Annotated in this window: 53 protein-coding genes (2 of these 53 cut by a window edge); 21 read left to right on the top strand and 32 right to left on the bottom strand. The window is 60.8% G+C overall.

All coding sequences use genetic code 11. The features are described from left to right. The 7 genes from QQF73_RS14380 to QQF73_RS14350 all read right to left on the bottom strand — a co-directional run. Positions 1 to 1,028, bottom strand: partial view of a GGDEF domain-containing protein gene (locus QQF73_RS14380; protein ID WP_285368617.1) — the 5' portion only. It extends 412 nt beyond the left edge of the window; 1,028 of the gene's 1,440 nt are visible here — the first part of the coding sequence; its start codon is at positions 1,026 to 1,028; its stop codon lies off the left edge, out of view. A gap of 59 nt (positions 1,029 to 1,087) precedes the next feature. Continuing rightward, on the bottom strand, positions 1,088 to 2,056 hold the full coding sequence (xerC, locus tag QQF73_RS14375; protein WP_285368616.1) for a tyrosine recombinase XerC: 969 nt from the start codon (positions 2,054 to 2,056) through the stop codon (positions 1,088 to 1,090). A 1-nt stretch (position 2,057) separates the two neighbouring features. Beyond that, positions 2,058 to 2,804 (bottom strand): DUF484 family protein, encoded by a 747-nt coding sequence (locus tag QQF73_RS14370; RefSeq protein ID WP_285368615.1) that lies wholly within the window; start codon positions 2,802 to 2,804, stop codon positions 2,058 to 2,060. Positions 2,805 to 2,820: 16 nt separating this feature from the next. After that, positions 2,821 to 3,735, bottom strand: coding sequence for a diaminopimelate epimerase (dapF, locus tag QQF73_RS14365; protein WP_219868143.1), 915 nt, complete (start codon positions 3,733 to 3,735; stop codon positions 2,821 to 2,823). A gap of 14 nt (positions 3,736 to 3,749) precedes the next feature. Next, entirely contained in the window at positions 3,750 to 5,000 is a 1,251-nt protein-coding gene (gene lysA / locus QQF73_RS14360; protein ID WP_285368614.1) for a diaminopimelate decarboxylase, read from the bottom strand. A gap of 40 nt (positions 5,001 to 5,040) precedes the next feature. Beyond that, entirely contained in the window at positions 5,041 to 5,217 is a 177-nt protein-coding gene (lptM, locus tag QQF73_RS14355; protein WP_219867903.1) for an LPS translocon maturation chaperone LptM, read from the bottom strand. A gap of 65 nt (positions 5,218 to 5,282) precedes the next feature. Beyond that, the gene (locus tag QQF73_RS14350; protein WP_219867902.1) at positions 5,283 to 8,141 is read right to left on the bottom strand and encodes a class I adenylate cyclase; all 2,859 of its coding nucleotides are present in this window, start codon (positions 8,139 to 8,141) and stop codon (positions 5,283 to 5,285) included. 145 nt (positions 8,142 to 8,286) lie between these two features. On the opposite strand from QQF73_RS14350, the gene QQF73_RS14345 reads away from it, so the two are divergent. After that, positions 8,287 to 10,731 carry an EAL domain-containing protein gene (locus QQF73_RS14345; RefSeq protein ID WP_285368613.1) on the top strand — a complete coding sequence of 815 codons (2,445 nt, stop codon included), beginning with the start codon at positions 8,287 to 8,289 and terminating at the stop codon, positions 10,729 to 10,731. A 30-nt stretch (positions 10,732 to 10,761) separates the two neighbouring features. On the opposite strand, the gene argH is transcribed toward QQF73_RS14345, so the two are convergent. Then, positions 10,762 to 12,171, bottom strand: coding sequence for an argininosuccinate lyase (gene argH, locus QQF73_RS14340; protein WP_285368612.1), 1,410 nt, complete (start codon positions 12,169 to 12,171; stop codon positions 10,762 to 10,764). 173 nt (positions 12,172 to 12,344) lie between these two features. Here argH and QQF73_RS14335 point away from each other — a divergent pair, with 173 nt between their 5' ends. The 6 genes from QQF73_RS14335 to QQF73_RS14310 all read left to right on the top strand — a co-directional run bounded on the left by QQF73_RS14335 (position 12,345) and on the right by QQF73_RS14310 (position 18,321). After that, positions 12,345 to 13,337 (top strand): sensor histidine kinase, encoded by a 993-nt coding sequence (locus QQF73_RS14335; protein WP_219867899.1) that lies wholly within the window; start codon positions 12,345 to 12,347, stop codon positions 13,335 to 13,337. 9 nt (positions 13,338 to 13,346) lie between these two features. Further along, positions 13,347 to 14,108, top strand: a complete 762-nt coding sequence (locus tag QQF73_RS14330; protein ID WP_219867898.1) for a LytR/AlgR family response regulator transcription factor — start codon at positions 13,347 to 13,349, stop codon at positions 14,106 to 14,108. A gap of 95 nt (positions 14,109 to 14,203) precedes the next feature. Continuing rightward, complete coding sequence (gene hemC / locus QQF73_RS14325; protein WP_219867897.1) at positions 14,204 to 15,145, top strand: hydroxymethylbilane synthase; 942 nt, start codon at positions 14,204 to 14,206, stop codon at positions 15,143 to 15,145. Further along, positions 15,126 to 15,938, top strand: a complete 813-nt coding sequence (locus QQF73_RS14320; RefSeq protein WP_285368611.1) for a uroporphyrinogen-III synthase — start codon at positions 15,126 to 15,128, stop codon at positions 15,936 to 15,938. Before hemC ends, QQF73_RS14320 begins: the two co-directional genes overlap by 20 nt. Before the next feature lie 8 nt (positions 15,939 to 15,946). Further along, positions 15,947 to 17,083 (top strand): uroporphyrinogen-III C-methyltransferase, encoded by a 1,137-nt coding sequence (locus QQF73_RS14315; RefSeq protein WP_219867895.1) that lies wholly within the window; start codon positions 15,947 to 15,949, stop codon positions 17,081 to 17,083. Beyond that, positions 17,080 to 18,321: a heme biosynthesis HemY N-terminal domain-containing protein gene (locus tag QQF73_RS14310; protein WP_219867894.1), complete on the top strand. Its 1,242-nt coding sequence runs from the start codon at positions 17,080 to 17,082 to the stop codon at positions 18,319 to 18,321. The genes QQF73_RS14315 and QQF73_RS14310 overlap by 4 nt, the downstream gene beginning before the upstream one ends. Positions 18,322 to 18,363: 42 nt before the next feature. On the opposite strand, the gene QQF73_RS14305 is transcribed toward QQF73_RS14310, so the two are convergent. From QQF73_RS14305 to rho, 3 genes are all read right to left on the bottom strand, one after another. Further along, on the bottom strand, positions 18,364 to 19,368 hold the full coding sequence (locus QQF73_RS14305; RefSeq protein ID WP_425607959.1) for a 2Fe-2S iron-sulfur cluster-binding protein: 1,005 nt from the start codon (positions 19,366 to 19,368) through the stop codon (positions 18,364 to 18,366). Continuing rightward, positions 19,369 to 20,856, bottom strand: a complete 1,488-nt coding sequence (gene ubiD, locus QQF73_RS14300) for a 4-hydroxy-3-polyprenylbenzoate decarboxylase (protein ID WP_219867892.1) — start codon at positions 20,854 to 20,856, stop codon at positions 19,369 to 19,371. A gap of 159 nt (positions 20,857 to 21,015) precedes the next feature. Further along, on the bottom strand, positions 21,016 to 22,278 hold the full coding sequence (rho, locus tag QQF73_RS14295; protein ID WP_219867891.1) for a transcription termination factor Rho: 1,263 nt from the start codon (positions 22,276 to 22,278) through the stop codon (positions 21,016 to 21,018). A 366-nt stretch (positions 22,279 to 22,644) separates the two neighbouring features. Here rho and moaB point away from each other — a divergent pair, with 366 nt between their 5' ends. Genes moaB through QQF73_RS14275 form a run of 4 tightly spaced genes read left to right on the top strand, consistent with a single transcriptional unit; the run spans position 22,645 to position 25,195 of the window. After that, entirely contained in the window at positions 22,645 to 23,217 is a 573-nt protein-coding gene (gene moaB / locus QQF73_RS14290) for a molybdenum cofactor biosynthesis protein B (protein ID WP_219867890.1), read from the top strand. A 37-nt stretch (positions 23,218 to 23,254) separates the two neighbouring features. After that, the gene (locus QQF73_RS14285; protein WP_285368610.1) at positions 23,255 to 24,469 is read left to right on the top strand and encodes a molybdopterin molybdotransferase MoeA; all 1,215 of its coding nucleotides are present in this window, start codon (positions 23,255 to 23,257) and stop codon (positions 24,467 to 24,469) included. A gap of 2 nt (positions 24,470 to 24,471) precedes the next feature. Next, complete coding sequence (gene moaD, locus QQF73_RS14280; protein ID WP_219867888.1) at positions 24,472 to 24,747, top strand: molybdopterin converting factor subunit 1; 276 nt, start codon at positions 24,472 to 24,474, stop codon at positions 24,745 to 24,747. A gap of 1 nt (position 24,748) precedes the next feature. Next, positions 24,749 to 25,195: a molybdenum cofactor biosynthesis protein MoaE gene (locus QQF73_RS14275; protein ID WP_285368609.1), complete on the top strand. Its 447-nt coding sequence runs from the start codon at positions 24,749 to 24,751 to the stop codon at positions 25,193 to 25,195. 118 nt (positions 25,196 to 25,313) lie between these two features. Here QQF73_RS14275 and trxA read toward each other — a convergent pair whose 3' ends face one another. Beyond that, complete coding sequence (trxA, locus tag QQF73_RS14270; RefSeq protein ID WP_012139190.1) at positions 25,314 to 25,640, bottom strand: thioredoxin TrxA; 327 nt, start codon at positions 25,638 to 25,640, stop codon at positions 25,314 to 25,316. A 246-nt stretch (positions 25,641 to 25,886) separates the two neighbouring features. Between trxA and ppx the strand changes: the two genes are divergently transcribed. Further along, the gene (gene ppx / locus QQF73_RS14265) at positions 25,887 to 27,413 is read left to right on the top strand and encodes an exopolyphosphatase (RefSeq protein ID WP_285368608.1); all 1,527 of its coding nucleotides are present in this window, start codon (positions 25,887 to 25,889) and stop codon (positions 27,411 to 27,413) included. Positions 27,414 to 27,419: 6 nt separating this feature from the next. Here ppx and QQF73_RS14260 read toward each other — a convergent pair whose 3' ends face one another. After that, entirely contained in the window at positions 27,420 to 29,369 is a 1,950-nt protein-coding gene (locus QQF73_RS14260; RefSeq protein WP_219867886.1) for an ATP-binding cassette domain-containing protein, read from the bottom strand. Positions 29,370 to 29,415: 46 nt separating this feature from the next. Between QQF73_RS14260 and QQF73_RS14255 the strand changes: the two genes are divergently transcribed. From QQF73_RS14255 to bamJ, 3 genes are all read left to right on the top strand, one after another. Further along, positions 29,416 to 29,973, top strand: coding sequence for a TIGR02444 family protein (locus QQF73_RS14255; protein WP_219867885.1), 558 nt, complete (start codon positions 29,416 to 29,418; stop codon positions 29,971 to 29,973). Beyond that, on the top strand, positions 29,970 to 30,353 hold the full coding sequence (locus QQF73_RS14250) for a DUF4124 domain-containing protein (protein WP_219867884.1): 384 nt from the start codon (positions 29,970 to 29,972) through the stop codon (positions 30,351 to 30,353). Before QQF73_RS14255 ends, QQF73_RS14250 begins: the two co-directional genes overlap by 4 nt. A gap of 124 nt (positions 30,354 to 30,477) precedes the next feature. Beyond that, positions 30,478 to 31,209, top strand: a complete 732-nt coding sequence (gene bamJ, locus QQF73_RS14245) for a BamJ family beta-barrel-assembly machinery protein (protein ID WP_219867883.1) — start codon at positions 30,478 to 30,480, stop codon at positions 31,207 to 31,209. A 77-nt stretch (positions 31,210 to 31,286) separates the two neighbouring features. Here the strand turns inward: bamJ and rsd are convergent, their stop codons facing one another. Together rsd and QQF73_RS14235 are read right to left on the bottom strand one after the other, a co-directional pair. Then, positions 31,287 to 31,766, bottom strand: a complete 480-nt coding sequence (gene rsd / locus QQF73_RS14240; protein ID WP_219867882.1) for a sigma D regulator — start codon at positions 31,764 to 31,766, stop codon at positions 31,287 to 31,289. Positions 31,767 to 31,868: 102 nt separating this feature from the next. Beyond that, complete coding sequence (locus tag QQF73_RS14235; protein WP_219867881.1) at positions 31,869 to 32,375, bottom strand: disulfide bond formation protein B; 507 nt, start codon at positions 32,373 to 32,375, stop codon at positions 31,869 to 31,871. Between the two features lie 123 nt (positions 32,376 to 32,498). Between QQF73_RS14235 and QQF73_RS14230 the strand changes: the two genes are divergently transcribed. Then, positions 32,499 to 32,939: a flagellar basal body-associated FliL family protein gene (locus QQF73_RS14230; protein ID WP_219867880.1), complete on the top strand. Its 441-nt coding sequence runs from the start codon at positions 32,499 to 32,501 to the stop codon at positions 32,937 to 32,939. Positions 32,940 to 32,957: 18 nt separating this feature from the next. Here QQF73_RS14230 and rmf read toward each other — a convergent pair whose 3' ends face one another. The 4 genes from rmf to QQF73_RS14210 form a co-directional block, all read right to left on the bottom strand. Beyond that, positions 32,958 to 33,170: a ribosome modulation factor gene (gene rmf / locus QQF73_RS14225; RefSeq protein WP_219867879.1), complete on the bottom strand. Its 213-nt coding sequence runs from the start codon at positions 33,168 to 33,170 to the stop codon at positions 32,958 to 32,960. 111 nt (positions 33,171 to 33,281) lie between these two features. Next, complete coding sequence (gshA, locus tag QQF73_RS14220) at positions 33,282 to 34,841, bottom strand: glutamate--cysteine ligase (RefSeq protein WP_285368607.1); 1,560 nt, start codon at positions 34,839 to 34,841, stop codon at positions 33,282 to 33,284. Between the two features lie 68 nt (positions 34,842 to 34,909). Further along, positions 34,910 to 37,249: a Tex family protein gene (locus QQF73_RS14215; protein ID WP_219867877.1), complete on the bottom strand. Its 2,340-nt coding sequence runs from the start codon at positions 37,247 to 37,249 to the stop codon at positions 34,910 to 34,912. Between the two features lie 55 nt (positions 37,250 to 37,304). Beyond that, positions 37,305 to 39,041 (bottom strand): GGDEF domain-containing response regulator, encoded by a 1,737-nt coding sequence (locus QQF73_RS14210; RefSeq protein WP_219867876.1) that lies wholly within the window; start codon positions 39,039 to 39,041, stop codon positions 37,305 to 37,307. 144 nt (positions 39,042 to 39,185) lie between these two features. Here QQF73_RS14210 and rep point away from each other — a divergent pair, with 144 nt between their 5' ends. The 3 genes from rep to QQF73_RS14195 all read left to right on the top strand — a co-directional run bounded on the left by rep (position 39,186) and on the right by QQF73_RS14195 (position 44,145). After that, positions 39,186 to 41,204: a DNA helicase Rep gene (rep, locus tag QQF73_RS14205; protein WP_219867875.1), complete on the top strand. Its 2,019-nt coding sequence runs from the start codon at positions 39,186 to 39,188 to the stop codon at positions 41,202 to 41,204. 106 nt (positions 41,205 to 41,310) lie between these two features. Then, positions 41,311 to 43,575: a galactose oxidase early set domain-containing protein gene (locus QQF73_RS14200; protein ID WP_285368605.1), complete on the top strand. Its 2,265-nt coding sequence runs from the start codon at positions 41,311 to 41,313 to the stop codon at positions 43,573 to 43,575. Between the two features lie 15 nt (positions 43,576 to 43,590). Beyond that, entirely contained in the window at positions 43,591 to 44,145 is a 555-nt protein-coding gene (locus tag QQF73_RS14195; RefSeq protein ID WP_219867873.1) for a hypothetical protein, read from the top strand. A gap of 77 nt (positions 44,146 to 44,222) precedes the next feature. Here QQF73_RS14195 and QQF73_RS14190 read toward each other — a convergent pair whose 3' ends face one another. Then, complete coding sequence (locus QQF73_RS14190) at positions 44,223 to 44,636, bottom strand: c-type cytochrome (protein WP_219867872.1); 414 nt, start codon at positions 44,634 to 44,636, stop codon at positions 44,223 to 44,225. A 201-nt stretch (positions 44,637 to 44,837) separates the two neighbouring features. On the opposite strand from QQF73_RS14190, the gene QQF73_RS14185 reads away from it, so the two are divergent. Together QQF73_RS14185 and QQF73_RS14180 are read left to right on the top strand one after the other, a co-directional pair. Beyond that, entirely contained in the window at positions 44,838 to 45,176 is a 339-nt protein-coding gene (locus QQF73_RS14185) for a hypothetical protein (RefSeq protein WP_219867871.1), read from the top strand. Between the two features lie 10 nt (positions 45,177 to 45,186). Continuing rightward, positions 45,187 to 46,299 carry a phospholipase A gene (locus tag QQF73_RS14180; RefSeq protein WP_416383203.1) on the top strand — a complete coding sequence of 371 codons (1,113 nt, stop codon included), beginning with the start codon at positions 45,187 to 45,189 and terminating at the stop codon, positions 46,297 to 46,299. 142 nt (positions 46,300 to 46,441) lie between these two features. On the opposite strand, the gene QQF73_RS14175 is transcribed toward QQF73_RS14180, so the two are convergent. The 12 genes from QQF73_RS14175 to QQF73_RS14120 form a co-directional block, all read right to left on the bottom strand. Then, complete coding sequence (locus tag QQF73_RS14175) at positions 46,442 to 47,794, bottom strand: phosphohexomutase domain-containing protein (RefSeq protein ID WP_285368604.1); 1,353 nt, start codon at positions 47,792 to 47,794, stop codon at positions 46,442 to 46,444. Positions 47,795 to 47,803: 9 nt separating this feature from the next. Further along, entirely contained in the window at positions 47,804 to 48,280 is a 477-nt protein-coding gene (gene bfr, locus QQF73_RS14170) for a bacterioferritin (RefSeq protein ID WP_218636547.1), read from the bottom strand. 144 nt (positions 48,281 to 48,424) lie between these two features. Further along, a complete protein-coding gene (locus QQF73_RS14165) occupies positions 48,425 to 48,631 on the bottom strand; it encodes a bacterioferritin-associated ferredoxin (protein ID WP_218636546.1) in 207 nt (68 codons plus the stop codon). 97 nt (positions 48,632 to 48,728) lie between these two features. After that, positions 48,729 to 50,021 carry a Xaa-Pro dipeptidase gene (pepQ, locus tag QQF73_RS14160; RefSeq protein WP_285368603.1) on the bottom strand — a complete coding sequence of 431 codons (1,293 nt, stop codon included), beginning with the start codon at positions 50,019 to 50,021 and terminating at the stop codon, positions 48,729 to 48,731. After that, positions 50,014 to 50,928 (bottom strand): LysR family transcriptional regulator, encoded by a 915-nt coding sequence (locus tag QQF73_RS14155; RefSeq protein ID WP_285368601.1) that lies wholly within the window; start codon positions 50,926 to 50,928, stop codon positions 50,014 to 50,016. The genes pepQ and QQF73_RS14155 overlap by 8 nt, the downstream gene beginning before the upstream one ends. Positions 50,929 to 50,985: 57 nt before the next feature. Beyond that, on the bottom strand, positions 50,986 to 52,005 hold the full coding sequence (locus QQF73_RS14150; protein ID WP_285368600.1) for an ABC transporter ATP-binding protein: 1,020 nt from the start codon (positions 52,003 to 52,005) through the stop codon (positions 50,986 to 50,988). Then, a complete protein-coding gene (locus QQF73_RS14145) occupies positions 52,002 to 53,000 on the bottom strand; it encodes an ABC transporter ATP-binding protein (protein ID WP_219867866.1) in 999 nt (332 codons plus the stop codon). Before QQF73_RS14145 ends, QQF73_RS14150 begins: the two co-directional genes overlap by 4 nt. Positions 53,001 to 53,004: 4 nt before the next feature. After that, a complete protein-coding gene (locus QQF73_RS14140; RefSeq protein ID WP_285368599.1) occupies positions 53,005 to 53,937 on the bottom strand; it encodes an ABC transporter permease in 933 nt (310 codons plus the stop codon). After that, a complete protein-coding gene (locus tag QQF73_RS14135; protein WP_219867865.1) occupies positions 53,934 to 54,983 on the bottom strand; it encodes an ABC transporter permease in 1,050 nt (349 codons plus the stop codon). Before QQF73_RS14135 ends, QQF73_RS14140 begins: the two co-directional genes overlap by 4 nt. Before the next feature lie 76 nt (positions 54,984 to 55,059). Then, on the bottom strand, positions 55,060 to 56,622 hold the full coding sequence (locus QQF73_RS14130) for an ABC transporter substrate-binding protein (RefSeq protein WP_285368598.1): 1,563 nt from the start codon (positions 56,620 to 56,622) through the stop codon (positions 55,060 to 55,062). A 156-nt stretch (positions 56,623 to 56,778) separates the two neighbouring features. Further along, the gene (locus tag QQF73_RS14125) at positions 56,779 to 57,492 is read right to left on the bottom strand and encodes an LrgB family protein (RefSeq protein WP_219867863.1); all 714 of its coding nucleotides are present in this window, start codon (positions 57,490 to 57,492) and stop codon (positions 56,779 to 56,781) included. Beyond that, positions 57,485 to 57,671: the 3' portion of a CidA/LrgA family protein gene (locus QQF73_RS14120; protein ID WP_219867862.1), read on the bottom strand. 179 nt of this gene lie beyond the right edge of the window; the window shows 187 of its 366 coding nt (coding positions 180–366); its start codon lies beyond the right edge, outside the window — the gene reads right to left on this strand; it ends in the stop codon at positions 57,485 to 57,487. The genes QQF73_RS14125 and QQF73_RS14120 overlap by 8 nt, the downstream gene beginning before the upstream one ends.

Genomic DNA, 57,671 nt, shown 5'->3' with positions numbered 1-57,671 from the left:
TGCTGATACCGCTGCCAGCGGTTGAACTCGAAGGACAGGCGCTCCTGCCAAGCCTCCCGGTTCGGCAGTTGGGTGAGCAGGTCGGTCATCGCCCGCTGGCGTTCCCGTCGCACCTCACTCTGCATCTGTTCGGAATGTGCCTCCATGGCCGCAATCTTTTCCTGCATGACGCCCAGTTGCTCCGACAGGGCCTTCTCCCGCTCCGTTTCCTGTTCACGAAACCGTCCCATTGCCTGGCCAATGGATGACAGATGCTGACTGACCGACGCTTTCAGCTGCTGCAGATCCTCACTATCCCTCAGATCCGAGCCCGCCCGCTCCAGCTCCTGCCGAATTTCACGATCCAGGGCTTCGGACGCGCTCAATCGACTCGTCTGGGCGGAAGACTGCTCCGTAAAGTGCTCCTGCAGCACCTCGAGTCGCTCATCAAGTCGCTTCAGGAAGACCTCAAATTCCCGCTGGCTTCGGGTGACGGCTGCGATCACGAGCTCGGCCACGTGATTCAGGCCTTCCCGCAGTTCGTTCCAGTCATTGCTCGAAAGCAATGACTGCTGCAGTGCCCGGGCGCGAACCTCGGCAGCCGGTTCGAGTGTCACACTGTTGAGCAGTTGCCCCAGCAGCTGCCCGATTCGCCGCGCGATCCGGAGGCGCTGGGTGTTGTCGGCCAGGTCCTGATCATCACCCGGGACGTTCCCCGCTTTCGCGGATACCGGGGCGGGGCTGACAGCCGGCGCCTCCGGCCGCTCCCGGTTTTCAGGGGCGGCCAGTTCGTCGAGCAAAGCCACCTGCCGGTCAATCTGCTCCTGCAACTCCCGCCAGGCATCGACATCCACACTTTTCTTGCGCAGGTCCTTGCGAACCTGCGCCAACAGGCGATCGAGCTCCGGCGTCTGACCTTCCGAGGCCAGGCTCGTGCGCACCAGCATCCGCTCCAGGGTATTACGTTCAACTTTCCACTGCTGTTCCCGAATGTCTGCCAACTCCAGTTCCCGAAGGTATTTCTCCTTCCAGGACTGATCAGATGCCATGAAGCGCTCCCGTTTCGCCTGTGCCGACCGCAAGTTAGCGGTTTTGATGCGGTGCCCGGCTAGTCACCGGCGCCGTCTTGCTTACGTTTTTGACCATGATACGGATGACGGCGGGCTCTGGGGTGACTCTGGTCATAAACCCGGGCTAAATGTTGAAAATCCAGATGGGTGTATACCTGGGTCGTGGCTATGTCGGCATGGCCCAGCAATTCCTGGACGGCCCGGAGGTCACCACTGGATTCCAGCATATGGCTGGCGAAGGAATGACGCAGCAGGTGAGGATGGAGTTTCTGGTCAGCGCCTTTGGCCAGCCCCCAGCGATTGAGTCGGGCCTGAATGCTGCGGTGGCTTATCCGGTCGCCCCGTCGACTGACAAACAGCGCCTGTTCCGTTTCGGCAGCAAGGCCGGCTCTCACCGGCAGCCAGGCCCGCACCGCTGACCTCGCCTTGCGCCCGACGGGAAGAACCCGCTCCTTCCCGCCCTTGCCCAGCACCCGGACTTCGCCGCCCTGAAGGTCCACCGAGTCCAGATCCAGGCTGGCCAGTTCCGACAGTCGCAGCCCGGAGGAGTACATCAGTTCAAACATACACAGATCGCGCATCTCCAGCGGATCATCCGGGCTGGCATCAAGCAGGTGATTAAGCTGGTCCACATCGGCCACTTTGGGCAGGCGCCGTGCACTCTTGGGGGCCCGGATACCCAGCGCGGGATTGTCGGTGGCCAGTCGTTCCCGCAACAGGTACTGGTAGAAACGGCGAATCGCCGACAGATGCCGCGCGATACTGCGACCGTTCAGCCCGTTCCGGCTGAGCCTCGCAACGTAGCGACGCAGGTCATGATTGGATACCGACTGCCACTGATCCCGCTGATCCTCGGACAACCACCGGGCCAGGCACAGGAGGTCATGCTGGTAACTGTCGCAGGTGCGGGGGGAATGGCGTTTTTCCGAGGCGAGGTGACCGATGAAGGCTTCCAGTGGAGCGTTCAGACTGGCTGGCGGCTCCACTGATCCGGTCTGGTCAGGCACCCTATCGGGACTCCGTGGCGATATCGGCCACCGGGGCCGCTCCGGTGTGGCGCTGAACCATGGGCGGAAGCAGACGGCTCAGGGTATCACTGATGTAGCTCAAGAACAGGGAGCCCATGCTCTGGTCAAAATAGCCGGGCTGACAGCTTCCGACGGCGAACACCCCGACCAGTTCGTTGCTGCGCAGGGGTACGAGGGCCACCGAGGCGATCGGTTCTTCACGGTCCGGGAACAGGAACTGACGCTCGCTCTCCCGGAACTGGCCACACACCGCACGACTGCCTTCGAGCAGACTCCCGAGGCGCTCGTGGGCTTCGTCCGGGCGAACCACATGAAGTGCTCCCTGGGAAGGATCCGCCAGGGGCACATCCGTAAACAACAGTACCGAGGCCGCATCCAGTCCGAAATCCCCGCGAATGCTGTCATCGATGGCCGATGCCATATCGTTGAGGTTCCGGGCTTCGATCACCTGCATCAGCAGGCGCTTGCTCTTTTCGAACAACCGGTCGTTCTGGCGGGCAATGGCAACCAGCTCCACCAGCTCCCGACGCAGGGTATCGCGCTGTTCACGGAACAGATGCACCTGACGTTCCACCAGCGAGATCGCCCGACCACTGTCGTGAGGCAGGGTCAGACTGCGAAGCAGCTCATCCTGATCCACAAAGAAATCCGGATTATCTCGCAGATACTCCGCCACCTGTTCCCGGCCGAGCTCTCCGGCCTTCTGGCGGGCCGTTTGTTCTGTCATCGCTCTCTCCTGACTGTCAGGACCGTTGTTTGGTTGGTTTGCTCCCTCTCCGACGACGTCCCTGATGATCGCCGGGCAACCGCAACTGCCCCTCAAAGACGCTCGTTGCAGGGCCTTCCATCATAACAGGGGTCCCCTCCCCCCGCCATTCAATCACCAGCCGGCCACCGCGCAGTTCCACTTCGACCCGATTATCCAGCAAGCCCCGCAGGCAACCCACCACCACGGCGGCACAGGCGCCACTGCCACAGGCCAGGGTTTCGCCCGAACCGCGCTCGAACACTCTCAGCCGGACGTGGGTACGGTCGATGATCTGGAGAAACCCGATGTTGGCCCGAGCCGGGAAGCGGGGGTGATTTTCCAGCCTCGGCCCCAGGGTCTCCACCGGTGCCGTATCCACGTCGTCCACCAGCAGAACGCCATGGGGATTGCCCATGGACACCGCAGTCAGCTCTACGGTTTCGCCATTTACGTCGACGGTGTAGACCTGCTTGCGACGGTCGGCAGCAAACGGAATCGCTGGAGGGTTCAGCTCTGGAACCCCCATGTTGACCATCACCAGGCCATCCTTGCCAACCCGCAACTCAATCACGCCTTTGGCGGTCTGAACGCGGATCACCTTCTTGTTGGTAAGGCGCTGGTCCCGGACAAAGCGGGCGAAACAGCGAGCACCGTTGCCGCACTGCTCTACCTCGGAGCCGTCGGCATTGAAGATGCGATAGCGGAAATCCACATCCGGCAAACCGGGTGGTTCCACGACCAGCAACTGGTCAAAACCAATGCCGAAATTGCGGTCCGCCAACTCCCGGATCATCTCCGGACGCAGGCGAAACGGCTGGCTGATGGCATCAACAACCATGAAGTCGTTTCCCAGCCCGTGCATCTTGGTGAATCGCACGGTTGCGCCCTGGCCTCGTCGCTGCTGCCCCATATCCTGCGTCCCGCTCATTCCGGCAGACAACTCTCGGGCGCGAGCTGGTCTTCCAGGCTTTCACGACGACGCACCACATGTACCTGATCGCCATCCACCATCAACTCCGGCGGGCGGTTGCGGCTGTTGTAGTTGGAACTCATGACAAACCCGTAAGCGCCGGCGGAACGAACCGCCAGCAGGTCACCGGCCTGCAGTCGAAGCAGGCGATCCTTGCCGAGGAAATCGCCGGTCTCGCACACCGGTCCCACCAGATCCCAGGATTTCTCCTCACCCTGCTGGTGCGGGGTCACGGGCACGATGGCCTGCCAGGCGCCATAAAGCGCCGGGCGGATCAGGTCGTTCATCGCGGCATCGATGATGGCGAAGTTTCGATGTTCCGTGCACTTCAGGAACTCAACACGGGTTACCAGAATACCGGCATTGGCCGCTATGGAACGCCCGGGCTCCATAATCAACTCCAATTCCCGCTCGCCCAGGCGTTCGGCGAGGGCGGTCACATAGTCCGATGGCTGGGGCGGCTGTTCCTGGTCGTAGGTAACGCCGAGGCCCCCGCCCATGTCGAGATGACGGATGGCAATGCCCTGCTCCGCAAGCACGTCGATCAGGGCCAGCACCCGGTCCAGAGCGTCCAGAAAGGGCGACACCGAGGTCAGTTGCGAGCCGATGTGACAGTCAACGCCCTGAATGTCGAGATTGGACATGGCCGCAGCCCGGGCGTATACGGCGGGCGCTTCGGCAATATCAATGCCGAATTTGTTTTCTTTCAGGCCGGTCGAAATGTAGGGGTGGGTACCGGCATCGACATCCGGGTTCACCCGCAGGGAAACCGGCGCCCGGACGCCCAGTTCGCCGGCAACAGCGTTGAGACGGTCCAGCTCGGTGTCGGACTCCACGTTGAAGCAGCGCACGCCCGCCTCCAGGGCGCGCTTCATTTCCCACTCCTGCTTGCCGACACCGGAGAAGACCACCTTGCCGGCATCACCACCGGCGCGCAGCACTCGCTCCAGCTCACCGGCGGACACAATATCGAACCCCGCCCCCAGACGGGCCAGCACATTGAGCACCGCGAGGTTGCTGTTGGCTTTCACGGCATAGCAAACCAGATGCGGCCGCCCCTTGAGCGCATCGTCATAAGCACGGTAATGGCGCTCCAGGGTCGCCCGGGAATAAACGTAGGCCGGGGTCCCGAAGCGCTCGGCAATGGCAGAGACAGGCACGTCCTCGGCAAAAAGTTCGCCGTTGCGGTAATTGAAATGGTCCATGAGTTTCCTGATTCGTTATACGGGGCCGGAGGGCAGCTCGTTACTCGCCAACATCCTCATCGTCACGCACGTCCCGGCTTCCGGGCTCGGCTGTGACCGCATCTGTCGCACGGGCTGAAACGTCCGGATCTTCCCGGTACAGTGGCCCCTTCTGACCACAGCCGCTCAGTGCCAACAACACCACCAGACCAGCGAGCCAAAGCTTTACCGTGCGCATTCTCGTAACCCCTGAGTTTACCATGGCGCAAGTATACCTGAGACCCGGCCCACGCGGCGAGGACACTAGCTTTCGCTCTGCAGGGCCTGGTTCAGGGCAGACTCCAGCATTGAACGGTAATGGAGGTACTGACTGGTCTGGATATCCAGCTGATACACCTGAGGATCCAGATCGTGGGGGAGATGGACATCGGTAAGGTAGGCCGGATAGGCCTCGTGGCTCTCGCGCTGGGAGCGTATGTAGTGGGCGACAGCCGGAATCAGCCGGTCTCCGTACTCCTGGGCCGTGAATTCCTGCTCACCGCAGAAGATATCGAACCTGACACCACTGCCGCCCTCCTGGATGCCTACAGCCTGCACCTCAAGGCCCGGAAGTGCCCCTGCGGAGTTGGAATCGGGACGGGGCTCGGTGCGCCAGTAGCCATCGCGATTGACGACTTCCTGACACTGTACGCCCGCCAGCATCGACGGAACATCGCTGTGGCGTAGCGTGCGGCGCTCCACGAGATTCTCCAGAAAGCGCAGCAGCGGCGCCAGCATGTACCGCCGGTTGCCGACCGCCTGCTCCCAACTGGAAAGCGATCCCAGTTCATCAGCCACCCAGATCCGAGCGCGGTCACCCCGGATGTAATAGAACACCTGGATATTGTCCGGTTCGCAAGCCTGGGACACGGCTCTCAGGGCAGGATCTTCCGGAATCGCGTGACGGTCGAATACCACTGGCAAATACTTTCCCTGGGGCAAAGCGAGGTGTTCCATCAACGCCGCAAAGCTGTCGAGGGCCACGAACCCGGGCTCCCGGCCGTTGAACTGAAGCAGGAAATAGCGCCGGCCCATTTCAATCACATAGCGCAACGGGTGTGGCCCCAAACCGCCTGCAAAAAACTGTCGCAAGACGTCGCTGAACAGTTCCTGAACCCGTCGGGCAATCGCGGCGCCGTGGCCCCGGTTGTGGCCATGAACGCGGATACCCGGCAGCTCCGACGGGTCACCCGCCACCGACGCCAGCACATTCTTGAGGCACTGCACCAGGGTATCGCCGGCGGCGTAATGCTGGAGACTCACCTCGTGCCAACTGTTGAAGGTAATCTGGTCAATGGTGACCACAAGATTTTCCCGCCCGCCACTGAAACCCAGGGAATCGTGCCGTGCGCTGAGCTTATGCAGGCCCTTTTCGGTAAGGTAGGCCTGCGGGTCGACCCCGACATTGACCAGCAGCAGGTTGCTCACCGGCCGGCCCCCTCTGGACAGCGCCTCCCGGTCGGCAGGTTCAATCGGAAACGGGAGGAAGGCGGATAGGGCTTCCAGCATTTCCCGCAATTCACTGACTGACGCAACGGTCTGACCGGCCCGCACGTTCAGCCGGGTGGACCGGGACAGAAGGCCATTGCAGTAACACCACACCATCAGCTCGGTCAGGTTGCCCGAGCGGCGGATTGCCGGCTGCCAGAAGGCGTCGGCCGGATCTTCAAGGTCCCGGTAAAGCAGCCAGCCATTTCCATCGCTCCCCTGTTCCGACTGGTGGTAGAAGGCCAGATTTTCCTCCACCAGTGACGGCGCGAGGCCGGGGTTGATCTGCTCGATCTTGCCGGCTTTACGCTGAAACGCGGCATAGAGTTTGCGGCCAAGGAGATTGATATCGCCGACGCTGATGGCCGACCGCGTGCCGTGCTCCCGGGCCATCTTCGACAGCAACCGGTAGCTGTGGGTGAGCTCGGCGACAACGAGCCGACGCAACCTGGTGACGTCCTCGGCACGCCAACGGTGACGGTTGTCCAGCTCCGCGAGGGTTTGCTCCGGCCATTGCCACCGCTCCACCAGCTGCGTGAGCAGGCGCGCACGCCACTGCTCCGGCGACGACTCGGCACGGGTCAACGGGAGACCCGCTTTCAGATACAGGCTACGCCGGACCAGGTCCAGACGTCCGGCCATCGGCGAATCCGATAGCCAGGCTTCGAGCCGGTTGTAGAGCAGCAGATAAGGATCCAGTCCGTCAGCGTCGGTCTGCCCACGGAACACCGCCTGCTTGAACACGCTCGATAACAGCGGCTGGTCCGCGGTCTGGGCATAGCATTCGATCAGTAACAGCTTGAGGATCGATTTCCAGGGTGCGTCGATGCCCTTGTAGAGCTGCCACACTCCCGCCCCCAAGAACTCCTCCTCGGGGATCGCCGACACCGGGCCAAAATCAATGTACTCGTCGCCCCGGATAAAGCGGCAGTCCACCAGCTGTCGCATGCACTCGTCGTAGCGCGGCTCGCAGTCGGCGGGAATCAGCCACCACATCGGATAGCGACCGGCCAGGTGGATACTGGTCCGGTAGAATTCGTCAAGCAGCAGGTAATGCTGGGCACTGCCGCAGTTTTCACCGGTCACCTCCGCGCGCTGACGGCCCGCCCGCCAGTCCTCTGCACAAAACACAAACACGTGCAGCTCTACGCCCAGCGATGCTGCCCAGTCCGACAGCTTTTCCGCTTTCCGCTCCAGGCACTGGATGCCTCGCTCCGGCAAATCACTCCGATGACACAACCACAGATCGAGATCGCTGGCCACGGAATGCCCCAACGTACCGGGACTCCCCATGAGGAACAAGGCATCCAGGTCTGGCCGGCGCTTGCCTTCACTCCGGACGCTGAAGGTCCGCGCCAGACGGCGTGCAGCGTTCAGGGTTCGGGACGGGGGTCGGTAATGACTGAGGCCGTAGGGACAATCCGCGTCGATGTAACCCGGCAGGGCCGGATGGTTGGCGTGAAACACCAGGGGCAACACTTCCAGTACTATCTGCTGGCGGTAGGTCAGCGCCGAGCACGCCCGGTCCCAACGCTGCTGATTGACCGACAGGAACCGGTCACGCAGACGACGCAAGGTCTTTCGATCTATACCCTCTTCAAAATCCAGGGCAATCGGGGCAACGTGGGCGGTCAAGGCAGCTCCGGGGAGAGGTTCTTTTAAGTGTCAGTATCAGTATGATGGACGCATCGTGGCAAAACCGACAAAAAAATAAAAGCGGTGCCGGCACGTTCCGGGCAACCTGAAGAATCATAGCGAAGAAACCCGAGGCTCACCCGTCGTGAAAGAATTCGTCATCCGTCGTTACCGTTCCGATCAGCCCAAAGGATCTGAACGCAGCGCACTGCTGCGTATCGATGACGAGGGCAAAGTGCTGTTTGCTGACCGCCATGCCGAGTCCGTACTGGGTTACGACGCCAGCGAACTCGAGGGTCAGCCGGTCCACCGGGTATTGGCCTCCCGGCAGGACGACCCCTTTGCCCCGGCTAACCGGCACCGGATTGAGCGCGGGCAGGATGCCTTGATCACCTTCCGGCACAAGGAAGGATTTTTTTACACAGCCTGCCTGAGCCTGCGCAAGAACATGCGGGATTCCGACAAGGCCGCCAGCGCCAGCATCACCCAACGGGACAACGGCAACATGGATCCACGGCTGCTGGCATCGGCCGAGGACAGCGCCGCATTCGGGATCTGGGAGCTGGACACCCAGACCAACGAAATGACCTGGACCGAGGGCGTTTTCCGGTTGCTGGAACTGCGCCCGGGTTCCGAGATCACGCCCGAACAGGCTCTGTTTTACTGCCAGACGGGCCAGAACCGGGTCCGGGCAATGTTCCGCCGGTGCATTCGATCAGGCGAGCCGTTTACCGTGGAACTGAACCTGCTTACCGCACGCCAGAACATCCGGCGGGTCACGATGAATGGCCGGGCCCTGAAAGACGGCAAGCGCATTCAGCGCCTGGGCGGGATCCTGGTGGACCATACCCCGGTGATGCAACGCGATCAGGCCCGCCAGCATGCGGTGCAGATACTGACCGCCACCACGCAGGCGACGCCCGACCTGGTTGCAGCCGTTGATCGTGACCTGAAGCTGCTGCACTTCAACCAGCCTTTCAGCCATCAGTTCGCCAACGTGTTTGGCATCACCCCCAAACCTGGCGACAAACTGGCACAACTGCTGCCGGATTATCCCAACGAGCGCCGGCTCATCGAACGGCTTTGGCAGCGGGCATTCGACCGGGACAGTTTCGTAGTGGAGATGCCGCTGGCCCAACAGGATCGGGAGCTACCCGTCTACGAATTCCATTACCAGCGACTGACCGACGGTCAGGGCGAGACGATCGGGGCTGTGCATGTGGCCCGCGACATCAGCCATCGCGTCAATCACGCTACCAGCAGTGAATACCGCATCCGTCACGATCCGGTTACCGGGCTGATGAACCGTCGTGCCTTTGTCGCCCGGCTGTTGCGGACTCTGGAACAAAAAACCCATCGGGAATCCTGCGACAGCCTGTTGTACCTGGACCTCGATGAGTTCGAACGTTTCAACGATCTGGCCGGCAACGGCACCTGTGACCGTTTTCTCCGGGAGCTGGCCGGCAATCTGGGCGTTCGCGTGCGCCAGCGGGATGCACTGGCGCGACTTTCCGGCGACACCTTTGCGCTGCTGATCGAGAATTGCCCCGAACCCAGGGCCAGGAAAATTGCCGAGGACATCCTCGAACTGATTGGCGAGTTCGTCTTCGAATGGCAGGGCCACTCATTGCGAACCACCGCGTCCGGCGGCCTGCTGATGATGGACAGCGAGGTACCCGGCAACCCGGAACAGCTCCTGAGCCAGGCCGCAGATCTCTGCCATACCGCCAAGACCTCCGGCCGCAACCGCATCCACACCGCCAGGGCGCTGGCGCTTCAGACCGATGAAGGCACCACGAACCGGCAGGTGGCACAGATCCGAAAGGCCCTGGACGAACAAAGCCTCATTCTCGCCTATCAGTCACTCAAACCGGTTGCCAGCGTAACCTGGGGGGATCACATCGAAATCCTGTGCCGCATACCCGGCGATGGCAAGGGTCAGGACGAGCTCCGCCCCGACCAGTTCCTGCCAGTTGCCGAACGGTTCGATCTTGCCAAGCGCCTCGATCGCCAGGTGATTCGCCAGACCCTCAGCTGGCTGGACAACCATCGGCTGCTGGAACCCCGGTTGAAGTACTGTGGCTTCAACCTGTCCCTCGCCAGCGTTCTGGACGACACCTTTGCGGATTTCCTGGAAAGCCTGCTACAGGATTCACCGTTCGCCCCGGAGTGTTTCTGCCTGGAAATCCGTGAAGCCCACGCTACCCAGTATCCCGACGACGTGGCGGTACTGTGTGACTCCCTGCACCGGATCGGGTGCCGGGTTGCCCTGGATGGCGCCGGTGCGTCGGTGGAGAGTTACAGCCTGGCGGCCAAGTTGCCGGTGGACATCATCAAGCTCGACCGTCGGATGATGCAGCACTTTGAACACGACCCGGTGCAACAGGTGATGGTCGAGGCCCTGCACCGCATCGCCGAGGTGGCGGGCAAGCAGACCGTGGCGACCTTCATCGAAAGCGATAACGCACTCAGCAAGGTCAGAACCCTGGGCATTCACTACGGTCAGGGCTTCAGGCTGTCACGCCCACAGCCGCTGGCCGAACTTACCCCGGCAGCCGTGGACCTGAGCACCGGGCGCATCGGCGGCTAACCGCTACCCCCGGAGACCAGCGCGGACGGATCAGCCCAGCTGCGTGCGGGCCCGCAGCACTGCTGCCCGGACCTGGTCGGGGGCCGTGCCCCCGAGGTGATCACGGGCCTGAACGGAACCTTCCAGAGTAAGGACATCAAAGACGTCCTCGCCGATCACATCGGAGAACTGTTTCAGCTCGTCCAGGGTCATGTCCGACAGGTCCCGGCCTTCGGCGACACCGAAGGCCACGGACTTGCCGACAATTTCATGGGCATCCCGGAAGGCCACGCCCTTCTTGACCAGGTAGTCCGCCAGGTCCGTGGCCGTTGAGAATCCGCGCTTGGCCGCCACCCGCATGTTGTCAGACTTGGCGCGGATGGCAGGAATCATGTCGGCGTATGCCTTGAGGCAGCCTTTGATGGTATCGACTGTGTCGAACAAAGGCTCCTTGTCTTCCTGGTTGTCCTTGTTGTAGGCCAGCGGCTGACTCTTCATCAGGGTAAGCAGGCTGATCAGGTGGCCATTCACGCGACCGGTCTTGCCGCGCACCAGTTCGGGCACATCCGGGTTCTTCTTCTGGGGCATGATTGAGGAACCGGTGCAGAAACGGTCCGGCAAGTCGATGAAATCAAACTGGGCAGAGGTCCACAGCACCAGCTCTTCGCTGAAGCGGGACAGGTGAGTCATCAGCAGAGCGGAGAAGCTGCAGAACTCAATGGCAAAGTCGCGGTCGCTGACCGAGTCCAGTGAATTCTCGGTGGGCCGGTCAAACCCCAGCAGTTGCGCCGTCATCTGCCGGTCAATGGGATAGGTGGTGCCGGCCAGCGCAGCTGCGCCCAGAGGCATGATGTTCACGCGCTTTCGGCAGTCCTGAAGGCGCTCGGCATCACGCACCAGCATCTCGTACCAGGCCAGCAGGTGATGGCCGAAGGTCACCGGCTGGGCCGTCTGCAAGTGGGTAAAGCCCGGCATGATGGTGTCCGCCTCCCGCTCAGCCAGGTCCAGTAGGCCGGTTTGCAGGCGCTTCAATTCCTCGGCGATCACATCAATCTCGTCGCGCAGGTACAAACGGATATCGGTGGCCACCTGATCGTTTCGGCTGCGCCCCGTATGCAGCTTCTTGCCGGTGATGCCGATACGGTCGGTCAGGCGGGCTTCGATGTTCATGTGAACATCTTCCAGACTCACCGACCATTCAAAGGTGCCGGCCTCGATATCAGCCTTGACGCCTTTCAGGCCTTCGATGATCGTGTCGCGCTCTTCGTCAGTCAGCACGCCCACGGCGGCCAGCATGGTGGCATGAGCGATGGAACCGGTGATGTCGTGATGATAAAGGCGCTGGTCAAAACCCACGGAGGCAGTGAAACGCTCCACGAAAGCGTCGGTGGGTTCGCTGAAGCGTCCGCCCCAGGGTTTTTCGGAGGTTGTGGTCTGGTCAGACTTATTCTGATCCGTCATGGTCTATCTTTCCTGCTGACAGCCCGGCATCATCTGGCGGGAATTGGGTACATTGAACGTGGCGGGAGTATAGCATTCTGACCCGTGTAAAGGAGCCACCCCTGAGCGGCGACAAAGGTGTAACAGTCAACGATTTCTTCGTTCCGGACCTGTGCCGGGTTCGGGCGGTGTTCATGCTCCTCGTCACCAGCGAACTGCTGGTTCTGGTCCTGGCGATTGTTCAGGCAAAAGCGGGCTGGATCGACTGGAACTATTTCGGCCTGCTGTCGCTGTTCGTGCAGTGGACCACGCTCACCAGTGCCGCCCTGATCTGTCTGCTTCGGCAGCGGCTGGCAAAAATGTCGGTGCCCCGGGCCACCCTCAGCATCGTTGCCATCGTTCTGCTGGATGTGCTGGCCTTCAGCCTGTTTGCCGACAGCGTCCTGCATCCCCAGGTCGGAATTGCCGTCTGGCAGGACGTCGCGAAGAAGCTGTTGCTGGCACTGCTGATCGCGCTGATGGTGCTCCGCTACTTCTATCTCCAGCATCAATGGCAGCAGCAGCGGGAAGCGGAAATGCAGTCACACCTGACGGCGCTGCAGGCCCGTATCCAACCCCACTTCCTGTTCAACAGCATGAACACCATTGCCAGTCTGATTGCGGTAAACCCGGATCAGGCCGAAGAGGCGGTACTCGATCTCTCGGAACTCTTTCGCGCCAGCCTGCGAACTGTGGACCAGTTGATACCCCTGTCCAAGGAACTGGACCTCTGCCAGCGCTACCTGGCCATCGAGGCCCTGCGCCTGGGCGATCGCCTGACCCTTGACTGGCACATCGAACCCGGACTGGAACAACAGGCCATCCCACCCCTGACCTTGCAGCCACTGGTGGAGAACGCTATCTACCATGGCATCCAGCCCAGACCCGACGGCGGCACCGTGCGCGTGGAGGCACAGGCCCGGGGCGATTTTGTATACTTGCTGGTTCAGAATCCGAAACCGGATCACAACGACCGGCAGCATGAAGGCAACCGCATGGCGCTGGCGAACATCCAGTCGCGTCTGCAGGCCCTTTTCGGCGAGCCTGCAGTGCTCAAGCACAGCCACCAGAACGACATCTACACGGTGACGCTGCGACTGCCGCGCCAGAGCGCCAACTTGCAAACAAAAACGAACACAGGGATCTGACCACCTGACATGCAAAGTACGCCCTCGCCCACCCGACGCATCCTGATCGCCGACGACGAACCACTCGCGCGGGAACGCTTGCGTCGCCTCGTGGATTCCCTGCCTGGCTACCGGGTCTGCGGCGAAGCGGCGGACGGAGATGCCGCCCTCAGGCAGATCGCGGAACTGGAGCCGGACATCCTGCTGCTGGATATTCGAATGCCGGGCATGGACGGCATGGAGGCAGCCGCCCGGCTGGGTCAGCTTACCAACCCGCCGGCGCTGATTTTCTGCACGGCCTACGATCACTACGCCATGCAGGCTTTCGACGTTCAGGCCACTGCGTATCTGCTCAAACCGGTGCGCAAGGAGGCTCTGGCAGACGTGCTCGAGCGAGCCGGACGGGTTAACCGGGTCCAGCTTCAAACCCTGACGGAGCTGAGCACCGAGGACGACGAACAGCTGGCCGTCAGGACCTACCGGGGCACCGAACTGATTGATCTGGCGGACATACTCTACTGCGAGGCCGACCACAAGTACGTCACCCTGCACCATGCCAACGGGGAAACCGTGTCCGATTACACCCTGAAAGAGCTCGAAAGCACCTACCCGCGCCACCTGCTGCGCATTCACCGCCACACCCTCGTTGGAGTTCGCTTCGTGCAGGCGCTGAAGCGAACGCCGGACGGCCAGAGCCTGGTGGTGCTCCGCGGCAGCCGGGGGGAACTGCCTGTCAGCCGTCGCCATGCCAGCAGCGTGCGCCAGTGGCTGCAGGAACACCAGCCGGGCTAGTCCAGCCCCTCGGCATACCCGGACATCCCCGGCGGGACTTTTTTTCCGTCACAAGGTAACCTTGGCGGACATTTTCCGAACCGGCAGTGAGTGTCATGTCAAAACGTACCCTTCGCATCGCAACCCGCAGCAGTGCCCTGGCACTGTGGCAGGCCGAATTCATCAAGGCCGAGCTGGAACGCCTGAACGACAATGTCGAGGTCGAGCTGGTGAAGATCAAAACCCAGGGCGACAAGATCCTGGACGTCCCCCTGGCCAAGATTGGCGGCAAGGGGCTGTTTGTGAAGGAACTTGAGGAGGCCATGCTGGACGGCCGGGCCGATCTGGCCGTGCACTCCATGAAGGACGTCCCCATGACGTTTCCGGAAGGTCTGGGCCTCGTCGCCATCTGCGAACGCGAGGATCCCACTGACGCCTTTGTCAGCAATAACTTCGACAATGTTGATGCTCTTCCGGACGGAGCCGTCGTGGGCACCGCCAGTCTGCGCCGCGAAGCCCAGCTGCGGGCCTATCGCCCGGACCTCCAGATCCGGGTCCTGCGGGGCAATGTAAACACCCGTCTGGCGAAGCTGGACGCCGGCGATTATGACGCCATTGTGCTGGCCAGTTCCGGTCTCAAACGCCTGGGTTTCCACGACCGGATCCGCTACTGCCTGCCGGACACCGTGTCGCTGCCGGCGGTGGGCCAGGGAGCCCTGGGGATCGAGTGCCGGCTGGATGACAGCGAGCTGCGCAACATGCTGGCCGTTCTGAACCACAAGGACACCTGGGACCGGGTCAGCGCCGAACGCGCCCTGAACCGTCGGCTTGAGGGCGGCTGCCAGGTTCCCATTGCGGCCTACGCCCTGCTTGAAGACGAGCACACTCTCTGGTTGCGGGGCCTGGTCGGCGCCGTCGACGGCACCCAGATCTTCCGGGTCGAGGGCCGAGCTCCGCGGGGTGAAGGCGAACGTCTTGGCCGGGAACTGGCCGAAGACCTGCTGGCACTGGGTGCCGACAAGGTGCTTGCTGAAATTTATGGCCACACCCCACGCTGACCCCCTCCGTATTGACGGCCGGCGCATCCTGATCTGCCGGCCCGAACCCGAGGCTTCCCGCCTGGCCCAGTGCTTTCGCGCTGCCGGGGCCGAAGCCCGGGTGCTTTCCCTGATCGAACGCGACCCCCTGCCGGAAACACCGGAACGGCGTGCGCTGATCCTCGATCTTGATCACTTCTCTCACATCATCACCGTCAGCCCTTACGCCGCGCGCCTGTTGCTGGACGAGCTGGATATCTGGTGGCCGCAGATTCCAGCGGGAATCCGCTGGTACGCCGTTGGGGCCGGAACGGCGGCGGTCCTGGCAGACCAGGGCCTGAGCATTCGCAAGCCCGCCTGCGGCTGGACCAGCGAAGCCCTGCTGGCGTTACCGTCGCTGGCCCAGGTCAAAGGGGAACGGATACTGCTGGTGCGTGGCGAGAACGGTCGCGAACTGATTCGCGAAACCCTGGAGGCCCGGGGTGCCCGGGTCTCCCTGCTGCCGCTGTATCGACGCATGACGCCCACCTACAAGCCCGGGCACATCAAGAACCTTCTGGGGGACTTTGCACCGGAAGCGGTCATCACCCTTTCGGGCGAAACCTTGAACAATCTCATCGCACTATGTGCGAATAGCGGCCATAATCTATACGATAGGTTATTGATTGTTCCCGCAGATCGGGTCGCCGAGCAGGCGCGCGCAGCGGGATTTGAGAATCCGTGCATACCAGGAAGCCTTGCCGATAACGACATTGTGGCCACCGTTGCAGCGCAACTGAACGGCCAGAACGGTGGCTCCGGAAAAGCCAAGTAAGGACGCCCGTGACTGAGACAACTGACCAACTGCCCGCCACCATTTCCAAGGAATCGCCCAAACGCCAGAGACTCTGGCCGGTGTGGCTGATTGCCCTCCTGGCCCTGGCCCTTGCCATAGCCCTGGCCCTTTGGAGCTGGCAACAGTGGAACAATCATCAAGCGGTTCAGCAATCGCTCACCAACCTGCAACAGGATACCCAGCAGCTGGAGGACCTTTACGGAGATCGTGGCAGCCAGCAAAATCAGCGGATACAGGCGCTGGAGCAAAAATTGGCGGCGCAACGGGAACTGATCGCCACCCAGCAACGCCAGATCGACCACAACGCCCGGGAGCTGCTGGAAGCCGGTAATCGCACCCGCACCGACTGGTTGCTGGCTGAAGCCGAATACCTGCTGCGGATCGCCAACCAACGGCTTATGATCGAGAAGGACATCCGGGGCGCCCTGTCCGCCCTGCAGGCCGCCGATGAAGTGCTCACTGAATCGGACGACATCGGGGTGTATCCGGTCAGGCAACAGCTGGCCCGGGAAATCCTTGCACTCAAGGGCATCAGCGGGGTTGACCGCACCGGCCTTTACCTGCAACTGGAAGCCGCCATCGACAGCATCCACCAGCTTACCGACCAGGCTCTGATCAATTCACAGGCGCCCGGCTTCATTGCTGAAGACGGCGGGGATTCGTCGTCTGAAAACGGCAGTAATGCCAACGCCCTGGCCGAGGGCTGGGACACCTTCAAAACCACCTTGAAGCAGGTGGTGGTGGTCCGTCGCCTGGATGAGCCGGTCAAACCCCTGCTGTCCCCTGACCAGAGCGCGTACGCCCGCCTGAACCTGCAATTGATGCTGGAAGAAGCGGAAATGGCCGTACTTCGAGGCAACCAGCCCCTCTTCGAACGGGCGCTGGCCAAAGCAAGAAACACCATCGATAACTGGTACGACGCGAGCAATGCGCGGGTAATGGCGCTCTCCAACACCCTGACCGAGCTGGCCGACAGGAACGTCGACCCGACGCTGCCGGACATCAGCAAGTCCCTGGGCCTGCTCAAGGAACGCCTGGCCGGGCGGCTCCAGGCCAACGACGAAGACGACTCCAACGCCCGAAGCAGCGGCGAGACCGAAGGCAACGGAGGCGATGATTCATGATCCGTTTGCTGTTCATCGTCCTGCTGGCCCTGCTGATCGGTACCGGGCTATCACTCGGACTGCAGTACGACCTTGGCTACATTCGCATCAGCCTGGGCCATTATCTGATTGAGACCAACTTCTGGGTGGGCGTGGCGTGCCTGGTGGTGCTGGTCACCCTCATCGTCGTCAGCCTCAACCTGCTTCGTCGTTTCCGGCGAAGCACCGGAGTCGTGGCCGGCTGGCTCGCCCGGGGCAATGAACGGCGAGCCCGCCGGCGCACCACCCAGGGTCTGCTGGCACTGGCCGAAGGTAACTGGCCCCGGGCGCGAAAACTGCTGACCTCAGCCGCGGGCAATGCCGATACCCCACTGATCAATTACCTTGCCGCCGCCCAGGCCTCGTTTGAGTCCGGTGACCACGAAGCGGTCGATGAACTGTTGCGAAAGGCCTTCGAAAGTACGCCCGGGTCGGATATGGCCGTCGGCATCACCCAAGCCCAGTTGCAGCTTGCCGGCAACCGCCTTGAGCAGGCACTTGCAACCCTCGTGCGCCTGCGCAAGCAATCGCCGCATCATCCGTTCGTACTCAAACTGCTGAAAAACACCTACCTGCGACTGGAAGACTGGCGGGAGCTGTCAAAACTGCTGCCGGAACTGCGCAAGCGCAATGTGCTGCCAGAGGACGAATTCCACGAGTTGCAGCGCCTGGTCTGGCATAACCTGCTGGAGAGCGCCGCCGAGGACTGTCGCCGGCAGCAGAAAGAGGACCCGGACGCCTCCCTGGAGCCGCTGACCCGACTGTGGGACGAGTTGCCCGGCTACCTGCGCAGGGATGAGTACACCATCCGGGACTACGCCCGCCTGCTGGCGGACCTTGGGGATGAGGCGCAGACCGAAACCTTGCTCCGCAAGGTTCTGCGCAATCACTGGAGTGACGAGCTGATCAACCTGTACGGCCGAATCCGGGGGCAGAAACTGGACGAGCAGCTGCTGCTGGCAGAGCAGTGGCTGAAGGACCGTCCGAACAATCCGGAATTACTGCTGGCACTGGGGCGACTCAGTCTTCGCAATGAGCTGTGGGGCAAAGCCCGGGAATACTTTGAGACCAGCCTGCGATTGCGCCGCAGTCGGGAGGCCCTGGCGGAACTGAGCCGGCTGAACGCCCACATGGGTGAAGAAGAAGTCAGCATCAAGCTGATGATGCAGGGGCTGGCGAACGACAACGGACTGCCCGAACTGCCCATGCCAAAGGCCTGAAACAGACCAACGGGCGGCCCATCGGGCCCGCCCGGTAGCGGATCAACTACGGGGCGCGTACTCCAGTACGTCCGAAAAGAACGCCCCTTCCGGCAGGCCAGCCTCGGTCAGCGCATCCATCAGGGTATACACCATCGTGGGCGAGCCACTGGCGTGCACCTCCACGTTGCGCCAGTCCATTCCAGAGGCCAATACGGCCCGCACCAGCTGATCGTGGTGGCCACCCCAGTCATTATCCTCATCGTCGCCGACAACCGGCAAAAAGGTGAACGGGGGGCAGTCCTGTTCCCATTGCTGGGCCAGGGACCGCAAGTACATATCCTCGTGGCGGCGCACGCCCCAGTATAGTTTCACCGGCTGGTCGTAGGAGGTACCCCGCAGGTAATCCACCAGACTCTTCATCTGGGCGAAACCGGTTCCGGCAGCCACCAGAAGCAAGGGCTTGGCAGGCGCCGCTGCCAGGCAAGCCTTGCCATGGGGCAACTCCAGAGTCACTTCCCCGCCTGTCGTCAGGGCATCAATCACCTTCTGGGCTGAGACCCAATCCGGCGACGCCTGGATGTGCAGCTCAATGTTTTGCTCGGACGGACTGCTGGCGATCGAGAAGTAGCAGGGATCGGCGTCGGGCAGGTGCACGGACAGGTACTGGCCGGCATGAAAGGACAGTTCCCGACGCCGAGGAAGCTGGAGCTCCACACGGAACACGTCGTGACTGATGGACCGGACGTCCACCACCTTTGCCTGGAACTTGCGAGGCTGAATATTTCCGGCGGCCATAACGGCGTTTATCTCCAGTTCAAGGTCACCCAACGCCCGACTTCTGCACATCATCAGGCGTTCAGTGACCGGAATCTTCTGTTGGTTTCGGGTATTGAGAACGGCCCCGACCAGTAACCGGGCTTCGCAGATCTCACACACCCCATTGCGGCAAGCGGCGGGTACGTCGATACCGGCGCGGGCAGCCGCACTGAGCAGATCGTCATCCGGGCCAACGTCATAGCTGAGCCCGGACGGCTTCAAAACGACCCGATACACTTCGTTGCCCACTTACTCGGGGCGAGCGGGGCCGGTTTCAATGCCCAGACTGTCCCAAAGCTCATCAACCCGCTGCTTGACCCCGTCGGTCATGGTGATGGGCGTGCCCCACTCCCGGTCGGTCTCGCCGGGCCATTTGTTGGTGGCGTCCATACCCATCTTGGACCCCAGCCCGGACACCGGTGAGGCGAAATCCAGGTAATCAATGGGTGTGCTCTCCACCAGCATCGTATCCCGGGCGGGATCCATGCGCGTTGTCATTGCCCAGATCACATCTTTCCAGTCCCGTGCATTCACATCATCGTCGGTGACGATGACGAACTTGGTGTACATGAACTGACGCAGAAACGACCATACGCCCATCATCACCCGTTTGGCATGGCCGGGGTACTGCTTCTTCATGGTCACCACTGCAAGGCGATAGGAACAGCCCTCGGGTGGCAGATAGAAATCAACAATCTCCGGGAACTGCTTCTGCAGAATCGGGATGAACACTTCATTCAGGGCGACACCGAGAATCGCTGGCTCGTCAGGTGGCCGACCGGTGTAGGTGCTGTGGTAGATCGGATTCTTGCGATGGGTAATCCGCTCAACCGTGAACACTGGAAACTCATCAACTTCGTTGTAGTAACCGGTGTGGTCCCCGAACGGCCCTTCCGGCGCTGTATCGTCCGGGTAAATAAACCCTTCCAGCACAATCTCGGCACTGGCCGGCACCTGCAAATCGCTCAGACCGGCCGTTACGAGCTCGGTTCGACTACCGCGCAGCAGGCCGGCAAACGCGTACTCAGAGAGGGTATCGGGTACCGGTGTCACTGCGCCGAGTATGGTGGCCGGATCCGCCCCCAGCGCCACCGCGACCGGATAGGGCTGACCCGGGTTGGCTTTCTGAAACTCCTGGAAATCCAGGGCGCCACCCCGATGACTCAGCCAGCGCATGATCAAGCGGTTTCGTCCGATCACCTGCTGGCGATAAATACCGAGGTTCTGCCGCTCCTTGTAAGGCCCGCGGGTAATCACCAGCGGCCAGGTCACCAGAGGCCCGGCGTCGCCCGGCCAGCAGTGCTGCACCGGAATCTGGTACAGGTCCACCCGATCCTTTTCAATTACCACATCCTGACAGGGCGCCGAGCGGAGCACCTTCGGGCTCATGCGCATGACCTGCCGGAACAGCGGAAGCTTCTCGATGGCATCCCGGAAGCCCTTGGGCGGATCCGGTTCCTTCAGGAACGCCAACAGCTTGCCGATATCCCGCAGCGCCGTGACGTTCTCCTGGCCCATGCCCAGGGCAACCCGCTTCGGCGTGCCAAACAGATTGGCCAGCACCGGCATGTCATAGCCCTTCGGGTTTTCAAACAGCAACGCCGGCCCTTCTGCCCGCAGGGTGCGGTCGCAGATTTCCGTCATTTCCAGATGGGGATCAACTTCAACAGAGATGCGCTTCAGTTCGCCCAGTTTTTCCAACTGGTCAATGAAGTCTCTCAGGTCGTTGTATTTCATCGTGTGCTCCGAAGGTTTCGGGCTTTTTACGGGCTTGGCTAGTTATTGGATGTCTTTGCTGAGCGCACAGAGGGAAGGAGGTTTGTGGCGCGAACCTGTTCAGGATGTCAGTGCCGAAGGGCGGATGCGCAATCGCATCCGCCCTTCGGAGCACGTCAATCAGCGACGCTTCATCGACTGGAAGAACTCGTCGTTGGTCTTGGTGTCCCTGAGCTTGTCCAGCAGGAACTCGATGGCCGCGGTGTCGTCGTCCATGGAGTGCAGGAGCTTACGCAGGATCCAGACCCGCTGGATGTCCGCCTCACTCATCAGCAGGTCTTCCCGGCGGGTGCCGGAACTGCGGATGTTGATGGCCGGATAGGTCCGCTTTTCAGCGATTTTCCGATCCAGGTGGATCTCCATGTTGCCGGTACCCTTGAACTCCTCGTAAATAACTTCGTCCATCTTGGACCCAGTATTTACCAGCGCCGTCGCGAGGATGGTCAGGCTGCCGCCTTCTTCCACATTCCGCGCAGCACCAAAGAAGCGCTTCGGCTTTTCCAGGGCATGAGCATCCACACCACCGGTCAGAACTTTACCGGAGGACGGGATAACGGTGTTGTAGGCACGAGCCAGTCGAGTGATGGAATCCAGCAGGATCACCACATCTTTCTTGTGCTCAACCAGACGCTTGGCCTTCTCGATCACCATTTCTGCGACCTGAACGTGACGGGCCGGCGGCTCGTCGAACGTCGAGGCGATCACCTCGCCACGGACCGTGCGTTGCATTTCGGTCACTTCTTCCGGGCGCTCGTCAATCAGCAGCACCATCACATGGCACTCGGGATTATTGCGGGTGATCGACTGGGCAATGCTCTGCATCAGCAGCGTCTTACCGGCCTTGGGCGGGGAGACGATCAGACCACGCTGGCCCTTGCCGATGGGCGCCACCAAATCCAGTACCCGAGACGACAGATCCTCGGTACTGCCGTTTCCGGCTTCCAGGGTCAGGCGTTCCTCGGGGAACAGCGGCGTGAGGTTTTCAAACAGAATTTTGTTGCGGGCATTGTCCGGCTTGTCGAAGTTAATCTCGTTAACTTTCAACAGGGCAAAATAACGCTCCCCATCTTTCGGTGGGCGGATCTTGCCAGCAACGGTATCGCCGGTACGCAGGTTGAACCGACGGATCTGGCTCGGCGACACATAAATGTCATCAGGCCCGGCCAGATAAGAGGCGTCGGCGGAACGGAGGAAGCCGAAACCGTCCTGCAGAATTTCCAGTACGCCGTCACCGTAAATGTCTTCGCCGCTCTTGGCATGCTTCTTCAGAATCGTGAAGATCACATCCTGCTTGCGCGAACGAGCCAGGTTATCGAGGCCCATCTCTTGCGCAATTTCGAGCAATTCGGGCATGGATTTCTGCTTGAGTTCAGTAAGATTCATAGTTTGTTGAATTTTCAGGAATGGAAGTAAACGGGTAATGGGATGACAGGGGTGCCCCTGAACGAGTTGATCAATAATTAAAGTCGTTGAACTTGATGCTGGCCAGATGGAGCAACCGGGTGTAGATGGAGTCCGGAATTTAAGGTACTGAAGCCAGAGAGTGGGAACAACCGTTCGCCGGGCAAAAGCGATCATCGGCCACCTGACTGGCGAATGTCAAGTACACTGCCCAAATTAACGCCAATTTCATTGAGCGCCCCGGTTTGGAACCGGCGACTCCCACTGAGGGGGTACCCCCTTCCAATCATCATCCGTCACACGGATACTGGTACCTATAGCCCAATACTACCCTACGGAGCCCACTCCATGAGCAGCGAAAGCACCAGCGAACTGACGCCTCTGAACATCGCCCTTCTGACCGTCTCGGACACCCGGGGTCCGGATCAGGACACTTCGGGCCAGTTTCTTGAAGACAGCATCATTGAGGCGGGTCACAAGTTGGTGGCAAGGAGAATCTTGCCGGACGACATCTATCTGGTGCGGGCCCTGATCGCCAACTGGATTGCAGACCGGGGAGTTCACGCCGTGATCATCACCGGTGGCACCGGTTTCCACGAACGTGACAGCACTCCCGAGGCCGTGGAACCGCTGTTTGACAAGGCCATTGAAGGTTTTGGTGAGGAATTCCGGCGCCTGTCGGCGTCGGAAATCGGCTCATCCACCATTCAGTCCAGGGCCTTCGGGGGCATGGCCAACCACACCGTGATTTTCTGCCTGCCAGGCTCAACCGGAGCCTGCCGTACCGGCTGGAATGGCATACTGAGTTCCCAACTGGACAGCCGTCACGGGCCCTGCAACTTCTCTGCACTGGTGCTGCGCAAACCGGAACGGTCGTACCACCGGGTGCATGAAATCATTGGCACCCGCGCCGAACAGTAACGCCCCAGGTCAAAATACCACAAGGAGTAGACACCGGATGGCCGGCCCCAACCTGATCTCCCTCGAAGACGCCCTGACACACCTGCTGGCCAGAGCTCCGGCAATGACCTCAAGTGAATCGGTCGACCTGAGCAAGACCCTGAACCGCATTCTGGCGGAGGATCAGACCGTTCCGGCCGACGTCCCCCCGGCCGACAACAGCGCCGTGGATGGCTATGCCCTGAGACAACGGGATGTGCAGCCCGGACGACCGCTGCCAGTCTCGGCCCGGATTCCCGCCGGGGAAGCGCCGCGCCCGCTGACTGAAGGCACCGTGGCACGAATCTTCACCGGCTCGGAGATACCCGAGGGCGCGGATTCGGTGGTCATGCAGGAACGGGTGGAAATCAGGGATGCTGGCATCCAGGTATTGGCGGAGGTAGCCGAAGGCCAGAACATTCGGCGCCGGGGCCAGGATCTGGCAAAAGGCGATCTGGCGCTGGCACAGGGCACCGTCATCCGCCCGCAGGAAATGGGGCTGCTCGCGTCCATGGGCGTGGCCCGGGTGCGAGTGCAGTCGAAGCTGAAAGTCGCCATCCTGACCACCGGTGACGAGCTGGTGGATCCGGGCACGCCGCTGGCACCGGGTCAGATCTACAACACCAACCGTTTTACCTTGCTCGGCCTGCTTGAGCGCACGGGTTGCGACGTGGTCCTCTGCGAATCCCTCGAAGATACCCGGCAGGCAACCCGTGAAACGCTGCAACGTGCAGCAGACAGCGCCGACCTGATCATCACCACCGGCGGGGTGTCCGTGGGCGAAGAGGATCATGTGCGGGCCGTGCTGGAGGAATCCGACGCCCTGTCGCTCTGGCGCCTGGCCATCAAACCGGGCAAACCTCTGGCGTTTGGCGAGATAGGGGGCACTCCGATCCTGGGCCTGCCGGGCAACCCGGCCGCAGTGCTGGTTACGTTCCTGGTGATCGTCATGCCGTTCATACGCAAGTGCCAGGGCCGGCTGCGCGCCGAATTCACTGGCCAGTCGCTGCCCGCCGCCTTCCAGAACGATGCCACCTCCATCCGCCGGGAATTTGTCCGCGCCCGCAAAGAGCTTCGGGACGGACAGGCCTGCATTGCCGCCTACCCGAACCAGAGTTCCGGGATCCTGAGTTCCGCCTGCTGGGCGGACGGCCTTGCGGTGGTTCCGGAGAACACTCCGGTCAGGCCCGGCGATGTGCTAACGTTTTATTCGTTTGACGAACTTCTGGCGTAATTATGACCACAAAGACAACAGACAAAGACAACATCACCGTCCGCTTTTTCGCCCGGCTTCGGGAAGAGCTGGGGACGGACCAACTGACGATGCCGGCGCAGCCGGGACTGACCACTGCCCAGATCCTGGCCGAACTGGCCCGCCGCGGTGGGGCCTGGTCGCAGCTTCAGGGCAGCCAGCCGGTCATGATTGCGGTGAACCAGACGATGGCCAAACCCTCTACGCCCGTTGAGAGTGGCGATGAAGTCGCGTTTTTCCCGCCGGTAACGGGAGGCTAAGATGATTTCGATCCAGACTGCGGACTTCGATCCTGCTGCCGAGTATGCCGCCTTGCGAGACAGCGGCGCAGGGACCGGCGCCATTGCCACCTTCACGGGGCTGGTCCGGGACAGCGGAGACATGAAAGGCGTGACGGGGCTCTACCTGGAGCACTACCCCGGGATGACTGAACAGGTAATTGGCGTCCTGATTGAAGAAGCGTCGACACGCTGGAACGTGCGGAAAGCCCGGGTCATTCACCGGATCGGCCACCTGGCGCTGCAGGACCAGATTGTGTTTGTCGGGGTCTGCAGCGCCCACCGGGAGGATGCATTTGCCGCTTGCCAGTTTGTCATGGACGCATTGAAAACATCGGCGCCCTTCTGGAAAAAAGAAATGACCGCATCAGGCGAGCATTGGGTCGAACAGAAGGCATCCGATGTCGCTCGCAGTAAAACCTGGGACTAACCGACCACCTCGACACAGCACACCACCCCATCGACTGCCCCGCAATGGCGTTGTCACAGGCACAAAAAACCGCCCGTGAGCCTTCGCTCAGGGGCGGTTTTATTCAACCCGTCCGCAATCAGAGATTGCTGTCCAGGAAGGCCGCCAGCTGCGACTTGGACAGGGCGCCCACCTTGGTCGCATCGACATTACCGTTTTTGAACAGCATCAGGGTCGGGATACCACGGATGTTGAACTTGGGCGGAGTCTGCTCGTTCTCGTCGATGTTCAGCTTGCAGATCTTCAGCTTGCCATCGTACTCGTCGGCAATTTCTTCCAGTACCGGAGCAATCATCTTGCAGGGGCCACACCACTCCGCCCAGTAGTCAACCAGTACGGGAACGTCGGACTGCAGTACGTCCTGCTCAAAAGAAGCGTCGGTTACGTTTACGATATTTCCGCTCATTACCTTTTCCTGATTCGTGCGCCCCACGTCATGCCAGCCTGTTTGTCATACTGCTGCAGGGCGCTGTTCACTTCGCTGAAAGGCGGCCACGAGACCGGCAACCTTTCACCCTAATCGAGATAGGGCCTACTTTACGCGATTGGTCCGCAGTATGTGAAGCAGTAGATCCGCCGTGCGTTACTGACAGCCCTGAGGGATTTCGCTTATAGTAGCGCGAACGCTAACCTTAAAAGGATTTCGACCAACGTGACGGCCGCATCCACTGCCGAAAACGCTGCCCCCTCGTCGGAGGTTCTTGCAGCCATCGATATGGGCTCCAACAGCTTTCACATGGTCGTTGCCCGACTGGTGCACGGAGAGATCCGCACCCTGGAAAAGATGGGGGAGAAGGTTCAGCTTGGCGCCGGACTCGATGAACTAAATCGCCTGACGCCCGAAGCCCAGGACCGCGGCCTGGCGTGCCTCAGCCGCTTTGCCCAACGCCTGAAAGGCATGCCGCCGGAATCGGTCCAGATCGTTGGCACCAATGCCCTGAGGGTGGCGCGGAATGCGGGGGAGTTCATGGACCGGGCCGAAGAGGTTCTGGGCTACCCGGTAGAGATCATCGCCGGACGGGAAGAAGCCCGCCTGATTTACCTGGGAGTGTCGCACACCCTGTCGGACGACATCGGTCGCCGACTGGTCATTGATATAGGCGGCGGCAGCACCGAATTTATCATCGGCCAGCGCTTTGAGCCCCAGGAACTCGAGAGCCTGCACATGGGCTGCGTCTCGTTTCGGAACCGCTATTTCCCCGATGGCAAGATCACCCGCCGGCAGATGGACAAGGCCATCACCCACGCGGAACTGGAACTGCTGAACATTCGCCGTCACTTCCGCTCCATCGGCTGGCAGAGTGCGGTCGGCTCCTCCGGCTCCATCAAGGCCATTGCCAGCGCCCTGGCCACCCTCAAGATATCCGATGGCACGATCACCATGATGGGGATGCAGGAACTCCGCAAACGGCTGGTGGACATGGGCAAGACCGAAAAACTGGGTGACCTCGGGGTGCGTTCAGACCGCCAGAGCATCTTTCCGGCCGGCTTTGCCATCCTCATGGCGGCCTTCCAGTCCCTGGGTATCGAGGAAATGGAGTTTGCCGACGGCGCTCTCCGGGAGGGCCTGCTGTACGACATCGCTGGTCGCATCCGCCATGAAGACGTGCGCGAGCGAACGATCTCGGCACTGCAGGAACGCTACCACGTTGACCAGGAGCACGGGGCTGCCGTGGAGGCGACTGCCGTGGCGGCCTGGCAGCAGGTGGCCGACACCTGGGGCCTGCGAACCGCCAGCGACGAGGAAGTACTTCGCTGGGCCTGCCGTCTGCACGAAATCGGCCTGACCATCTCGCACAGCCAGTATCACAAACACGGCGCCTATCTGCTCCGCTATTCGGACCTGCCCGGCTTCAGCCAGCAGTTCCAGCGCGATCTGGCGACGCTTGTGCGCGGCCACCGGCGCAAGTTTTCTCCGGCCATCTTCGAGGGCCTGGATCCAGAAGACCGGACCCGACTGCGTTACCTGTGCGTGCTCGTGCGGCTCGCCGTGTTGATACAACACCCCCGCAACCTGGAATCACCGCCCGACTTCACCTTGCACGCCCACGACAACAAGCTGATACTTGAGTTTGCCGAAGGCTGGCTGGACGATCGCCCGCTCACACGGGCCGATCTGGAAAACGAGCGCGATTACCTGTCCAAACAGGATTTCGAACTGCACATAGCCGGAGACTGACGGAGCCTAGCCCGTCAGTTCCCCTTCCAGGGATTCAACCGCTTCACTCACCTCCAGCCACTGAGCCTCGACCTCCTCCAGGCGCCCCTTGGCCTCTGCCTGCTTGCCCAGTAGCTCCTGCAGCATCGCCTTTCCGCCAGCTTCATAGAGCTGCGGATTGGCAAGATCCGCCTCAAGCGCCTTCAACGTTCGCTGCAGGCTATCCATGTCCCTTTCCAGCGCTGACTGCTGCTTGCGATAGGGACTGAGTTTTTGTCGGAGGGCCGCCTCAGCCCGCTTTCGCGCTTTCCTGTCTTCCGCGCTCTCGCCGATGGCGGCCTCCGGCTGAACCGCGGCCGACGCCTGGGCGTTATCGTCCCGCCGCCTGGGAGCCTCACCATCATCTTTGCGACGGTCGGCCAGCCAGCGCTCGTAATCCTCGAGGTCACCCTCGTATTCAGTGACCCTACCGTCGTTGACCAGCCAGAACTCATCAACCGTGTTGCGCAACAGGTGACGATCGTGGGAAACCACCACGATGGCGCCCTCAAAGTTCTGCAAGGCCATGGTCAGGGCCTGGCGCATCTCCAGGTCCAGGTGGTTGGTCGGCTCATCCAGCAGCAACAGGTTCGGTTTCTGCCAGGCGATCACCGCCAGTGCCACCCGGGCTTTCTCGCCACCGGAAAACGAGCGAATGGGGCTCAGCGCCTCATCACCGTGAAAATCGAATCCTCCGAGGAAATTGCGAATGCTCTGCTCGGAGGCTTTCGGTGCCAGTCGCTGCAAATGCAGAAAGGGACTGGCATCAAGGTCGAGGGATTCGAGCTGATGCTGGGCGAAATAGCCGATGGCCAGATGTTCGCCACAGGTCCGCTCTCCAGCGAGCAAGGTGCTCTCGCCCCGCAGGCCGTCCATCAGCGTGGACTTGCCCGCTCCATTTGGGCCCAAAAGGCCAATTCGGCTGCCGGGCAACAGGGTAAGGTTAATACCATCGATAATGGGTTCCTTGCCATGGCCAGCCTGACCGTTGCGGATGGACAGCAACGGGTTGGAGACTTTGTCCGCAACCGGAAACTCGAAACTGAATGGCGAATCAATGTGGGCAGGCGCGATGCGCTCCATGCGTTCGAGGGCCTTGACGCGGCTCTGGGCCTGCCGGGCCTTCGTCGCCTTGGCCTTGAAACGGTCAATGAAGCGCTGGATTTCAGCAATTCGGGCCTGCTGGCGCTCGAAACCGGCCTGCTGCTGGGCCAACCGCTCGCTACGCTGCCCCTCGAAGGCCGTGTAATTGCCAGTGTAAAGCTCCAGTTGACGGCGGTCGAAGTGCACCACATGCGTGGCCACCCGATCCATGAAATCCCGGTCATGGGAAATGAACAGCAGAGTGCCCGGGTATCGGCGGAGCCAGTTCTCCAGCCACAGGCAGGCATCCAGGTCCAGGTGGTTGGTTGGCTCATCCAGCAGCAACAGATCCGAGGGCCGCATCAGCGCCTGGGCAAGGTTGAGGCGAATGCGCCAGCCACCGGAGAACGCTGACACTGGCCGGCCGGTGTCCTGATCCGAAAAACCAAGGCCACGCAGCAGGGCGTCGGCCCGGCGGGGGGCTGACCAGGCCTCGTGGACGTCCAGTTCCCCATGAATCCGGGCCTGGGCATGGTCATCGCCACGGGCTTCGGCGTCGGCCAGTTCCGATTCAAGGCGCCGAAGATCAAGATCTCCGTCCAGGACAAAGTCCCGGGCGCTTCGCCCCGAGGCTTCGACTTCCTGGGCCATGTGCGCGATCCGGCAGCCGCCCGGCAACGAAACGCTGCCCTGTTCCGGCGCCAATTGCCCCAGCAACAGCTGGAACAGACTGGATTTTCCGGCGCCATTGGCGCCGACAATAGCCACACGCTGACCGGGCTGGACAGTGAGGTCGACCGACTGTAGCAACCAGACGCCGCCCCGTTGTAAACTGAGATCGGTTATCGTTAACATGAGTTCATTTTATCAACGTACAGTTGTGAGAGAAGGCTTGGTTGTCATGCCGGTTTTACCCGAGAGCCACACCGAAATCCCGGCAGAACACCTGAAAATTCCAGAACAATTGGAACCAGATAGCCCGTTATGGCGTTTTGCTCTCACGTTCTGGCAAAAGGCGGGCGTTCAGGAAGCCTGCCTGGCACTGCAATTTCAGGGCTGGAGCGTTACCCGAATCCTGTGTGCCTCGTGGTTGGCGCTGAACGGCCGAACGTATACTGGCTCAGAGGACGCTACGGTAACAGAGTGGCGCAATCATGTAACCGGTGCCTTGCGAACCGTTCGGAAATTGCTTCCAAAGGCAAGTACGGACCTGAACAAACTGCGACAGGGCGTCGCTGGCCTGGAGCTGGACGCGGAACGCATCGAACTGGCACTGGCTTGGCAGACACTGATGACCAACAACCCGGAAACCGGAGATATGCACGGACGCGAACATCTGATCCATGCGAATCTTGAGGCTGCCGCCCCCACAACGGTCGATGCCGGAAGTGTGGAGCCTTTACTGAATACACTGGCCGGTGCGCTGGCCGACGTCTCCAAGGGAGAATTCCAGCCATGATGATGAAATGGCTTATCCGGCTCTCGTTCCCGGCCCTGGGCCTGCTGCTGTTGCTGATTTTCTTTGGCCTCAACGCTCCGGAACAGGTTTCCGAGCCGGTCGCCGAAGAGACACAGCCGGAGATCCCGGCCTTTGAGGGCCTGGTTCCATCTCCGATAACAACGGACGGACCCGACATCGTGTTCAAATGGCAGGACACCGACGGTAGCTGGCACTATGCAGACCAGCCACCGGCCAATGGCCCATGGAACACGCTGGCTATCGAACGTCCGGAAAAGGAACTGTCTCGGAACCATGCCGCGGACCCGGAAACCGACTGGCAGTCGCCCTACAGGGCCCCCTTCTCGCTGGGCCCGACTGCCGGCGTTAACGGCAGCTGACCAGAACCGTCCGGTTTCTTAACACATGTTCAGTGGCAACTGCCGCCAGAACCCGTTACCTTCTGCGTTCTGACATACACCTTTCGGGGCAAGCGCCCCTGCACATACGTCAAAGGATGAAGCAATGAAGAAAACACTGCTTGCGCTGGCAATGACCGGCATCGTCGCTGGCTGCTCAACTCCGCCGGAAACCCCGGAAGAGCCGAAACTGGAATCCACCGACCAGAAAGTCAGCTACGGTATGGGACTGGTGCTCGGTGAACGTATGAGCAATGATCTTCCGGACCTGCAGATGGACCAGTTCCTCCAGGGTATCCAGCATGGCCACGCCGGTGATGAAGAAGCCCAGCGCATGAGCCGCGAGGAAATTCAGCAGGCGCTGATGGCCTATCAGCAGGAGATGCAGCAGAAGCAGTCCCAGCAGATGGAAGAGCTGGCCCAGAAGAACAAAGAGGCCGGCGAAGCTTTCCTGGCTGAAAACGCCAACCGCGAGGAAGTGGAGACCACCGATTCAGGCCTGCAGTTTGAGGTTCTCGAAGAGGGTTCCGGCGAGAAGCCTGGCGCCACCGATACCGTGCAGGTCCATTATACAGGCGAACTGCTGTCCGGTGAGGTTTTCGACAGCTCCCGCGAACGGGGCGAGCCGGTCACTTTTGCCCTGAACCAGGTCATTCCTGGCTGGACTGAAGGTCTGCAGCTGATGAACGAAGGTGCCCGATACAAGCTCTACATTCCGTCCGAACTCGCCTACGGCCCGGGCGGCAACCGCGCCATCGGTCCGAACGAGACCCTGGTCTTCGATGTTGAACTGCTGGACATCAACCCGCAGGCAGACGAAGACGCCGCTTCGGAATAACCCGCAGCCATCAAAAAAGCCTCAGTCCGGTTACCGGTGCTGAGGCTTTTTTTTGCCCTGGCGCGTGGGCGACGTGATCAGGCGGACGCCACCTTGCCCGCATGCACGTTGTGCAGGTGTTCGATCAGAAAATCTTCCATTTCGAAGCGGCTTTCCAGGGTTTCACCCAGCTTCGACAGTTCGTCGAACAAAGACTTGATATCCTGCTCAGACAGTTCACGACCGTCTAACCGATCGTTGAAATTCAACGCCACCTCGGTGGTCTGCTCGATTCGCGGGTAGACCTTGGCAGCCAGCTCAAGGCCGCCATCGTTGAACTCGCGGGCCTCCCGGACCAGCTGTTCGTAGATCTCGAAATGGCCGGTAGACACGTAATCCACCAGAACCTCACACAGACGCACAAACTTTTCTTTCAGGGCCTCGGTCTGGGAAAAATCACTCTCCCCGGACAGTTCACAGTAATGGACCAGCAATTCCTGACGTTCTTTGAGCCAGCGATCAATGAGCTCGCTGACGCCGCCCCAACGTTCCCTGGCATTTCGGCAATTTTCCAACATGGCGCCTGTTCTCCAATCGGTAACCCGGATCTTCTGTCTCGGTCTCGTTTCTTGTCAGGTGGATTTCAACTTACCCCATGCCTGCGGTCCGCCGCAACCGTTTCAGCCGGCAATCCAGTTTCGCGGTTTTGGCTGTCGAAACAGCAGGACCAACCCGGCAACCACCAGCAGGCTGAAGAACACCGCTGTCCAGCCCGGAATGCTCAATCCCATGAAGCGCCAGACCACTTCGGCGCAATCGCCCGTCCCTTTAAGGGCAGTCGAAAGTACCTCAAAAAACGGCAGCACCTCCAGCATGTAATCCACCGAGGGGCCGCAGGCGGGCACCTGGTCTGCTGGCAGACTCTGCAGCCAGAGTTGCCGGCCTGCCACGCCCAGGCCAGCGCCGGCCGTCAGAGCCAGTAACAAACCGTAGATACGGACCCCGAACCCTGTCGGACCGTGCAGTACCGCCAGCAGGCTGACCAGTCCGGCGCCCATGAACCCGAAACGCTGCAGCCAGCACAACGGACAGGGCTCCAGCCCCATCACATGCTCCATGTAGAACGCGACGCCCAATAACCCGGCACACACCACAAAAATTAGTCCGAACACCCACCTACTAGTCAAAAGAACACCTCGGTTTGATCAATTGAAACTGCATCCACGCACCGGGCCTGCTATTCTCGGTCCGAACGGCGACGTCACTGCTGACTCGCCACTAAACCCTAAACCATCAACAACTTCAAGCCTATGAGACTTCAGCCAAAACCCGTTCTGACTTTGCTGTTTTTCCTGTGTTCGTTTGGCGCCGCATCGCTGCACGCGGAAGAGCCCAGGGACGAAGAGGTTGTCGAGGAGGCGGGCATTACCGATTACATCGCCATGGATCCGCCCTTCGTGACGCACGTCGGCATGCCAGGCAACAAGGTCACCTACCTGAAAGCCTCGGTGAGCCTCAGGGTGGCCAGCACCGGCGCCCGGCCAGCAGTCGAAGCGCACATGCCAAGACTGCGTCACGAGCTGGTGATGCTGTTTGGTGAACAGACCGATGTGGATCAGCTGACCGCTACGGCCGGGCAGCAGGCCTTGCGGGACGAGGCGAAAACGCGGATCAATCAGGTACTGGAAGAGCAGCAGACCGGCGAAAGCATCACCGGTGTACTGTTCACGGAATTCGTCGTGCAGAAATAGCTTGGGGCTTAACCGGGGTCAGGCAATCCGGGAAAACAGGTCGTCGCCGGACCGGTCCCGCTGCACGGCGTGATCGGCGTCGTCCCAGCCCGCCTCCCAGGCCGCGATAACCACCTCGCCCCGATAGGGGCATCGAGTCTTATCCATGCCCATGGAGGCCGCCATATATCCCTGGCGGTATGCCTTGTTCAGTGCTTCCACGTCCCAACCGAGCTTCATGTCCCTTGCCACGACAATATCTCCTTGCTCCTTTGGTAACAAAAGCTAACAGCAGACCCGGGGACTGACAAACTTTTGTTCAGATTCTGTGAGTCAGGTCCGAACCGGCTGTGAAACCGGCGGTCACGACTTCAGATACTGCTCCAGGAAATCGCCAAACGGCTGATTCTCAGCGTCTTCCATGGCTTTCTGCTCGGCCAGGGATTCCGTTGTCATGGTCCTGAAGGCTGCAAGCACATCGGCATCAAGCCCTTCCTCACGGAGAACCTGTTGATGCTGGCGCGACTGTTCCATCACCCAATCCCGGTGCCCCAGGCCAGACTGCTGCATTGCCTCCACCACCTCGGAGGAAGGCACCGGCCAACTCGCGTTTTCAGGCAGTTTCCGGCGCTGCGCCGCCAGTGCGCTGCGGTAGGTTTCCCCACCGTTCCAGCTGTCCAGCAGATCCGCCAGGGGCTCGAGCTGATCAAACACCTCGGCTGCCGCCTCGCCCACGGGGACCCGCGTTCCACCCCGGCACAGGGTGAGCTCCCGATTGCGTCCCTTTGCTACCACGTCCTTGTAGTTGTCGTCCAGGCGTTCGCACTCGGCATCACCAATCCGCGGGCTATCCGTCAACAGGCAGTCGAGCAGGAACAGGTCCAGAAAATCGATCTGGGATTGGTTGACCCCCACCGGCGAGAACGGGTCGAGGTCCAGGCAACGCACTTCAATGTATTCCACGCCGCGAGTCTCAAGGGCCTGGATTGGTTTTTCCTCACGCTCGGTCGTCCGCTTGGGCCGAACCGCGCTGTAGTATTCGTTCTCGATCTGCAGCACGCTGGTGTTGATCTGGATGAATTCGTCGCCCCGGCGGGTGCCGATGGTTTCGTAGGCCGGCCAGGGCGTGTGGATTGCCCGGTCCAGAGTCTGGGTGTAGGTGCTCAGTTCGTTGAAGCAGATGTTGAGGGAGGCCTGGGCGTTGTTATGGTACCCGAGATCCCCCATCCTCAGGGACGTGGCGCTCTCGCCATACCAGGTCCGGTTGTCGAACCGGCTGAGGTCATGATTCACGCCGGCAACGAAACTGGCGTCCAGCGCGGGAGACGCCCCGAAAAGCAGCATCAACAACCAGCTCCGGCGGCGGAAATTGCGGATCAACCAGAAATATTCGTCGGATTTGAAGTCCTTCAGGCTCTGACCATTGCCCAGCGCCGCCTGCCAGGTCTGCCAGAAACTGTCCGGTAGCGAGAGGTTGTAATGAGCCCCGGCAATGCTCTGCATCATCCTGCCGTAACGCACTGCCAGACCCTGGCGATAGACGTGCTTGAGGCGGCCAATGTTGGAGGAGCCGTACTCCGCAATGGGAATGCTGGCGTCGCCATCCAGTTCACAGGGCATGCTGGCCGCCCAGAACACCTCGTCCCCGAGGTTCTGTTGAACGAACCGATGGATATTGCGCAGCGACTCCAGCATTTCTCCGGTGCTGCTGCATACCGGCGTAATCAGTTCCAGCAGGGCCTCGGAGTAATCCGTCGTGATGCGTGGATGGGTCAGGGTCGAGCCGAGGGCTTCCGGGTGCGGTGTCTGGGCGATGAAGCCGTTGCGGTCGACCCGCAGACCTTCCTTCTCTACACCTTTCAGGAAGCCACGCCAGTCGCTGGCGGCGAACTGACGAAAAACGGAATGGCGGGATTCAGCCATGGTGAACTCCTGCTGCAGCCGACACTGCCTCGTGAGCGGTGCCGGCCGATGGATAGATGGAAAACCGGTTAACGATTATCCTTGCGGGCCGAAGCCAGGGCCTGGGCCAGGGCGCCGGCCATGGCACCCTGCTGCTGTTTTTGCCCACCACCGGACCGCGGGTTCCGGCCACCGGGTTTGTGGTCGGCGCGGCCACGTCCGGCTCCGGCGGACTTACCGTCATTTTTCTCACCTGGCTGGTCATCCATACGCATGGACAGGGCAATCCGTTTACGGGGGATATCCACGTCCATGACCTTGACCTTGACGATGTCTCCGGCTTTAACCACTTCCCTCGGGTCTTTCACGAAAGTATGCGACAGCGCGGAAATGTGCACCAGCCCATCCTGATGCACCCCGATGTCGACGAATGCCCCGAAATTGGTGACGTTGGTGACCGAACCTTCCAGCACCATGCCGGGCTCCAGATCACTGAGGGTTTCCACCCCTTCCTCGAAACTGGCGAACCGGAATTCCGGACGTGGGTCCCGGCCCGGTTTCTCCAGTTCGGCGATGATGTCCTTGATGGTCGGGACACCAAACTGGTCAGTCACGTAATCGCTCGGGTTCAGCCCGCGCAGGAAGGCCGAATCGCCGACAATATCGTCCACCTTGCGATTATTCTTGGCGGCAATGGCCTCAACCACACCGTAGGCCTCCGGATGCACCGACGAGCGATCCAGGGGATTGTCACCACCGGCAATGCGCAGGAAACCGGCGGCCTGCTCGAAGGTGCGGTCCCCGAGGCGCGACACTTTCAGCAGTTGTTTGCGGTTATTGAACAGGCCGTTCTGGCTGCGGAAGTCCACGATATTCTGGGCGATGCTCTGGTTCAGGCCGGAGACACGCGCCAGCAGCGGCACGGAGGCAGTGTTCAGATCCACGCCCACGCCGTTTACACAGTCCTCGACGACAGCATCGAGGCTGCGGGACAGCTGAACCTGGGAAACGTCGTGCTGGTACTGGCCCACCCCGATGGACTTCGGTTCGATCTTCACCAGTTCCGCCAGCGGATCCTGCAGACGACGGGCAATGGAGACCGCGCCGCGGATGGTGACATCCAGATCCGGCAGTTCCCGGGAGGCGAATTCCGAGGCGGAATAGATTGACGCGCCGGACTCGCTGACCACGATCCGCGCCAGCTTCAGCTCCGGATAGCGTTTGCACAGGTCGGCGACCAGCTTCTCGGTTTCCCGTGAGGCGGTGCCGTTTCCGATGGCAACCAGCTCGATCCTGTAGTCACGACACCATTTCGCCAGCTGCTCGATGGACTGGTCCCACTGGTTCTTGGGGGCATGGGGATAGATCGCTCCATGGCCCACCACCTGACTGGTGCCGTCGATCACCGCCACTTTCACCCCGGTTCGCAGACCCGGATCGAGGCCAAGGGTCGGGCGCGGCCCGGCCGGCGCGAGCAGCAGCAGATCTTTCAGATTGGCGGCAAAGACATTGATGGCCTCGGTCTCGGCGGCTTCGCGCACCTGGGCCATCAGGTCGGTTTCAATCTGGGTTGAGAGCTTCACCCGCCAGGTCCAGCGCACCACTTCCGACAGCCATTTGTCGGCCGCCCGGCCGTTATCCCGGATATGCCAGTGCGCGGCGATGCGCTGTTCGGCCGGGTGCGGCTGTCGGCGATCGTCCTCGGTGTCGCCAACCACAAGGTTGTAGGCCAGGATACCTTCGTTCCGGCCCCGTAGAATGGCCAGGGCCCGGTGCGACGGCACTTTTTTCAGAGGCTCCACGTGGTCGAAGTAATCCCGGAACTTGGCGCCCTCGTTTTCCTTGCCCTCGATCACCGACACCTTCAATTGGCCCTGCTGCCAGATAAAATCGCGCAGGCTGCCCAGCAACTCCGCGTCCTCGGCGAACCGTTCCATCAGGATGTAGCGGGCGCCGTCCAGCGCCGCCTTGGTATCCTCCACACCCGCGTCCTTGTTGAGGTACCCCTGCGCCGTGGCCTCCGGATCCAGAGTCGGGTCGTCATAAAGGGCATCGGCCAGCGGCTCCAGTCCGGCTTCCCGGGCAATCTGTGCCTTGGTGCGACGCTTGGGCTTGTACGGCAGGTACAGGTCTTCCAGACGGTTCTTGGTATCGGCATCGTTGATGCTGGCGCGCAGCTCATCGGTCAGTTTGCCCTGTTCCTCGATGCTGTTAAGGATGGTGGACCGACGATCCTCAAGCTCGCGCAGATAGCGCAACCGCTCTTCCAGATTGCGCAGCTGACTGTCATCCAGCGAACCGGTGACCTCTTTCCGGTAACGGGCGATAAACGGAACGGTTGCCCCTTCGTCGAGCAGTTCGACGGTGGCATTGACCTGCTGCTCGCGTACGCCAAGTTCTTCGGCAATGCGCCTGGAAATACTGTTCATGCAACCTCGGTAAAATAAGATTGGTATCGAATTAAAGGAGGAAAGGTACAGCGGCTTATCGCTGCAGGCAAGCGGCCTGTCCGCGACTGCGCAGAAATTGAACAAGCTCGTTCCAGGGCATGGGGCGGGCGTAATAGTACCCCTGGATTTCATCACAATGCTGCTGGCGCAGGAATTCCAGTTGACCCTCGGTTTCCACGCCCTCGGCTACCACGCTGATCTGCAGACTGTGGGCCAGGCTGATGATGGCCCGGATGATGTGTTCCGCGTCGGCCGACTGGCCCAGCTCCTGCACGAAGGACTTGTCGATCTTGACCAGGGAAATGGGCAGATGCTGGAGGTTGCTCAGCGACGAGAAGCCGGTGCCGAAATCGTCCAGCGCGAAGCTGATGCCGAGCTGGTTCAGTTCCCGCAGGCACCGCCGGGCGTATTCCGGATCGTGCATCATCGCACTCTCCGTGAGTTCGAGTTCCAGCAGGCTCGTATCGACGTTGGCATTGAAGATGATCCGGAAGATGGTCTCCGTCATCTTGCGGTCGTGGAATTGGCGAAACGACAGATTGACCGCAAACACCAGACCCGGAAAGCCCAGCTCCACCGAGTCCTGAAGCCGCTTGCACGCCTGCTCTATGACCCAGTAGCCAATGGGCACGATCAGGCCACTGCGTTCCGCGACCGGAATAAACTCGTCCGGTCCGACCAGGCCGCGCTCTGGATGGTTCCAGCGCAACAGGCACTCCACCCCCCGAACCTCCTCCGTGGCCAGATCAATTCGCGGCTGGTAATAGAGTTCCAATTCCTTGCCCCGGAGGGCACTGCGCAGGTCGGCTTCAAGCCGGAGCTGATAACCCGCCGAGATGTGCAGGTGGCGATCGTAAAAGCGATAACTGGTCCCGGGATCGCGCTTGGCTTCGAACATGGCCCGGTTGGCGCGCCGCATGAGGTTCTCGGCGCTGTCGCCCGCCTCGGGGAAGGTAGCGACTCCGAGACTGGCATTCACCCCGATGGCCTGGCCGTCAATGGTCACCGGCTCATCCAGAATCGTGACCACTTTGCGAATGATCTGGGTAATATCCAGCGAGTCTTCCACTTTTTCGACGATGATGGCCAGTTCATCGCCGCCAATTCGCATCAACGAATCCACCCGCCGAAGGGTATGGCGCAGGCGCTCCGCCAATTTCATCATCAACTGGTCGCTCTTCTGGTAGCCGAAGGACTCATTGATACTGCGGAAGTCATCGATATTGAGGTGCAGCAGCGCCAGGCGCTGGCCGCCCCGCTCTGCCCGCATCAACGATTGCTGCAGCCGGTCGAAAAACAGATCCCGGTTAATGAAACCGGTGGCGACGTCGCGCCCCAGCTGCCCGTGGGCCGACTCGGCCAGCTGCCCCCGAAACCAGAGGCTCCGGACCGCCCGGCGGAGACTCCAGTGATCGAGTGCCTGCCGGCTCAGGTAGTCCCCGGCGCCGGCGGCAATCAGTTCCGACGCCCGCTCGTCAGCCGGTTCGGCACTCAGCGCCAGTACCGGCTTTTCATTGCTGCCAACCGCGAGGTACTGCAGAAAGGCGGATTCGGACCCACCGTGGAAGACGCAATCCCAGATAATGACATCGAAACTTGCGTTGCGGATCAGATCGTCACAATCGATGAGATCCGGGCACCAGGTGGCGTCGGGGTCAAATTCAGGATCGCGGGACAGGAAATCGTTGAGCCACAGAAAATCCGAATAATCCGGGACAAGAACCAATAGACGCAGCGGGCTTGGGCTAATCGTCTCCAGTGGCAATGTCATTAATCAGAATCCATTTTTGCGTGAACGACCAAATCCGTCCTACCTAGGATAGCCGATAGATCAGCAAGGTACAGAAAGGCACGCTCGTGTAGAATAGAGCAGACGACGCAAACGCACATTTCGTTCCATTCTGGCCCATTATTTGTGAACAAGCTCAATCCCCGACAAAGTGAAGCGGTACGCTACGCCGACGGTCCCCTGCTCGTCCTCGCTGGTGCCGGCAGTGGCAAAACCAGTGTTATCACCCGGAAGATTGCCTATCTGATCGAGCAACTGGGCATTCCGGGCCGGCACATCGCTGCCCTGACCTTTACCAACAAGGCTGCCCGGGAGATGAAAGAGCGGGTCGGACGGATTGTCGATCGCAAGCTCACCCGGGGCCTGATTGTCTCAACGTTCCACAACCTTGGCCTGAACATGATCCGGGAGGAGCATGCCCACCTCGGCTATCACCCCGGGTTTTCGATCTTTGACGCCGAGGACGCCAAGGCGCTGCTGCAGGACCTGATGCTCCGGGAAGGCAGCACCGAGGCCGGCGACGAACTCAACGATGTCCAGATGACCATCTCGTCCTGGAAGAATGCCATGCGAGGGCCGGCCGAAGCCCGGAGCAAGGCCGCCGACGAGCGGGAACAGCGCATTGCCCTGGTCTACGGCAAATACAACGAATACCTGAAAGCCTACAACGCCGTCGACTTCGACGACCTGATCCTGCTGCCGGTGCAGCTCTTCCGCACGCAACCGGACATCCTGGCCAAGTGGCGCCGCAAGATTCGGTACATGCTGGTGGATGAGTATCAGGACACCAACGTCTGCCAGTACGAACTGGTCAAGCTGCTGGTGGCCGAAAGGGCCGCCTTTACCGTCGTGGGTGACGATGACCAGTCCATTTATGCCTGGCGCGGGGCTCGACCGGAGAACCTGGCGCAGCTGAAAGAAGACTTCCCGAGCCTCAGGATCGTCAAACTGGAGCAGAACTACCGTTCCACCGCGCGCATCCTGCGCAGTGCCAACACCGTGATCGCCAACAACCCCCACGTGTTCGAAAAGGCGTTGTGGAGTGACCACACCATCGGCGAGGAGATCCGAATTGTCCGCTGCCGGAATGAGGACGCCGAAACCGAGCGTGTGGCAACGGAAATTCTCGACCAGAAGCTGAGGCAGGGCCTCGAATTCCGGGACTTCGCGGTGCTGTACCGGGGCAACCACCAGGCCCGCCTGCTGGAGATGAAGCTCCAGGCCTATCAGATCCCCTACCGGATCTCCGGTGGGCAGTCGTTTTTCTCCAAGAACGAGATCAAGGACGCCATGTCTTACCTGCGCCTTATGATCAACCCGGACGACAACGCCGCCTTCCTACGGGTGGTCAATGTGCCGCGCCGGGAAATCGGCCCGCGCACGCTGGAGCAGCTCAGTCATTACGCCCGCGCCCGCAACGTCAGCCTGTTCAAAGCCCTGGGTGACATGGGCGCGGAGACCCACGTGACCGAGAAAGGCCTGGACCGCCTGCGCCGGTTCGCCCACTGGGTCGACGCCACCTGCGAGAGGCTGTTCAGCGAAAACCCGATTCCGGTCATCAAGCAACTGTTCACCGACATCGAATACGAGGAATGGCTGCACCAGCACTCGGGCACCCCCAAGCAGGCTGAACGCCGGATGGAGAACATCTGGTATCTGGTGGAGTCGATCCAGCGCATGCTGGACGATGGCAAGGGCACGGCAGACGAGCTGGGCATAGAAGATGCCATTACCAAGCTCATCCTCCGGGACATGATGGAACAGCGGGAGGAGGAAGACGACAGCGACAAAGTCCAGCTACTGACCCTGCACGCCTCGAAAGGGCTTGAGTTCCCCCATGTGTTCATCATGGGCCTGGAGGAGGAAATCCTTCCCCACCGGAGCAGTATTGAAGAAGGCAACATCGAGGAAGAACGACGGTTGATGTACGTGGGCATCACCCGGGCCCGGGAAACCCTGACGCTGACCTACGCCGCCGCCCGGAAACAGTACGGCGAAAAGATCGAGACCATTCCCAGCCGGTTTCTGGATGAGCTTCCCGAGGAGGACCTTAAATGGGAAGGCCAGGGCGACCTGGATGTCGAGGCCAACCAGAAGAAGGGCAAGGCCACGCTCAGCGCGTTGCTTGGCGACCTCGGGAACTGATTTTTACCTTTTTTCACATTTACTGCATCTGTCCGGAAGCCTGATCCGTTGTAGCAGACGGGACCCTGAATCCCGTTTCCACAACAACAAGATCAGGAGGACAACAATGTCCCGAATACCGAAGCGAATCTCGCACGTCACCGGATCCTTTTTGCTGTTGGCGGCCGGGTCGACCACGGTCAGCGCCGGCCTCCTCGGCGGACTGTTGGACGGATCAACTGAAGACACCACGACCCAGACCGAAGAACCCACGTTCGAGGCCAGCTACGATGGCAAGGGTACTTTCAGCGAACCTTTTGCGGAGCCCACCATCATTGTGGACGGCGAAGCGGTCAGAACCGATGAAAAGTGCATCACCCGTGAGGACGGACTCGACGAGTGCAAGCCCGCCGCCGGCACCATGGCGCTTCTCAAGGACGGGCGCCTGCTCTACCTGAATGCCCTGGAAGGGACGGAAAACGTGGAACTGTCGATCGTCGCCGAGTTCGGCGAGGTGTCAGTCAACGACCAGACGCGGGTACTGTCACTGGATGAAAACGACACCCCCTCCTGGCTCAAACCCTCACCTCTGGACGCCGGGGCCAACCCCGACGGCAACGACAGCGAAACCCTGCTGGACGGCACCGAACTGGACGGCGCCATTGATACCGCCGACAACACCAGCAAAAACGATGGCGCCCTGTTCTGCTCGGACGTCATCGGTCTGGCAAATGGTAACGTGATGGCCGTCGGTGGCACCGATTACTATTCCGAACCGGGCGTCGACGGCCTGCCTCTTGGCGTTGCCGAACTTGAGGGCATCAAGAACTCCCGGATTTTCGATGAGGAGACCAACACCTGGAGCCAGAGTGGCGACATGACCTACGGCCGCTGGTATCCGTCACTGGTCACCATGGGCAGCGGCGACGTCTTCGTCGCCAGCGGCGTGACCAAGCTGCTCAAGCCCGTGTATCCGGACGAGCCCCTGAACAGCGGCCGCAACGTGGTGCAGACCGAGACCTACAACCCCTGCGCCGGCACCTGGTCGGAGAACCCGTCCACCGCCGACCGGTCACTGCCGCTCTACCCGCGCATGCACCTGCTGCCCAACGGCCACGTCTTCTACAACGCCGGCGGCCAGGCCTTTAACCCGTTTGGTCAGGGGTACGACCAGGCACTGTGGAACATCGTGGCCAGCTTCAATCCCGAGACCCAGCGCTGGACCGACATCAGCTATGCCGGCCTGCCCCTGCGACTGGATGAGGCCGGCCTGAGCCAGCTCAGCAGCACCCTGAACGTCACCAACGCCTCCCTGGAACAGGCCGTATCCGTGATTGGCGACGTGCTTGAATCACCTGCGGACTTGCTGGAAAGCGCGGCCGAGCTCGGCGTCACCGAGGAAGAACTGCGGATGGCCATAGCCGGTGGCATGCGGGGTTCCACCTCCTCGACCATGCTGCCACTGGCGCCGGACACCAACGGCGAATACACCGAGGTCGAGCTGCTGACGGCCGGTGGCGTTCCCAGCTACGCGTTGCTGACCAACCCCGGAGGCTACCTGCCGACCGACCAGAGCCGGATTGACCGCATCACCACCAACGGTGATGCAATTGACTATGAGTCGCGGCTGACCGGACCGCTGAACCAGCCACGCTGGTATGGCACCAACGTGCTGATGCCGGATGGCAGCGTCATGGTCTTCAGTGGTGGCAACCGGGACGGCGTAGTGGCACCGGGCCTGGAAGGTCCGATCCGTACCGCGGAACGCTTCGACCCGGAAACCGGCACCTGGACCGAGATGGCAACGGGACACCGGTCCCGCACCTATCACAACACCGCCGTGCTGATGGAAGATGGCCGCGTGATGATCGCCGGGCACTCACCGATCAACACTGCGTACCTGACGTTTGTCGATCTGCAGGACTTCGGACTGGCGCCCTATGACGGTCGGGATCCCAGCTTCGAGATCTACACCCCGCCCTATGCCATGCGCAATGATCGTCCGCAGATCCAGAGCGCACCAGGCAACCTGACCATCGGTGACCGCTTCAATGTCAAAGTTGACCAGGCGGACGCCATCGACAAGGCACTGCTGATCCGTCGGACCGTGATGACCCACGTCGTCGACGGCGACCAGCGCGCCATCGAGCTGAAGATGGAGAAGCAGGCAGGCAACAAGGTGACCCTGACCATGCCCGACAACCACAACGTGGTGCCGGCGGGCGAGTACATGCTGTTCGTGAGCAAGGATACGCCGGAAGGCCGGGTACCCTCGGTATCCGCACCGATCACGGTGGTTAATGAAAGCCTCGAATGTATGGCGCCGCCCCGGATGGCCAGTGACACCACAACCGAAGACGGCATCATCGAATCGACGCTTGAGATCCTCTGACCCGGGAGCGGCAATATGACATTCGGACATACCAGAAGCGGTATCGTGAGTCTGGTGCTGTTCGGTCTGGCGTCCCTGTCAGCCTCCGGGCTGACAGCGGCCCATGGCGCACCGGAAGCGGGTGACCTGCCGGAGGGTTTGGTCAAGGCCCGCATCACGGAACGGCCGGACATACCCGGTCTCAGCGCCATGATCCTGGATGCCCCGAGGCCCGGCATCATGCTTCGCTACCAGGGTGAGCGCCCGCTCACCGTTATGGGCATGGAAGGCGAGGCCTTCCTGAGATTCACCCGTACAGAAGTGCAGGTAAACACACACAGCCCGAGCTGGCAGGCGCTTCCAAACCGGTCGGCGCAACCGGATGCTGACATCGGGCAGGAACCCGGAGAGGTCACCTGGATGGCCCTGTCCCAGTCCGGCAGCTACGGCTGGCTAGATCCGAGACTGGACACCCGGAAGGTTGGTCACGGCCAGACTGGAGGGCCAAAAACCTGGACAATTGCGATCCAGACGGAGCAGGGCGAGACCCGGCGCATTGGTGGCGAGCTGGAATTCACACCATTGCCTTGAACAAGGCCCTCAGGACGTTATCCAAAAAAAAAGCCCCCGCGACTGCGGGGGCTTTCTTTTTTCTGCCCAGCGAGAACTTACTGGCTTTCCGACACGATGTGCTCGACCGCGCTGGCGATTTCCTCATCCGGACAGTTCGCACAACCACCTTTGGCCGGCATGGCATTGAAGCCGTTGATCGCGTGGTTGATGAGGGTCTCCATGCCCTTTTCAATACGTGGCGCCCAGGCAGCGGTATCGCCGATTTTCGGTGCACCGGCTGCACCGGTAGTGTGGCAGGCCATGCAGACGGCGTCATAGACTTCCGGGCCAGGACGGGGGCCAGAACTGGCGGTCTGGGTGGGCGCAGCGGCAGCTCCACACTCGTCGCCCTGCAGGCACACTTCGCCGACCGGTTCGATGCGTGAACGAATTTCATCTTCAACACTTGCCATCACGGCACCGGCGGTGAGGCCGAAACCAAGCAGTACGACAGCCAGGACTCTCTTCATCTTCACAATGCACCTCGCATTAGAGCGTTATAATCTTCAGTGCCCGCATTATAGCGACTGAACCCTGGCAAAAAAACCAAACGGCAAAATCAGCACTTGATCTGAGCCAGATTAATTGCCATTTCGTAAGCCAAACAGCGTTTTGCAACGTTTCCGGTTACCATAGAACCGCCAACCATTCAGGACTCCAGGAACTACCGCATGTCACGACCAGACGCTCCCCCTCCGCATCCGTTACGCAAGCCCCTGCTGATTGCGGAGTTTTCGGCCCTGGCCATCTTGCTGGCCTCTATGGGCTGGTTCTCCAGCCAGACCGCTGATGGCAGCCAGCTCAACGTGGCCTGGCTGCTGGTTCCGGCGGCGGCCAGCCTGGGCGTTTTCCTGAGCTTTATCGGCTTGATGTACCTGCGTTGGGTTGCAGCAGCGGAGGCCTCCAACCGGTTTCGCCACAAGGTGGTGTTTGCACTACTCGCCATTACCCTGATCGGGGTCTGGGTGTATGGTGTTGCCAACACCTGGATCAGCCTGAACGCCACCTGAGGGCCAGCCCATGCGATCGAGACTTTCTGCGTCGGCCACGTTGAGCCTGGTTCTGGTCTCGAGTATGGCGGGCGCTCAGGAAACCACCATTCCGGATGACAGCGCACCGAAGCTCACCGCAGACGAGTGTGCCCTGATTGAGAACGGTATTCGACGGCTGGCTTGTTATGACCGGGTCCTGGACCCGAACCGGGCTCGGGAAGAGGCCAACCCGGACAAGGTCAGGGAAATTGAAGAGGAAGCGGATAAAACCCTGCCCACGCGCGAAGCCAAGGTGCAGGACATGGCCGGCGACGGAGACAGTAATGAAGGCGTGATGGACTCCATTGTTGATCAATACATCGCCGCGGAGAAGGCCGTATTCAGCTTTTCTGGAAGTTTTGTCGGCTATCGGCCGACTTACATCCTGCCCATCAGCTGGGTCAAGTCCCCGAACCCAAGGCCCACAAGTCCAAGCCTGGGTGCTGCCAGCTACGACTATGACCTGGAGCGCGAAGAGGCAAAATACCAGATCAGCTTCAAGGTGCCGCTGTTCACAGGGATGCTGGATGACCGCACCACACTCTGGTTCGGCTACACCCAGAAATCGTTCTGGCAGGTTTACAACCGGGACGATTCCGCGCCGTTCCGGGAGACCAACTACGAACCCGAGATCTTCATGCGCTATCAGACCGATTGGAAGATCGGCAAGGGGACCCTGAACGCGCTGACGTTCGGTTTCAACCATCAATCGAACGGCCAATCCGAACCGCGGTCCCGAAGCTGGAACCGCATCATCGCTTCCGCCGCCTACAGCTATGACCGCTGGCTGGTCATCGTCCAGCCCTGGTACCGCATTCCGGAAAACAGTGAGGACGACAACCCGGACATCGATCGCTACCTGGGTTACGCGAACTACACAACCGTGTACAAGCTGAGCGAGGATCGTACGTTTTCCCTGAACCTGAGGAATAACCTGCGGTCGGACAACAAGACGTCGGTGGAGTTCGGGTACAGCTTTCCGATGGGGGATACGGTTAAGGGCTTTTTCCAGTACTACAACGGGTATGGGGAGAGTCTGATCGACTACAACCACCGGATTGAGCGGTTTGGTATCGGGATTATGCTGAACGACTGGCTCTGACTCAGGAGTTAGGGCAAGCGAACAGGGCCTTCTGAAACCCGCTCAAGCACATCCATGTGGCGCTTGAGCTCCGCCATCCTTGGCTCCGCACAGTTTCAGAGGCCCCGTCCGGCCCGATCGCCCGAGAGTCTGACAGTGAGCCTTACTGATTCAGACGCTCCATCTCTTCCAGTAACTCTTTGGTCTTTGTTTCCATCAGCGGGATATCACCCCGTGATTCCACGTTCAGGCGGACAACCGGTTCGGTATTGGACATCCGGAGGTTGAAGCGCCAGTCGTCAAACTCGATGCTGACGCCATCCACGTGGCTGACGCTTTTCGCACCAACACCGTACTTGGCTTCGATCGCCGCAATTACCTTTGGGGGATCGGCAATGGTGCGGTTGATCTCGCCGCTGGCCGGGTAGGCTTCGATGCGGGCGTCGATCAGTGAAGACAGGGTCTGGCCGGACTGGCTCAAACGCTCGGCCACCAACAACCAAGGAATCATGCCGCTGTCGCAGTAGGCGAAGTCCCGGAAGTAATGGTGGGCGCTCATTTCGCCACCATAGACCGCGTCTTCATCGCGCATGCGCTGTTTGATGAAGGCGTGGCCGGTCTTGCTCTCGATGGCTTCGCCACCGGCGGCCTTCACCAGGTCCAGGGTATTCCAGGTCAGGCGCGGGTCGTGAATCACCTTGCCACCACCGGTCTTGCGCAGGAACTGGTCGGCCAGCAGGCCAACGATGTAGTAGCCTTCGATGAACCGGCCGTTTTCGTCGAAGAAGAAACAGCGGTCGTAGTCGCCGTCCCAGGCGATACCCATGGCGGCCCCTTCCTCCACCACCGCCTCGGCGGTCACGGTGCGGTTCTCCGGCAGGATCGGGTTGGGTACGCCGTTGGGGAAGTGGCCGTCGGCCTGATGGTGTACTTTCACGAATTCGAACGGCAGGTGCTGTTCGAGTTCATCGATCACCAGGCCCGCGCCACCGTTGCCGGCATTTGCGACGATGGTCATGGGCTTCAGCGAGCCCGCGTCCACGTAACCCAGCAGGTGGTCGATGTAGGCACTCATGGCTTCCAGCGGCTCGTAACGTCCCAGCTCAGGAGCATCGGCGAAGGGTTCCAGCACCCGATCCCGAATGTCGTTCAGACCGTTGTCGGAGCTGATGGGACGCGAGTCCGGGCCCACCATTTTCATGCCGTTGTGATCTCTCGGATTATGGCTGGCGGTCACCATGATGCCGCCGTCCATGCCGTAATGGCTGGTGGCAAAATACACCATCTCGGTGCCGCAAAGACCAATGTCGAAAACGTCCGCGCCGGCAGCCATCAGGCCCGAACTCAACGCTTCGGCAATGTCCGGACTGGACAGGCGGATGTCGTAACCGACAATGACTTTCTTCGCACCGGTAATCTCGACATAGGCTCGGCCGATGCGCTCGGCCAGGGTCGGGTTTAACTGGTCAGGCACTCGACCGCGCAGGTCATAGGCTTTGAAACAGGACAGGTCCATTGTCTGGTTTTACTCCGCGGCGGCTGACTGAAGCTGGATGTAATTCTGGATACCCATCTGGGAAATGAGCTCCAGTTGGGTTTCCAGCCAATCGATGTGTTCCTCTTCACTGTCGAGAATGCTGCGGAACAACTGGCGGCTGCCATAATCCTGAACCTGCTCGCAGTAGGCCACCGCTTCTTTCAGGTCGACGTGGGCGGTCTGCTCAAGCTTGAGGTCGCAGGTGATCATCTCCTCGACGTTTTCACCGATCAGAAGCTTGTTGAGGTCCTGAAGGTTGGGCAACCCCTCGAGAAACAGGATGCGCTCGATCAACTGATCGGCGTGCTTCATTTCGTCGATGGATTCCTCGTATTCCTTGGCAGCCAGCTTGGTAATACCCCAGTCCTTGTACATACGGGAATGAAGGAAGTACTGGTTAATGGCGGTCAGCTCGTTGGCGAGGACCTTGTTGAGATACTGAATAACCTTTTTATCGCCTTTCATAGCGTGGCTCCCTTTTGAGGTATGTAATCCGTACCCAAGGATAGCCGGTTACAGCTCAATAAAAAATTGCAGGCGGGAAAGATTCGCAACTCAGGCCGGCGCGGAGAACCGGCTTGGTGAAGACAGAGCAAACGGCAGGTGTGTCTATGCCGGTTGGGCCAACAGGTTAGCCAGTGACAGGTAATCGGGTGTCGAACACTCCCTCAGGATCTCGCGAGCGGTACTGGCACAGCGACCGCATTGCCGGCCCACTCCCATTTCTTTACCAAGCTGACGCATGGAGGTAACCCCGTTTTCGGCAGCTTCGCGAATTTCCCGGTCAGTAACCCCGTGGCAAAGGCACACGTACATAACTGATTCTCACTAACGACATTAAAGGTAGTGATAATTATTGTTATTTGCGTCTCGAATTACAACCCCTTCTTGTTAAATTTCTGCAACAGGGTCATCAGCCTCCGGCTTCCCGGGTCAGGTTGCGGGCGCCATCGTCAGTGACCACCACATTGTCCTCGATGCGAATGCCGCCACAGCCTCTGAGATCGTCGATTACGGCGTGATTGAAGTGCCCTCCGAGCGGCCCGTCCAGAATGGGAGCCAGCAGTGACGGGATAAAATAGAGCCCCGGCTCGATGGTGACAACCATGCCCGGCTCCAGGGTCCGGGTCAGGCGCAGAAACGGCGCGTCTGCCGGCGACGGCTCGCGTTTGCCGGCGACATCGTGCACCTGAACTCCGAGGTAGTGGCCGATACCGTGGGGGAAAAAGGCCCGGGTAACCCCCTGCTCCACCAGGGCCTCGTCGTCCAGTCCCGAGACCACCCCGGCGGCACTCAGCAAGGCCGCAATGCCGTCATGGGTTTTGCGGTGGATGGCCACGTAATCGACCCCGGGCGCCACCATGCCGCACAGGCGACGCTGCAGTTGTTCAAGGCCCTGAACCAGCGCGGCAAACCGACCTTCACCGGCCCCGGGCGTGGTGCGGGTAATGTCCGAGCAATAGCCCCGGAATCGGACACCCGCGTCGATCAGCAGGCTGCGGGCGCGGGCCGGCCCATCAATGTCGTAAAACTGATAATGCAGGGTGCCGGCGTGTTCGTTGACACCAATGATGCTTTGGTAAGGCGCTTCGGCCTCACGCTGGCCGGTGGCCCGCTGATAGGCCAGGCTGATCTCGAACTCACTGCCACCACCGAGGAAAGTGTCCCGGGCAGCCCTGTGGCCGCAGACGGCAATCTCGTTGGCCCTGACGAGACAGGCAATTTCATAAGGCGTCTTGTGGACGCGGGTTTCCTCCAGGTCCACCAGCAACCGCCCCGGGTTGTGATCACCCGGCACCTGCGCCACGGTCGCCGGATCCCCGATAACCGCCAGCTTGCCGGCGCGCTCCATGGACGGCGCCTCACGGTGCTGTATGAAACGTACCTCCACCGCCTGTTGCCAGGGTTCCTCCGGCAGATCCAGGTTCGCGTGCCAGAAGTCCACCGGCTGATACAACCAGAGCACAGGCGTGCGGCCCGGGCGAATCAGCAACCAGCTGTGTTCCTGGCCGGCCAGGCCGGTCCAGTGCAGAAAGGGGCCGTACCCCTGAAAAGGGTAGGACTGATCATCCCCGTAGCGCATGGGCGCGGCACCGGAGCTGATCAACAGGCCGTCGTAACCGTGCGCCAACAGAGCCTTCTGGTATCGCTGCTGGAGCGTCTGGATGTGATCGGTCTGCAGGGCCAATAGTTCAGTGTCAGGCATGTTGGTTTTCCAATGTCTCCCAGAGCGTTAAAAGATCGTCGGAGCGCGGCTCACACAGGCGGATCAGGCGAATTTCCAGCGGTACGTCCCAGTGTTCATCCCCGGCCCGCACCAGGCTTCCGAACTGCTCGCTTTTTTCCGTCATTCGTTGTGGCAGCCAACCCATGCCAAAGCCCTGTTTGACCAGGGCCTTGATGCTGGCGGACTGGGTATTCTCATTCAGTGGCAACAGACTCGCAGAGTCCTTGCTGCGGCTGAGATGCGCCTCGATGGCGGACTGCAGAAACCCCCGGGGGTGGTAGGCAATCAGAGGCACGGGCTGCTCCGCGGTACCCGGGAGCGAATACCGCGGCTGACCGTCATCATCCATCACACTGACCGGCACCAGCGATTCCCGAGCCAGGGTGATCGACTCGTACCGATCCGGATTCAGCCGCTCGCCCCAGGGCAGATCCTTGTGCCAGTAGCACAGCACCAGGTCGCACTCGCCGTTGTCCAGGGCATCCAGGAATTGCTCCCCCACCCAGTTGGTGGCCTTGAGGTTCAGCTGCAGGCGCTCCGCGACCCCGGCTTTGCGAGCCCAGCCCTGGTAGAAATGGGAGAACAGCCCCTGGGTGGAGCCGACGCTGATCCGCGCCGAGGCCTCGGCCTCCATGTCGTGAATGCGGTCTTTGGTGTCCCGGACGTCCCGGGTGACCCGCTCGCACAATTCGACAAAGGCCTCCCCTGCCGGTGTCAGCGACAGTGGCAGGGTCTGGCGATTGATCAGGGTGGCCCCCATGGCTTCCTCGAGAAGCTTGATGCGACGGCTGAACGTCGGCTGGCTCACGTGCTGCAGCTCGGCTGCCCGTGAGAAATGGCGCGTTCGTGCCAGCGCCATAAAATCTTCAAGCCAGCGTATTTCCATGGGGTCACCAGGGTCCGGAGATAATGTCAGGCATGATAGCCTATCGCGGCAACCCTGTTACAAGCGCCCTTCCTCGACGGCGTGACACGCCACCTGGGTGCCACCGTCGGTCGCAATCAACTGGGGAATTTCCTGCCGGCAACGCTCGTTGGCGTAGGGGCAGCGACCGTGGAAAACGCACCCGGACGGCAGCTGCACCGGGGTGGGCACCTCCCCTTGCAGACGAATATGGCTGGGCCGGTCGTCTGCGAGTTTCGGAATGGCCGACAACAGCGCCTGGGTGTAGGGATGCCGCGGCGTGCTGAACAGGGTTCTGGTGTCCGCCAGCTCGCACACCCGGCCCAGATACATGACCGCCACCCGGGTGCCGAAGTGCTCCACCACGGCCAGGTCATGGGTGATGAACAGGTAGGTCAGGTTGCGGCTCTCCTGGGCATCCATCAGCAGGTTGAGCACCTGGGCCTGGATCGACACGTCCAGGGCCGAGATCGGTTCGTCGGCAACAATGAATTCGGGATCCACCGCCAGCGCCCGGGCAATGGCGATACGCTGACGCTGACCACCGGAAAACTCGTGACCAAACCGGCTGCCCCAGTCGGGATCGATACCGACCGAGTGCATGACTTCATGCACCTTGTCGCGAACCTCAATGTCCTTGGCGTTCGGCTGGTGGAAACGGATGGGCTCTTCCAGGGTTTGCTGGATGGTCATCCGCGGATTCAGGGACGCGTACGGATTCTGGAAGATCATCTGCATCTTGCGGCGGTAGGGCAACACCTCCTTGCCATCCAGATTATCAATACGCTGGCCATCGTAATGAATCTCGCCGGCGCTGGGTGACAACAACCCCATCACGGTGCGGGCCACCGTCGACTTGCCGCAGCCGGATTCGCCCACCACGCACAGGGCCTCGCCCTTCTGCACCTGCAGGTCGACGCCGTTGATCGCATGCACGGCTTCCTGCTTGCGCTGGAAGCGACCACCCTTGAACGAGATCTGCTCCAGCAGGCTGCCGGACAGGTCAAACTTCTTCTCAAGTCCGCGAATGTCCACAAGTGTGGATGACGGGGAGGTCACGATCCCACCTCCTGCATGCGTTTCTCCTGCTCAATAAGGTTGCTGACTTCGTAACAGGCCACATCGACATTTCCGGAGCGCACATATTCCGGCATGGTGCGCTTGCACTGGTCGGTGGCGAACTTGCAGCGTGGGTGGAAGGGGCAGCCGGTGGGCACGTTCTTCAGGGACGGCATGGAACCGGGAATCTGGAACAGCCGCTCACCGGGCTCGCCCATCTGGGGCAACGCGTTGATCAGCCCCTGGGTGTAGGGATGCTGGGCATCGTTGATGATTTCCCGGGTCGGGCCCTGTTCGATGATCCGGCCGGAATACATCACCAGCATGCGCTGGGTGACCTGGGACACCACGCCCAGGTCGTGGGTGATCAGCATCAGGGCCACATTCTCCTGCTCACACAGTTCCAGCAGCAGGGCCATGATTTCCGCCTGGATGGTGACGTCCAGCGCCGTGGTCGGCTCGTCCGCAATGATGATTTCCGGGTCCAACAGCAGCGCGATGGCGATGATCACCCGCTGGCGCATCCCGCCGGAGAGCTCGTGGGGATACTGATCCAGGCGCTTTTCCGGGGACGGAATCTGCACCTTGCGCAGTTTTTCCAGGGCAATATCCCGGGCACCTTTGGTGCTGATCCGGCGATGGGCCTTGATGGCCTCGACCATCTGGGTGCCGATGGTCAGCACCGGATTCAGGGTCATCATCGGATCCTGGAAAATCATCGCGATGCGGTTGCCACGGATTTTCCGCAGCTCGCGCTCGCTCATGGCCGCCAGGTCCCTGCCCTCAAACAGGATCTGGCCCCCGGCGATGTAACCGGGCCGGGCAATCAGGTTCAGGATGGAGAAGGCCGCTACCGATTTACCGGCGCCGGATTCGCCCACCAGCCCGAGTCGCTCGCCCTTATCCAGGCTGAAGCTGATGCCGCGCAGGGCCGTGAGGTCGCCGCCGCGCACTGCAAAGCGGACGTCGAGATTTCTTACTTCCAGTAATGACATGACGTTACCCCTTGTACAGCCGTGGGTTCATGACATCCCGCAGCCAGTCACCCAACAGGTTGATGACCAGTACGAGTACCACCAGCACCAGGCCGGGAATCAGGGTGATCCACCAGGAGCCACTCTGGATGTAGTCAAAACCGGATTTGATCAGTGAGCCGAGCGAGGGCTGGGTTTCCGGCATGCCGAGGCCCAGGAACGACAGCGCCGCCTCGGAGATGATCGCGTTGGCGATCTGCACCGTGGCAATGACGAAAATCGGTGACAGGGTGTTGGGCAGAATGTGGCGGAACATGATCCGGCCGGTGCGGAAGCCCATCACCTTGGCCGCATCCACGTATTCCTTTTTCTTCTCCGCCAGCACCGAGGCCCGCACCGTCCGCGCGATCTGCGGCCACTCAGACACACCGATGATGAAGATCAGCATGTAGATGGCGATCTCGCCGAACATCAGGTTGCCGAAGCTGGCCTTGAACACCGCCCCGACAATGATCGCCACCATCAGGGTGGAGAACGACAGCTGGACGTCGGCAATGCGCATCAGGATGGAATCCACCCGGCCGCCGAGGTAGCCCGCCAGCAGGCCGAACAGGATACCCAGCGCCGCCTGCAGCAGCACGGCACCAAAACCGATCAGCAACGACACCCGGGTGCCATAGAGAATGGTGGAGAGCAGGTCCCGGCCCTGGGCGTCGGTGCCCAGGGGAAAGGCCGAATCGGAGCCGTCCAGGCCGACCGGCGGCAGCTCGGAGTTCATGATGTTGATCTGGGCCAGATCGTAGGGATCGGCCGGCGCCAGCAGCGGCGCAAAAATGGCCGCCAGCACCATCAGCACCAGCACCACGAAGCTGGCAATGGCCACCTTGTCGCGCTTGAAGCTGTACCAGAGGAAGGACTCGCGAAAGCGATCCCAGCGTGAAAGAGTCGCCGTCGTCATGCTTTCTTACCTGTCAGTTTTACCGTGGGGTTCACCAGGCCATAGATCAGGTCCACCACGGTATTGGTAATCACGAAGATCAGACCTACCACCATCAGGTAAGCCACGATCAGGGGAATGTCGCTGCGGGTAATGGCTTCGAGGAACATCAGCCCGACACCCGGCCACTGGAACACGGTCTCGGTCAGGATGGTGTAGGCCACCATGATCCCGATCTGCACACCGCCCACGGTGATCACCGGCAGCATGGTGTTCTTGAGCGCGTGCAGGAAATTGATACGCGCAGAGCTCAGACCCTTGGCCCGGGCGTACCGGATGTAGTCGCTCTGCAGCACTTCCATCATCTCGGCCCGGATCAGGCGGATGAACAACGGCAGCATGATGGACGCCAGCGAAATCGACGGCAGAACCAGATGCAGGATGCCGCCCTGGGAGAAAAAGCCGGAATTCCAGGTGCCGAACAGAGGCGTCAGTTCGTCGCCACGGCCGTAGGAGGGCAGGCCGCCTTCGGTAGACAAGGCCGCGTTCAGCCACTGACCCCAGCCGGCGTCTTCCGGGAACCAGTCCACGGTGACGCCGATGGAGAACAGCTGGATCAGTACGATGGCCGTCAGGAACACCGGGATGGAAATACCCACGGTACTGACACCCATAAAGAATTTGGACAGCCAGGCCTGGGGCCGGATGGCGGCATAGACGCCAATGGGCACCGAAAACACCAGGATAATCAGGCTGGCACCGATCACCAGTTCCAGGGTGGCCGGCAGGTGCTCAAGAATGACATCGAGGGTGGGTTTACCATAGAAATAGGAGGTGCCCAGATCGCCCTGCAGGGCATTACCGGCAAATTTCAGGTACTGCACCACCAACGGGTCGTTCAACCCCATTTCGTCACGGATCGCTTCCCTCTCCTCTTGGGAGACGGACATGCCCACCATCTGCTGAAGCGGGTCACCAAGGCCATCCTGGATGGCAAAGGCAATCACACTGATCACAAACATGACCAGCACTGCCTGGGAAATCCGCTGAACTAAAAACGCTAACATGGAAATTTACCGGATAATTCTGCAAACAAAAGACCGGCTCCGGACTGATCCGAAGCCGGTCCGCCCATAGGGGCTGTTATTCCACGACCAGGTCACCCAGGTACGGGAAGTTCATGACGTTGAGGATCGGTTCGATCTTCACGTTTTTCTTGCTGGCCCAGGCCAGGTCCTGCCAATGCAGGGGCACGAAGGCGGCCTCGTCGTACAGGCGCTGCTCGACTTCCTTCAGCATTGCAGCCCGCTTGTCCAGGTCGGTTTCGACGTTGGCTTTGTTCACCATGGCGTCGATTTCCGGGTTGCAGTAGTTACCGGCGTTGTACTGGCCGGCGCCGGTGTCGGCATCCGGACAGAACGTCAGGAACTCGAAGAAGTTGGCCGAGTCCTCGGTGTCCGCGTGCCAGCCGATCATCATCATGTCGGCCGCGCGAGCGTCATACTCGGGCCAGTACTGGGCCTTGGGCAGGGTTTTCAGGTCAACCTTGATGTTGATCCGCGCCAGCATGGCGGCAACCGCCTGGGCGATCTTGTCGTCGTTCACGTAGCGGTTGTTGGGCGCCATCATGGTGATGGTGAAACCGTCTTCGTAACCGGCCTCTTTCATCAGCTGCTGGGCCTTGGCCACGTCAAACCGGGGCGTCAGGGACTCGTTGTGACCCTGGTAGCCGTCGGGGGACATCTGGGCCGCCGGCGTGGCGAAGCCTTTCATGATCTTGGCGGCAATGCCTTCCTGGTTGATGGCGTAGGCGATGGCCTGGCGTACCTTCGGATCCTTGAAGGCTTCGACCCGGTCCTGGTTCATGTGGAACAGGATGATGCGGGTGCCGCTCATGGTCACCAGATCCGCGTTCTTGTCACGGCGGATACGCTCCAAATCGGTCGGCGGCACCGGCGCGATGAAGTCCACACCGCCGGACAGCAGCGCGGAGACACGGGTGTTGTTCTCCTTGATCGGGGTCAGCACGATCTTGCCGATGTTGCCCGGGGACTCGGTGTCCCAGTAGTCGTCAAAACGCTCGAACTCCACACGCACGCCCTGCTGACGGCCGGTGACCACGTAGGGGCCGGTACCGGACAGGTTCTCGGAGGCGAAGGAGTTACCGTGCTTGGTGATGGCACTCTTGCTCTGGCCGTTGTCGGTCTCACCAGTGTAGAACTCGCTGTCCATCGGGAAGATGTAGGTCGCGGTGTTCAGCAGCAGCGGGTAGGGCTCGCTGGTAACCAGTTCGAAGGTGTAGTCGTCAACCACCTTGAGCTCGCTGAACGGCTTGAAAATGGCCTTGAAGTCCTGGCTCTGCTTCAGACGGTCAAAAGTGAACTTGACGTCCTTGGTGGTCAGCTCGTTGCCAGAATGGAACTTCACGCCCTCGCGCAGCTTGAAGCGCATGGTGTTCTCGTCGACACGTTCCCAGCTCTTGGCCAGGCGCGGCTCGAAGCCGAGGTCCTTGGTCCAGCGCAGCAGCGGGTCAAAGGTCATGTGGCTCAACTGCAACATGCCGCCGGAGAGCTGCTCATGGATATCCAGGGTCACGGGGTCGGCGTCGTACGCCATTTTCAGTTCCTTGTTCGCCTCGGCAGACATCGCCATCGGGGCGGCGGCCAGGGCCATGGAACCAACAAAAGCTGTCAGTAGTTTTTTCATCGCGTTTTCCGTCGCTGTTTTAAGAATTTTGCGGCGCATCGGCGCACATTCGCACCAGATGACTGCGCTAAAAACTAGTCGTGGAAACCCGGAACAGCAATCGAAATTGCGACATGACCTTATTCGCGAGGTGAATGACCTTATTTGGGGCAGGTATTAAAGGTGGAAAACCAGCGGCAGTATCAGGGCCGTGAACACCCCGGTCAGTCCCATGCCGAGGGACGCAAAGGCACCGGCGGTGTGGCTGATTTCGAAGGCCCTGGCGGTGCCTACCGCGTGTCCGTTCAGGCCCAGGGCGAAACCGAGGATGCGCTCGTCGTCCACCGGCAGCAGGCCGGCCAGCAGATCAACGAACAGGGTGGCAACCACTCCGGTAATCAACAACCCGCCCATCATCAGCGGAACGGAGCCTCCGAGCTGCTCGGTGATGCCGATGGCGATCGGCGCGGTCACCGACTTCGGCGCCAGTGACGCCAGCACCTCCGGGGTCGCACCCAGCGCCCAGGCAATTACGACGGCGTAGACCGCCGCGAGCGTCGCCGCCACCGGCAAAGTGCACAGGATTGGACGCCACAAAGCCCGAATGTGGTGCATCTGCTGGTACAGCGGAATACCCAGGGCAACTGTCGCCGGCCCCAGCAAAACCGTCAGCCACCGGGCACCGTCCTGGTATCGGGCGTAATCCAGAGACAGGATGGCAATGGTTGCCGACAGCATGACAGCCGCCAGCACAACGGGCGGCAGCCATAGCGGGCGCCCCATCCGGGCGAAAACCCAGTTACCGGCGAAAAAGGCACCCAAGGTGAGGCCGATTGCCAGGGTCGGGCTCGCCGACAGCACCTCCACCAGTGACCAGAGTCGCTCAGTCATTGGCCTGGCTCCGGTTGCGGCCCTGAACCAGGAATTTCATCAGCAGCAGCGTCGTGAGGACACTCAGAAAGGTGCCAACAAGCAACGCCACCGCAACCGCCAGCCACTGTCCGCTGAACTGGTCTGCGGTGAAAAATACCCCGACGACCCCGGGCATGATCAGCAGTACCAACACCGAA

This window comes from Marinobacter albus (genome assembly GCF_030238305.1).
GTDB classification, from domain to species: domain Bacteria; phylum Pseudomonadota; class Gammaproteobacteria; order Pseudomonadales; family Oleiphilaceae; genus Marinobacter; species Marinobacter albus.
Note: the sequence above shows the minus strand (reverse complement) of the source record. Positions and strands in the feature narration are given on the sequence as shown.

Coding starts and splice junctions, on each gene's coding strand:
- QQF73_RS14370 (WP_285368615.1), bottom strand. CDS start 2,804: ATGACAGAACAAACGGCCCGCCAGAAGGCCGGAGAGCTCGGCCGGGAA.
- dapF (WP_219868143.1), bottom strand. CDS start 3,735: ATGGGGCAGCAGCGACGAGGCCAGGGCGCAACCGTGCGATTCACCAAG.
- lysA (WP_285368614.1), bottom strand. CDS start 5,000: ATGGACCATTTCAATTACCGCAACGGCGAACTTTTTGCCGAGGACGTG.
- lptM (WP_219867903.1), bottom strand. CDS start 5,217: ATGCGCACGGTAAAGCTTTGGCTCGCTGGTCTGGTGGTGTTGTTGGCA.
- argH (WP_285368612.1), bottom strand. CDS start 12,171: ATGACGGATCAGAATAAGTCTGACCAGACCACAACCTCCGAAAAACCC.
- QQF73_RS14335 (WP_219867899.1), top strand. CDS start 12,345: ATGCTCCTCGTCACCAGCGAACTGCTGGTTCTGGTCCTGGCGATTGTT.
- QQF73_RS14330 (WP_219867898.1), top strand. CDS start 13,347: ATGCAAAGTACGCCCTCGCCCACCCGACGCATCCTGATCGCCGACGAC.
- hemC (WP_219867897.1), top strand. CDS start 14,204: ATGTCAAAACGTACCCTTCGCATCGCAACCCGCAGCAGTGCCCTGGCA.
- QQF73_RS14320 (WP_285368611.1), top strand. CDS start 15,126: ATGGCCACACCCCACGCTGACCCCCTCCGTATTGACGGCCGGCGCATC.
- QQF73_RS14310 (WP_219867894.1), top strand. CDS start 17,080: ATGATCCGTTTGCTGTTCATCGTCCTGCTGGCCCTGCTGATCGGTACC.
- ubiD (WP_219867892.1), bottom strand. CDS start 20,856: ATGAAATACAACGACCTGAGAGACTTCATTGACCAGTTGGAAAAACTG.
- rho (WP_219867891.1), bottom strand. CDS start 22,278: ATGAATCTTACTGAACTCAAGCAGAAATCCATGCCCGAATTGCTCGAA.
- moaB (WP_219867890.1), top strand. CDS start 22,645: ATGAGCAGCGAAAGCACCAGCGAACTGACGCCTCTGAACATCGCCCTT.
- QQF73_RS14285 (WP_285368610.1), top strand. CDS start 23,255: ATGGCCGGCCCCAACCTGATCTCCCTCGAAGACGCCCTGACACACCTG.
- moaD (WP_219867888.1), top strand. CDS start 24,472: ATGACCACAAAGACAACAGACAAAGACAACATCACCGTCCGCTTTTTC.
- QQF73_RS14275 (WP_285368609.1), top strand. CDS start 24,749: ATGATTTCGATCCAGACTGCGGACTTCGATCCTGCTGCCGAGTATGCC.
- trxA (WP_012139190.1), bottom strand. CDS start 25,640: ATGAGCGGAAATATCGTAAACGTAACCGACGCTTCTTTTGAGCAGGAC.
- QQF73_RS14260 (WP_219867886.1), bottom strand. CDS start 29,369: ATGTTAACGATAACCGATCTCAGTTTACAACGGGGCGGCGTCTGGTTG.
- QQF73_RS14255 (WP_219867885.1), top strand. CDS start 29,416: ATGCCGGTTTTACCCGAGAGCCACACCGAAATCCCGGCAGAACACCTG.
- QQF73_RS14250 (WP_219867884.1), top strand. CDS start 29,970: ATGATGATGAAATGGCTTATCCGGCTCTCGTTCCCGGCCCTGGGCCTG.
- bamJ (WP_219867883.1), top strand. CDS start 30,478: ATGAAGAAAACACTGCTTGCGCTGGCAATGACCGGCATCGTCGCTGGC.
- rsd (WP_219867882.1), bottom strand. CDS start 31,766: ATGTTGGAAAATTGCCGAAATGCCAGGGAACGTTGGGGCGGCGTCAGC.
- QQF73_RS14230 (WP_219867880.1), top strand. CDS start 32,499: ATGAGACTTCAGCCAAAACCCGTTCTGACTTTGCTGTTTTTCCTGTGT.
- gshA (WP_285368607.1), bottom strand. CDS start 34,841: ATGGCTGAATCCCGCCATTCCGTTTTTCGTCAGTTCGCCGCCAGCGAC.
- QQF73_RS14215 (WP_219867877.1), bottom strand. CDS start 37,249: ATGAACAGTATTTCCAGGCGCATTGCCGAAGAACTTGGCGTACGCGAG.
- QQF73_RS14210 (WP_219867876.1), bottom strand. CDS start 39,041: ATGACATTGCCACTGGAGACGATTAGCCCAAGCCCGCTGCGTCTATTG.
- QQF73_RS14200 (WP_285368605.1), top strand. CDS start 41,311: ATGTCCCGAATACCGAAGCGAATCTCGCACGTCACCGGATCCTTTTTG.
- QQF73_RS14195 (WP_219867873.1), top strand. CDS start 43,591: ATGACATTCGGACATACCAGAAGCGGTATCGTGAGTCTGGTGCTGTTC.
- QQF73_RS14190 (WP_219867872.1), bottom strand. CDS start 44,636: ATGAAGAGAGTCCTGGCTGTCGTACTGCTTGGTTTCGGCCTCACCGCC.
- QQF73_RS14185 (WP_219867871.1), top strand. CDS start 44,838: ATGTCACGACCAGACGCTCCCCCTCCGCATCCGTTACGCAAGCCCCTG.
- QQF73_RS14180 (WP_416383203.1), top strand. CDS start 45,187: ATGCGATCGAGACTTTCTGCGTCGGCCACGTTGAGCCTGGTTCTGGTC.
- QQF73_RS14175 (WP_285368604.1), bottom strand. CDS start 47,794: ATGGACCTGTCCTGTTTCAAAGCCTATGACCTGCGCGGTCGAGTGCCT.
- bfr (WP_218636547.1), bottom strand. CDS start 48,280: ATGAAAGGCGATAAAAAGGTTATTCAGTATCTCAACAAGGTCCTCGCC.
- QQF73_RS14165 (WP_218636546.1), bottom strand. CDS start 48,631: ATGTACGTGTGCCTTTGCCACGGGGTTACTGACCGGGAAATTCGCGAA.
- pepQ (WP_285368603.1), bottom strand. CDS start 50,021: ATGCCTGACACTGAACTATTGGCCCTGCAGACCGATCACATCCAGACG.
- QQF73_RS14155 (WP_285368601.1), bottom strand. CDS start 50,928: ATGGAAATACGCTGGCTTGAAGATTTTATGGCGCTGGCACGAACGCGC.
- QQF73_RS14145 (WP_219867866.1), bottom strand. CDS start 53,000: ATGTCATTACTGGAAGTAAGAAATCTCGACGTCCGCTTTGCAGTGCGC.
- QQF73_RS14140 (WP_285368599.1), bottom strand. CDS start 53,937: ATGACGACGGCGACTCTTTCACGCTGGGATCGCTTTCGCGAGTCCTTC.
- QQF73_RS14135 (WP_219867865.1), bottom strand. CDS start 54,983: ATGTTAGCGTTTTTAGTTCAGCGGATTTCCCAGGCAGTGCTGGTCATG.
- QQF73_RS14130 (WP_285368598.1), bottom strand. CDS start 56,622: ATGAAAAAACTACTGACAGCTTTTGTTGGTTCCATGGCCCTGGCCGCC.
- QQF73_RS14125 (WP_219867863.1), bottom strand. CDS start 57,492: ATGACTGAGCGACTCTGGTCACTGGTGGAGGTGCTGTCGGCGAGCCCG.